This window comes from Micromonospora sp. DT178, assembly GCF_049841695.1.
Taxonomy (GTDB): Bacteria; Actinomycetota; Actinomycetes; order Mycobacteriales; family Micromonosporaceae; genus Micromonospora.
Genome location: NZ_JBNCKV010000013.1, coordinates 27,521 through 85,036, shown reverse-complemented (window position 1 = coordinate 85,036; position 57,516 = coordinate 27,521). Strand labels below are relative to the sequence as shown.

47 protein-coding genes and 6 pseudogenes (1 of these 53 running past the window's edge) are annotated in these 57,516 nt (G+C 71.7%); 36 read left to right on the top strand and 17 right to left on the bottom strand.

Features of this window, described 5'->3' with window-relative positions:
• On the bottom strand, positions 1-2,373 hold the 5' portion of the coding sequence (rph, locus tag ACLQ22_RS22575; RefSeq protein ID WP_425694069.1) for a rifamycin-inactivating phosphotransferase. 225 nt of this gene lie to the left of the window's left edge; 2,373 of the gene's 2,598 nt are visible here — the first part of the coding sequence; its start codon is at positions 2,371-2,373; its stop codon lies off the left edge, out of view.
• A 501-nt stretch (positions 2,374-2,874) separates the two neighbouring features.
• On the opposite strand from rph, the gene ACLQ22_RS22570 reads away from it, so the two are divergent.
• Positions 2,875-4,032, top strand: a complete 1,158-nt coding sequence (locus ACLQ22_RS22570) for a hypothetical protein (protein ID WP_425694068.1) — start codon at positions 2,875-2,877, stop codon at positions 4,030-4,032.
• Entirely contained in the window at positions 4,019-4,699 is a 681-nt protein-coding gene (locus ACLQ22_RS22565; protein WP_425694067.1) for a hypothetical protein, read from the top strand. The genes ACLQ22_RS22570 and ACLQ22_RS22565 overlap by 14 nt, the downstream gene beginning before the upstream one ends.
• Positions 4,700-4,720: 21 nt before the next feature.
• Here ACLQ22_RS22565 and ACLQ22_RS22560 read toward each other — a convergent pair whose 3' ends face one another.
• From ACLQ22_RS22560 to ACLQ22_RS22545, 4 genes are all read right to left on the bottom strand, one after another.
• Positions 4,721-5,434 (bottom strand): hypothetical protein, encoded by a 714-nt coding sequence (locus ACLQ22_RS22560; protein WP_425694066.1) that lies wholly within the window; start codon positions 5,432-5,434, stop codon positions 4,721-4,723.
• Positions 5,435-5,620: 186 nt separating this feature from the next.
• Complete coding sequence (locus ACLQ22_RS22555; RefSeq protein WP_425694065.1) at positions 5,621-6,568, bottom strand: carbohydrate ABC transporter permease; 948 nt, start codon at positions 6,566-6,568, stop codon at positions 5,621-5,623.
• Positions 6,565-7,221 (bottom strand): carbohydrate ABC transporter permease, encoded by a 657-nt coding sequence (locus tag ACLQ22_RS22550; protein ID WP_425694064.1) that lies wholly within the window; start codon positions 7,219-7,221, stop codon positions 6,565-6,567. The genes ACLQ22_RS22555 and ACLQ22_RS22550 overlap by 4 nt, the downstream gene beginning before the upstream one ends.
• A 70-nt stretch (positions 7,222-7,291) precedes the next feature.
• The gene (locus tag ACLQ22_RS22545) at positions 7,292-8,503 is read right to left on the bottom strand and encodes a low temperature requirement protein A (protein ID WP_425694063.1); all 1,212 of its coding nucleotides are present in this window, start codon (positions 8,501-8,503) and stop codon (positions 7,292-7,294) included.
• A 242-nt stretch (positions 8,504-8,745) separates the two neighbouring features.
• Between ACLQ22_RS22545 and ACLQ22_RS22540 the strand changes: the two are divergent.
• From ACLQ22_RS22540 to ACLQ22_RS22530, 3 genes and pseudogenes are all read left to right on the top strand, one after another.
• A pseudogene (locus ACLQ22_RS22540) lies at positions 8,746-9,224 on the top strand (DUF1264 domain-containing protein); the annotation flags it as partial.
• A gap of 83 nt (positions 9,225-9,307) precedes the next feature.
• Positions 9,308-10,045, top strand: a complete 738-nt coding sequence (locus ACLQ22_RS22535) for a TMEM175 family protein (RefSeq protein ID WP_425694062.1) — start codon at positions 9,308-9,310, stop codon at positions 10,043-10,045.
• 73 nt (positions 10,046-10,118) lie between these two features.
• Positions 10,119-10,526, top strand: coding sequence for a DUF2267 domain-containing protein (locus ACLQ22_RS22530; RefSeq protein WP_425694061.1), 408 nt, complete (start codon positions 10,119-10,121; stop codon positions 10,524-10,526).
• 66 nt (positions 10,527-10,592) lie between these two features.
• Here ACLQ22_RS22530 and ACLQ22_RS22525 read toward each other — a convergent pair whose 3' ends face one another.
• Genes ACLQ22_RS22525 through ACLQ22_RS22515 form a run of 3 tightly spaced genes read right to left on the bottom strand, consistent with a single transcriptional unit; the run spans position 10,593 to position 11,799 of the window.
• Positions 10,593-11,402 carry a mechanosensitive ion channel family protein gene (locus ACLQ22_RS22525; RefSeq protein ID WP_425694060.1) on the bottom strand — a complete coding sequence of 270 codons (810 nt, stop codon included), beginning with the start codon at positions 11,400-11,402 and terminating at the stop codon, positions 10,593-10,595.
• Positions 11,363-11,602, bottom strand: a complete 240-nt coding sequence (locus tag ACLQ22_RS22520; protein ID WP_425694059.1) for a hypothetical protein — start codon at positions 11,600-11,602, stop codon at positions 11,363-11,365. Before ACLQ22_RS22520 ends, ACLQ22_RS22525 begins: the two co-directional genes overlap by 40 nt.
• The gene (locus ACLQ22_RS22515) at positions 11,602-11,799 is read right to left on the bottom strand and encodes a hypothetical protein (protein ID WP_425694058.1); all 198 of its coding nucleotides are present in this window, start codon (positions 11,797-11,799) and stop codon (positions 11,602-11,604) included. The genes ACLQ22_RS22520 and ACLQ22_RS22515 overlap by 1 nt, the downstream gene beginning before the upstream one ends.
• A gap of 165 nt (positions 11,800-11,964) precedes the next feature.
• Between ACLQ22_RS22515 and ACLQ22_RS22510 the strand changes: the two genes are divergently transcribed.
• The 4 genes and pseudogenes from ACLQ22_RS22510 (at position 11,965) to ACLQ22_RS22495 (ending at position 14,333) form a co-directional block, all read left to right on the top strand.
• Positions 11,965-12,207 carry a hypothetical protein gene (locus tag ACLQ22_RS22510; protein WP_425694057.1) on the top strand — a complete coding sequence of 81 codons (243 nt, stop codon included), beginning with the start codon at positions 11,965-11,967 and terminating at the stop codon, positions 12,205-12,207.
• The gene (locus ACLQ22_RS22505; RefSeq protein WP_425694056.1) at positions 12,194-13,303 is read left to right on the top strand and encodes a hypothetical protein; all 1,110 of its coding nucleotides are present in this window, start codon (positions 12,194-12,196) and stop codon (positions 13,301-13,303) included. The genes ACLQ22_RS22510 and ACLQ22_RS22505 overlap by 14 nt, the downstream gene beginning before the upstream one ends.
• 144 nt (positions 13,304-13,447) lie before the next feature.
• Positions 13,448-13,960 (top strand): annotated as a pseudogene (locus ACLQ22_RS22500) (IS5 family transposase); the annotation flags it as partial.
• Between the two features lie 61 nt (positions 13,961-14,021).
• Positions 14,022-14,333 (top strand): hypothetical protein, encoded by a 312-nt coding sequence (locus ACLQ22_RS22495; RefSeq protein ID WP_425694055.1) that lies wholly within the window; start codon positions 14,022-14,024, stop codon positions 14,331-14,333.
• A gap of 638 nt (positions 14,334-14,971) precedes the next feature.
• Here the strand turns inward: ACLQ22_RS22495 and ACLQ22_RS22490 are convergent.
• Positions 14,972-16,765, bottom strand: a complete 1,794-nt coding sequence (locus tag ACLQ22_RS22490; RefSeq protein WP_425694054.1) for a thiamine pyrophosphate-requiring protein — start codon at positions 16,763-16,765, stop codon at positions 14,972-14,974.
• Between the two features lie 308 nt (positions 16,766-17,073).
• Between ACLQ22_RS22490 and ACLQ22_RS22485 the strand changes: the two genes are divergently transcribed.
• Together ACLQ22_RS22485 and ACLQ22_RS22480 are read left to right on the top strand one after the other, a co-directional pair.
• Positions 17,074-17,508, top strand: coding sequence for an STAS domain-containing protein (locus ACLQ22_RS22485; protein WP_425694053.1), 435 nt, complete (start codon positions 17,074-17,076; stop codon positions 17,506-17,508).
• Between the two features lie 122 nt (positions 17,509-17,630).
• Positions 17,631-18,053: an ATP-binding protein gene (locus ACLQ22_RS22480; protein ID WP_425694052.1), complete on the top strand. Its 423-nt coding sequence runs from the start codon at positions 17,631-17,633 to the stop codon at positions 18,051-18,053.
• Positions 18,054-18,636: 583 nt separating this feature from the next.
• Here the strand turns inward: ACLQ22_RS22480 and ACLQ22_RS22475 are convergent.
• Positions 18,637-19,796: pseudogene (locus ACLQ22_RS22475) on the bottom strand (Vms1/Ankzf1 family peptidyl-tRNA hydrolase).
• 119 nt (positions 19,797-19,915) lie between these two features.
• Positions 19,916-21,172 carry a CobW family GTP-binding protein gene (locus ACLQ22_RS22470; protein WP_425694051.1) on the bottom strand — a complete coding sequence of 419 codons (1,257 nt, stop codon included), beginning with the start codon at positions 21,170-21,172 and terminating at the stop codon, positions 19,916-19,918.
• Between the two features lie 240 nt (positions 21,173-21,412).
• Here ACLQ22_RS22470 and rpmB point away from each other — a divergent pair, with 240 nt between their 5' ends.
• From rpmB to ACLQ22_RS22435, 7 genes and pseudogenes are all read left to right on the top strand, one after another.
• On the top strand, positions 21,413-21,649 hold the full coding sequence (rpmB, locus tag ACLQ22_RS22465; RefSeq protein ID WP_121398048.1) for a 50S ribosomal protein L28: 237 nt from the start codon (positions 21,413-21,415) through the stop codon (positions 21,647-21,649).
• On the top strand, positions 21,649-21,816 hold the full coding sequence (rpmG, locus tag ACLQ22_RS22460; RefSeq protein ID WP_013287204.1) for a 50S ribosomal protein L33: 168 nt from the start codon (positions 21,649-21,651) through the stop codon (positions 21,814-21,816). Before rpmB ends, rpmG begins: the two co-directional genes overlap by 1 nt.
• Complete coding sequence (rpsN, locus tag ACLQ22_RS22455) at positions 21,816-22,121, top strand: 30S ribosomal protein S14 (protein ID WP_425694050.1); 306 nt, start codon at positions 21,816-21,818, stop codon at positions 22,119-22,121. The genes rpmG and rpsN overlap by 1 nt, the downstream gene beginning before the upstream one ends.
• 61 nt (positions 22,122-22,182) lie before the next feature.
• Positions 22,183-22,287 (top strand): annotated as a pseudogene (locus ACLQ22_RS22450) (anchored repeat-type ABC transporter permease subunit); the annotation flags it as partial.
• A 103-nt stretch (positions 22,288-22,390) separates the two neighbouring features.
• The gene (locus ACLQ22_RS22445) at positions 22,391-22,819 is read left to right on the top strand and encodes a BTAD domain-containing putative transcriptional regulator (protein WP_425694049.1); all 429 of its coding nucleotides are present in this window, start codon (positions 22,391-22,393) and stop codon (positions 22,817-22,819) included.
• Positions 22,820-22,831: 12 nt separating this feature from the next.
• Complete coding sequence (locus ACLQ22_RS22440) at positions 22,832-24,394, top strand: WD40 repeat domain-containing protein (RefSeq protein ID WP_425694048.1); 1,563 nt, start codon at positions 22,832-22,834, stop codon at positions 24,392-24,394.
• A 72-nt stretch (positions 24,395-24,466) separates the two neighbouring features.
• Entirely contained in the window at positions 24,467-25,408 is a 942-nt protein-coding gene (locus ACLQ22_RS22435) for a hypothetical protein (protein ID WP_425694047.1), read from the top strand.
• Between the two features lie 78 nt (positions 25,409-25,486).
• On the opposite strand, the gene ACLQ22_RS22430 is transcribed toward ACLQ22_RS22435, so the two are convergent.
• A complete protein-coding gene (locus ACLQ22_RS22430) occupies positions 25,487-25,858 on the bottom strand; it encodes a hypothetical protein (protein WP_425694046.1) in 372 nt (123 codons plus the stop codon).
• Between ACLQ22_RS22430 and ACLQ22_RS22425 the strand changes: the two are divergent.
• Positions 25,857-26,015 (top strand): annotated as a pseudogene (locus ACLQ22_RS22425) (IS5 family transposase); the annotation flags it as partial. The gene ACLQ22_RS22430 and the pseudogene ACLQ22_RS22425 sit on opposite strands and share 2 nt — an antisense overlap.
• Positions 26,012-26,419, top strand: coding sequence for a hypothetical protein (locus ACLQ22_RS22420; protein ID WP_425694045.1), 408 nt, complete (start codon positions 26,012-26,014; stop codon positions 26,417-26,419). The pseudogene ACLQ22_RS22425 and the gene ACLQ22_RS22420, both read left to right, overlap by 4 nt.
• A gap of 88 nt (positions 26,420-26,507) precedes the next feature.
• Here ACLQ22_RS22420 and ACLQ22_RS22415 read toward each other — a convergent pair whose 3' ends face one another.
• Complete coding sequence (locus ACLQ22_RS22415; protein ID WP_357875691.1) at positions 26,508-27,077, bottom strand: TetR/AcrR family transcriptional regulator; 570 nt, start codon at positions 27,075-27,077, stop codon at positions 26,508-26,510.
• Between the two features lie 104 nt (positions 27,078-27,181).
• On the opposite strand from ACLQ22_RS22415, the gene ACLQ22_RS22410 reads away from it, so the two are divergent.
• On the top strand, positions 27,182-28,108 hold the full coding sequence (locus ACLQ22_RS22410) for an NmrA family NAD(P)-binding protein (RefSeq protein WP_425694044.1): 927 nt from the start codon (positions 27,182-27,184) through the stop codon (positions 28,106-28,108).
• A 365-nt stretch (positions 28,109-28,473) separates the two neighbouring features.
• On the opposite strand, the gene ACLQ22_RS22405 is transcribed toward ACLQ22_RS22410, so the two are convergent.
• Together ACLQ22_RS22405 and ACLQ22_RS22400 are read right to left on the bottom strand one after the other, a co-directional pair.
• On the bottom strand, positions 28,474-28,914 hold the full coding sequence (locus tag ACLQ22_RS22405) for a hypothetical protein (protein WP_425694043.1): 441 nt from the start codon (positions 28,912-28,914) through the stop codon (positions 28,474-28,476).
• A gap of 433 nt (positions 28,915-29,347) precedes the next feature.
• Positions 29,348-31,456 carry an Hsp70 family protein gene (locus ACLQ22_RS22400; RefSeq protein WP_425694042.1) on the bottom strand — a complete coding sequence of 703 codons (2,109 nt, stop codon included), beginning with the start codon at positions 31,454-31,456 and terminating at the stop codon, positions 29,348-29,350.
• 215 nt (positions 31,457-31,671) lie between these two features.
• Between ACLQ22_RS22400 and ACLQ22_RS22395 the strand changes: the two genes are divergently transcribed.
• Both ACLQ22_RS22395 and ACLQ22_RS22390 read left to right on the top strand, forming a co-directional pair.
• A complete protein-coding gene (locus ACLQ22_RS22395; RefSeq protein ID WP_425694041.1) occupies positions 31,672-32,325 on the top strand; it encodes a response regulator in 654 nt (217 codons plus the stop codon).
• A gap of 4 nt (positions 32,326-32,329) precedes the next feature.
• Positions 32,330-34,684 carry a hypothetical protein gene (locus tag ACLQ22_RS22390; protein WP_425694040.1) on the top strand — a complete coding sequence of 785 codons (2,355 nt, stop codon included), beginning with the start codon at positions 32,330-32,332 and terminating at the stop codon, positions 34,682-34,684.
• Positions 34,685-34,734: 50 nt separating this feature from the next.
• On the opposite strand, the gene ACLQ22_RS22385 is transcribed toward ACLQ22_RS22390, so the two are convergent.
• Together ACLQ22_RS22385 and ACLQ22_RS22380 are read right to left on the bottom strand one after the other, a co-directional pair.
• On the bottom strand, positions 34,735-35,829 hold the full coding sequence (locus tag ACLQ22_RS22385; protein ID WP_425694039.1) for a sensor histidine kinase: 1,095 nt from the start codon (positions 35,827-35,829) through the stop codon (positions 34,735-34,737).
• Positions 35,830-35,915: 86 nt separating this feature from the next.
• Entirely contained in the window at positions 35,916-36,464 is a 549-nt protein-coding gene (locus ACLQ22_RS22380) for a sigma-70 family RNA polymerase sigma factor (RefSeq protein ID WP_425694038.1), read from the bottom strand.
• A gap of 321 nt (positions 36,465-36,785) precedes the next feature.
• Between ACLQ22_RS22380 and ACLQ22_RS22375 the strand changes: the two genes are divergently transcribed.
• From ACLQ22_RS22375 to ACLQ22_RS22315, 13 genes and pseudogenes are all read left to right on the top strand, one after another.
• Positions 36,786-38,204 (top strand): glycosyltransferase family 2 protein, encoded by a 1,419-nt coding sequence (locus ACLQ22_RS22375; protein WP_425694037.1) that lies wholly within the window; start codon positions 36,786-36,788, stop codon positions 38,202-38,204.
• Positions 38,205-38,288: 84 nt separating this feature from the next.
• A complete protein-coding gene (locus ACLQ22_RS22370; RefSeq protein ID WP_425694036.1) occupies positions 38,289-39,551 on the top strand; it encodes a hypothetical protein in 1,263 nt (420 codons plus the stop codon).
• The gene (locus ACLQ22_RS22365) at positions 39,548-41,389 is read left to right on the top strand and encodes a hypothetical protein (RefSeq protein WP_425694035.1); all 1,842 of its coding nucleotides are present in this window, start codon (positions 39,548-39,550) and stop codon (positions 41,387-41,389) included. Before ACLQ22_RS22370 ends, ACLQ22_RS22365 begins: the two co-directional genes overlap by 4 nt.
• 115 nt (positions 41,390-41,504) lie before the next feature.
• Positions 41,505-44,972 (top strand): AAA family ATPase, encoded by a 3,468-nt coding sequence (locus ACLQ22_RS22360; RefSeq protein WP_425694034.1) that lies wholly within the window; start codon positions 41,505-41,507, stop codon positions 44,970-44,972.
• A gap of 30 nt (positions 44,973-45,002) precedes the next feature.
• On the top strand, positions 45,003-45,512 hold the full coding sequence (locus tag ACLQ22_RS22355; RefSeq protein ID WP_425694033.1) for a hypothetical protein: 510 nt from the start codon (positions 45,003-45,005) through the stop codon (positions 45,510-45,512).
• A gap of 117 nt (positions 45,513-45,629) precedes the next feature.
• Positions 45,630-49,601, top strand: coding sequence for a type VII secretion protein EccCa (gene eccCa, locus ACLQ22_RS22350; RefSeq protein ID WP_425694032.1), 3,972 nt, complete (start codon positions 45,630-45,632; stop codon positions 49,599-49,601).
• Positions 49,598-51,703: a hypothetical protein gene (locus ACLQ22_RS22345; RefSeq protein ID WP_425694031.1), complete on the top strand. Its 2,106-nt coding sequence runs from the start codon at positions 49,598-49,600 to the stop codon at positions 51,701-51,703. The genes eccCa and ACLQ22_RS22345 overlap by 4 nt, the downstream gene beginning before the upstream one ends.
• On the top strand, positions 51,700-53,079 hold the full coding sequence (gene eccD, locus ACLQ22_RS22340; protein WP_425694030.1) for a type VII secretion integral membrane protein EccD: 1,380 nt from the start codon (positions 51,700-51,702) through the stop codon (positions 53,077-53,079). The genes ACLQ22_RS22345 and eccD overlap by 4 nt, the downstream gene beginning before the upstream one ends.
• A gap of 1 nt (position 53,080) precedes the next feature.
• On the top strand, positions 53,081-54,412 hold the full coding sequence (gene eccB, locus ACLQ22_RS22335) for a type VII secretion protein EccB (protein WP_425694029.1): 1,332 nt from the start codon (positions 53,081-53,083) through the stop codon (positions 54,410-54,412).
• A 117-nt stretch (positions 54,413-54,529) separates the two neighbouring features.
• Positions 54,530-54,847, top strand: a complete 318-nt coding sequence (locus ACLQ22_RS22330; protein WP_425694028.1) for a hypothetical protein — start codon at positions 54,530-54,532, stop codon at positions 54,845-54,847.
• 70 nt (positions 54,848-54,917) lie between these two features.
• A complete protein-coding gene (locus tag ACLQ22_RS22325) occupies positions 54,918-55,205 on the top strand; it encodes a WXG100 family type VII secretion target (RefSeq protein ID WP_425694027.1) in 288 nt (95 codons plus the stop codon).
• Between the two features lie 290 nt (positions 55,206-55,495).
• Complete coding sequence (locus ACLQ22_RS22320; protein ID WP_425694026.1) at positions 55,496-55,867, top strand: hypothetical protein; 372 nt, start codon at positions 55,496-55,498, stop codon at positions 55,865-55,867.
• Between the two features lie 2 nt (positions 55,868-55,869).
• A pseudogene (locus ACLQ22_RS22315) lies at positions 55,870-57,516 on the top strand (hypothetical protein); the annotation flags it as partial.

The following is a 57,516-nucleotide window of genomic DNA, read 5'->3' as shown; positions in this document are numbered from 1 at the left end:
GCCCGGTTCGAGATCGGCCCTGGCCAGGTCCAGGATGACGCGGGCCCGCCCCTCGACGACGCCGCCGGAAACCGGGAGGCCGACCAGCGCGCCGGTCGGCACATCCTCGCGTCGGTACGCGCCGGCGATGCCCTCACCCTCCGACGTGAGCACTCGGGGCGGGATGAGCGTCTGGTACGACCTGAACGCTTCCTTCCGCCGCTGGATGAGCTGATCATCCACGTTGCTCGTGCGCACGACGTCGGAGAGTTCCTGGAACGTGAGGTAGAAGATGTCCTCCCGCTCCGGAAGCACGTCGGCCCGCACGAGGCGCTCGGCCTCCTCGAGCAGGGCCTGTTTGTAGATGAAGTAGCGGCTGACGATGGCGTACTTCGGATACTCCCGGTACCCGACGAAGGTTCGGACCCGGTCGATCATCCGCTTCGTCTCTTCCGCCTTCCGCTCCCCGTCCGGTAGGGCCCGCAGGCGCGCCAGAACCTCCTGTTCCTTCTGTTCGGCCTGCTGGCGCCCCTGCGCGAAGCGCCGCTTGCGCGCGCCCGGCTCGAGGTTCCTGATGTTGTCGAGGATGACGGGCACGAGCGTGCTGGGACGTTCGCTCCAGCGCGGCCTCGTGATGTCGATCTCGCCGGCGCAGCGCATGCCGTACGTGTCGAGAAAGGTCCGGATGGCGTCTCGCGCTTCCTGTCCGCCCGGGAGCCCGGCCAGCTCATCCACGAAGCCCTCGTCCTCGACCTGCCGCAGGAAGGCCACGACCTCCGGGTGCGGGCGGATGACGTCCGCGACGTCCAGGAGCGCCAGTCCCATCTCCGACGTGACGTTGTGGGGCGCGGACAACGTGAGCGTGTCGGCCGCGTTCTTCTCGTCCAGCCACTCGTGCAGCTTGTCGTTGAGCCACCACGTGGCCTCCATCCCTGCCATGATCGCCTGCATGTTGAGCGGATCACTGAGGGCGCGCTTGTGCTCCTCGAAGGCCTCCCGCAGGAAGTCGAACAGCGCCGGTCCGGATTTCGTCCGGATGTCGCGCTGCAGGGTGGCGACGGACGCCCGGCTGCGTTCGATCAGCTCGGTGACGATGGCCGGATCGGTCTCGATCGGGGCGGGCGCGCCGCCGGCGGGTGGCCCTGCGGGACCCTGGTCGGGGAGCGACGGGACGAAGTCGCCGCGCTCGAGGACGGTCTCCAGCGCGTCCCTGACCAGTGGATCGGACCTGCCCATCATCTCCAGCAGACCGGCGCGGCTCGCGGGTGAGGCCAGGCGCCGGGTGACGTCGACGAACAGCCTCCCGCCGGCCTCGTGCATCGGCGCCATGGCCGTCAGCTGCCACATGGAGACCCCGAGGGGCCTCATGGCGTCGGTCATCATTTGTTGGTGACCGACGGAGACCCAGACGCGGTTCTCTCCGTCGCCGGTCTCGGGGATCGGGAACAGGGTGGTGATCGGCCGGCTCTGGACGATGTGGAAGTCGTCGTCGACCAGGCACCACTCGATGTCCTGGGGGTGGCCGAAGTGGGCTTCGATCCGCCGGCCCAACCGGACCAGCCGCACGACCTGCGCATCCGTCAGCGCCGGCTGCTCCTGCCGCTGTGGGTCGATCGTCTGTTCCGCCGTCCCGCCGGCCGGCAGGGCGTGGATGGCAAGTCGTTTGGCCGCGATCGCCTTGTCGATGATCTCATCGCCGCACACCCGGTAGGTGTCCGTGTTCACCAACCCGGAGACCAGAGCCTCGCCGAGGCCGAAGCTGGCCTCCACGGAGGCGACCTTCCGGTTGGACGTGACGGGGTCGGCGGTGAACAGGACGCCGGCCGCCTGTGGGAAGACCATCCTCTGTACGACGACGGCCATGTGGACCGTGCGGTGGTCGATGCCGTTGCGTCGACGGTAGGTCACGGCCCGCTCGGTGAAGAGCGAGGCCCAGCACCGGCTGACGTGCTGGAGGATGGCCGCCGGCCCCATGACGTTCAGGTACGTGTCCTGCTGGCCCGCGAAGGAGGCCGTCGGCAGGTCCTCCGCCGTCGCGCTGGATCGGACGGCACAGGCGGCTCGCTCGCCGAGCCGGGAGAGAGCCCGGATGATCGCCGCCGCCACCTCGTCGGGGAGGACGGTCGCTTCGATGCTCCGGCGGATCTGCGCACTGACTGTGCGGATCGACTCCCGGTCGTCCGGGTCCAGGCGCGACAGCTGGTCGAGCCGCTCGTCGATCGACGGCGTCTCGGCCATGATCCGCCGGAAGGCGTCCGTCGTCACGCAGAAGCCCGCCGGCACCCGGATGCCGTCGATCCGCGACAACGCCCCCAGGTGCGCGCCCTTGCCGCCGACGATCGCGACCTGCGCGTCGTCCACCTCCTGGAGACCCGACACGTACTGCCCGGTCATCGCGGGACCGCCAAGGCAACCGTCCTGCGCCGCGACAAGAACATGCGCACCTCGTGCCCCGTTTCTTCGTCAGTTCTGGGTCCGGCCGACGATTCTGCGGCAAGACCCGGGTCTTGCCGCAAGCCCCGGGGTGCGATATACGTTGAAGTGGGAACGCTTTCCTTATGTTTTCCGCTGCGGACCGGAATCTCTTTCACCGAAAGCGTGGCGCGTGCGGCGTTACACATCGTCGCTCCTCAGGGATGACACGTCGCCTACGGCTTCAACAGGGTGTGGGAAGTCGTCAGGTGATGCCGAGTAGTGCCGGTGGCGGCGTCGCGCGGGGCACCTTCGACATCCCGCGAGCGGACCACGACGATTTTCAGGCGAGCGGACAGGCGGCGCTTGAACGGATCTGCCGATCGGCCACGCATCCGGCCGCTTCGACTGCGTCGGTGGCGGGCGGTGAGCGGGCGGGTGGACCCGCTATGCTGGCCGGCTGCCGTACGAAAGCGAATGACAATGGACCGAGTTCACCTTCCCGATTTCTGGAGGCTCACCTGGCGGGACGTCGACCCCGCCGCGCGGCCCGCGGTCGACCCGGCCGGCGTCGCGGAGTTGGTGCGGATGCTGCCTCCGGCTGCCGAGGTTCCGCCGGCCGGCACCGACTGGCGGCTCGTCGCCTTCTGGTACGACCGGATGACGGCGGCGATGGTGGAACGTCTGGGCGACTGGGTGGTGGGCTGGTGGTACACCGTCGCGATGGAGGACTACCGCGACCGTGGGGTCATCCCGGTTTGGCGAGCGGAACGTCCTCCGGTGACGACGCCGGCCGAGACGCTGACCCGCATCGCCGACGCCGTGGTGGCCTGGCACGAACTGCTGGTCGAGCTCGCCGTCGATGCCCGCGGCCGCTTCGCCGCGGCGGCCCCGGCGGCAACTGACGACACCGGGGAGCCGCCGGCCTGGCGAGCCGTCCGGGGCCGCGGCGGGATCACCCTCTACGCCGGTCTCCCGGCCCGCCGTCTGCCCCATCCGGGCAGCCTGAGCTGGGCGGACGTCAATCCCGTGGACCGGACCTTCGATCCCGCAACGGTTCCGGCGGTGGTGACCGATCTGATCGCGGCATCCGAGATCCCGTCACCGGATGCCGACTGGCGCCTACGGGACCTGTGGCTGGAGAACGTCACGGTCGGGCTCGTCGACCGGTACGGACGGTGGGCGGTGGGCTGGCGCTGGTCGGTGGGCGAGGGCGACCTCGACGGTGGCCCGGTCAGCTCCTGGTGCTGCTTCCCGCACTCGGTCACCACGCCGGAGGCAACCACGGCCACGGTCGCCGCGGCCCTGGTGGAGTGGCACGACTGGCTGGACGATCTGGCGGAGCGGTTCGCCCGGTTCCTTCCGCTGTCCGCGGGCGACCTGGACGGTTGGGAACGCGCGGTCGCTCACCTGGTGACCGCGGTCGGTGACGGCACGCAGTACGAGTCAGGCTGGTACTCCTGCTGCAGGACTGCGCTCGGCTGGTTCCTCGAGGCAGCCGGAATCGAGGCCACCCGGCGAGAGGAACTGCTCGATCACGCGATCGGCGGCCGGTTCGACAGCTGGGTGGAGCCGCCGCGGGCGGTCGTGGAGTCGGTAGCGGAGGACCTGGCCCTGCGGGTGACGGGTGACGCCGCCTGATCACCTGACGGTGTGGCAACTGGTGCGGGAACAGGTGCCCTGGCGGGACGTCGCCCCGTCTCCGCAGGCGCCGGTGTCCGCCCTCCGTGACGGCTTCCTCTGCTTCGCCCACGCCACCGCCGGGCGTGGCCCGCAACGGCTGAGCCGGCTACTGACCGCGTACGCGGACGTCCGGCGCGAGGTAGCTGCGGGCGCCGACCTCACCCCGGCTCTGCTGGCCCGCTGGAACCGAGTCATCCGGGGTGTTCCGGTCGCGGTGTTCCGCCGGACGCCGGCGTACGCGAGGAACGGCCGGGAACGGTACGGGCTGCACGCCGACACCGAGCACCGGTTCGCCTCCTGCCTCGCAGAGGCCGCCGACCAGCGAACACCGGTGACGGCCCGGGCGGCCCGGGCCTACCTCGACGTCGCGTTCTTCCACCCGTACGACGACGGCAACGCCCGGCTGGCCGGGCTGGTGCTCCAGTTCGTGCTGCTGCGTGAGAGCGTCGAACTCGACGAAGTCGCGCCGATCCTCACGGCGGTGCGCCGCGCCGACGACGCCGGGGGAGCAGCGGACCTGGCCCGGCTGGTGCACGGCATCGCCGGGGCCACCCGTCGCCGGTGGCTGCGGGCGAACGGGCACCCGTCGTCGTGTCGTGGCGCCGGGTGGCACGATCACCGGTAGGTGATCGACGCGATCGGTGCCTCAGGCCAGCAGTTGCTCGCGCATCCTCGCGCCCGGATTGAACCCACCCACGACCCGGGGGCCGGCCGGGTCGTGCACGTCGAGGGTGTTGTTGCGGCGCATGAGCTCACGGACCGCAGGGGGCAGCCGGGGCGGGTCGTCCATGGCGGCGAGGACCTGTCCGGCGCTGGAGATCAGCCGATCGGCCAAGGCGGCGGCGTCGGTGTCCACCCGCACCCGGCCGTACTCCCAGCCGGCGGTGGTGAGGTCGAGCACCTCGAACACGTGGGTCACCAGGGGGTTCGGGTCGGTCACCCGGTCGAGCCGGGGCGCCTGGCTGCCGAGCACCGCGACGGCGGCGGCCACCTGCGCGTACGGGTGGAAGCCGCTCGGCAACGTGAACAGCGGCCAGCGCAGGGCCGGGCCGGCCTCCTTCCACAGCGGCCGGTAGTTGCGGCGGTGCACCAGGAGCCGTCGGCCCGTTCGTCGGTGTACCTCGTGGGCCTGGGCCTGGAGGTCCGCGTGGGCCTCGTCGGCGACCTGGCTCACGATCCGGGCCGCCACCACCAGGCCGTCGTCGCCGTCCAGCATTCCGGTGACCGCCTCGACCTGCTCGGGAAACCGGAGCTGCGTGTGGACGCCGTACCGGTGCTGGACGTCCCGTAGCAGAGCCTGCTGCCGTCCCGGATCGAGCTGGACCCGCCCGCCGCCCAGCAGTCGCTGGAGCCAACCCATTTCGCCTCGTTTCAGCAGAGCCGTCCCGGACTGCGGCAATGCTAGTGCGTCGGACCTACCCGGGTGCGTAAGGGGTGGCCGACCGTTGCTCACTGGCCGGTAGGCACCCTCCTGCCAGGTGTCCGGCTCATGAAGACGCGGCGTCGGGCCTGGCTCCCCGCCGGGCCCGACGCCGCGTCTGGGAGATCAGCCCTTGCGGCCCTGGGTGGCGACGCCCTCGATGAAGTACCGCTGGCCGAAGCTGAACAGCAGCAGCATGGGCAGCGTGACGAGCAGCGAGGCGACCATGACGTACTGGTAGTCGCCCTGTCCGCCGGCGGTGGGGCTGTACTTCGTCATGGCGTACGCGATGCCGAGCGGAGCGGTGAAGCCCTCCATCGACTCCCCGTTGAGATAGATCAGCGCGCCCTGGAAGTTGTTCCACGCCGCCTGGAACTCGAACAGGAAGACGATGACGAACGACGGGATGGACAGCGGCATGGCGATCTTCCAGAACAGCTGCCAGTAGTTGGACCCGTCGATGCGGGCCGCCTCGAACAGCTCCCGGGGCAGGCTCAGGTAGAACTGCCGTTGCAGGAAGATGTAGAACGCCGAGCCGAACAGGTTGGCGCCGAACAGCGGCACCCAGGTGCCGAGGAGACCCGTCTCCTTCCAGATCAGGTACATCGGGATCATCGTGACCGCGCCGGGCAGCATCATCGTGCCCAGGACCAGCCCGAACAGCAGGTTGCGGCCGGGGAAGCGGAAGTACGCGAACCCGAAGGCCACCATCGAGCTGGAGATGGCGACCGTTATCGCGGCGAGCAGTGCGATCGACACGCTGTTGAACACCCAGTGCAGCAGCGGCAGCTCGCTCCAGACCTGGACGTAGTTGTCCCACCGCCAGGTCCTGGGGATCAACGAGTTGTCGAACACCTGGCTGGCCGGCTTGAGGCTGGCAGCGATCAGCCAGACCAGGGGATACAGGAACAACGCGGCGAACCCGACGAGCAGGAGGGTGAGCAGTACCCGCCCGACGGTCCATCTCGTGGGCCGGCGCCCGGGCTCCCGTATCCCTCCGGAGGGCGCGGCGTCCACGGCCTGGGCCAGGACGGGGGCTGCGGTGGGTGCCGTGCTGGGGCCGATTGTCGTCACGACCGCTCTCCCTCGTAGTACACGAAGCGGTTGCCGACCTTGACCTGGATGAAGGTCAGGATCATCAGGATGACGAAGAGCAGCCAGGCCATCGCCGCCGCGAAGCCGAAGTTGAACTGCCGGAACGCCTCCTGGAACAGGTAGACCGCGTAGAACAGCGACGCCTCCGGCGCCGGGTTGTTCTGGTCCCGCCAGAACAGCAGGTAAGCCTGGTCGAAGATCTGGAACGCCGCGATGGTCAGGATGATGACGTTGAAGAACAGCGCCCCGGAGATCATCGGCAGGGTGATGGAGAAGAACTGGCGGACGGGGCCCGCCCCGTCGAGCGAGGCGACCTCGTACAGGTCACGCGGCACGTTCTTGAGCGCGGCCAGGAAGATGACCATCGTGCCGCTGACCGTCCAGAGGGCCATGAGCACGATCGACGGCTTGACCCACGTCGGGTCCACCAGCCACTGCGGGCCCTCGATGCCGATGAAGCGCAGGCCCTGGTTGATGGCACCGGTGTTGCCGTTCAGCAGCAGGAAGAAGATTGACGCCGTGGCCACCGCCGGGGTCATCTTCGGCAGGTAGTAGACCGTGCGGAAGAACCCCGCGCCGCGGCCCACCCGGTTGAGCAGCACCGCCAGCAGCAACCCGGACCTGTTCACCACCGCCTGGCGGCACTGTCCCTGAGGGCCGCCGGGTCGCCGTACGAGTCGAGCCCGAGGGGATCAGGGTTCCTCAGTGCGCCGGCGAGGGCTGCTCGGGTGGGCGGCGGGCGGCGTGGCCGGCGTCGGCCAGGGCGACACCGAGCAGCACGAGCGCGGCCACGACGGCGGCGACCAGCGGCGGAGCGAGATACAGGGGTACGGCAGCCGCCGCTAGCGTGGCGATGGCGACGACCCGGCGGATCGACAGCCGGTCGAACACGACCCGTTCCAGACGGATGCGGCCGTAGAGGAACAGCGCCGGACCGCCGAGGACCACCAAGAGCCACACCGGTTCCGGCCGGCCCCCGGGTTGTTTCAGGACGATCTCGTAGCCGACGGCGGTGGTGACGATCCCGACCACCATGACGATGTGGGCGATGCCGGTGGCGCGGCCGGCGGCCAGCCGGTCCCTGGCAGCGGCGACCGCGTCGGTGAGGACCTGTCCGGAGCGGTAGAAGTAGATCCGCCAGAGCAGCACCGTCGACAGGTACGCCACCACCAGCGCCGCCGACGTGGCCGCGGTGGCCGGCTGGTCGGTGAAGGTGATGCCCGCGGCCAGGACGGTCTCCCCGAGGGCGATCATCAGCAACTGCTGGTAGCGCTCGGGCAGGTGGCGGCCGCTGTCCATCGCCCACGCGCTGATCGGTGGCCGGGCCCGGCCGGGTATTGGCCAGCGCAGTTGAGCGGCGACGATGTCCACCGTCACCGCGATCCCCCAGAGGGCGGCCCGGGCGACGCCGCTGACCAGCCCGCCGGCGATCCAGATCGCCGCCGCGGCCGTGCACCACAACACCGATCGGACGTAGAGGTCGCGCAGGGCGTGGCCGTGCAGGTTGGGCAGGAGGATCAGTGGGCGGGCGCAGTGCAGGATCAGGTACGGCAGCACGAACGCCCAGCCCCGGCTGGCGAACGCGTACGGCAGTGACGAGGCCATGACCAGCAGGCCGAACGCGCTGGCCAGCACGATCAACTGGATCTTGCGGCGGCGGGGGTCGAACCAGCTGGTGATGTGCGCGGTGGTGATCCACAACCAGATCAGCGGCATGGCCAGGACCAGCAGGTACGCCAGCGACCGCCACCGCACGAGCGGATCGCCCGCGGTGACGTCCTGCATCACCCGGTCGACCACCCCCGCGAGGGCGAACACCAGCACCAGGTCGACGAAGAGTTCCAGGAAGTTCGCCTGCCGCACGTCCTCGCGGCGTTCCAACAGGTCCCGTCCGTCACCTCCCCGCAGCCCCATGCCGCCCATGCTCGCCCCCGTGACACCGCCCCGGAGGCCGGTTGGACGCGGTCCACCCACAGGAAGTTGGTCCCGGCGCCGTTCGATCATCCTCCGAAAGCAACCCCGTGGTCTCGACGGAAACGTCCGGACCGGCCGTTCACGGGTTCGTCACGCGAAGCCGGGTAGGTGAGGGGCGCAGCCGGACACGCACCCGCCCCGCGCGACGACCGGAGCGAGGTCTTCGACGACGAGCAGCGAGGATGGCACACCGCCCCAGCCTCGTACGGCCGCCGGGCGAGTCGACGAGCCTGTGGCACCAGGGGCTGTCGCTCGGGTCCAAGGCGTTGCAGGAGGCGACGCCGCTGAAGGGCTTCGACGCGTACGTGGTCGGCTTCCACCCGGCGAAGGACGACCCGTCGATGCAGATGGAGGCGCACCACTACTGCCGGCAGGTCAACGACGACTTCCTGCAACGCGTGCTGTTCGACGGCAACACCGCCGAGGCGAACCTCATCGGCGTCGAGTACATCGTCTCCGAACGGCTGCACGCGACGCTGCCAGAGGCGGAGCGCCGCTACTGGCATCCGCACAACTTCGAGATTCTCGGCGGTGAGCTGATCGCCCCCGGGCTTCCGGAACCGGCGGAGCGGGCGCTGATGGCGATGCTGATGAACAGCTACGGCAAGACCTGCACACCTGGCACACCGGTCGCCTCGACACCGGCCCAGGGGATCCGCTGCCGCTGGGTGAGCCGATGCTGATGTGGTCGTTCAAGCGCGACGGCCAGTGCGACCCCGCCCTGAACAGCACCATAACGAGACCATGGGTGTCGACAGTGCCGAGAAGCGCGACTCCCGCTCCGGGCTGGTCGAGCACGCCCGCCCGCAGGAGGGCGTGGCCCTGCTCGACGAGGCGTTCCCGGACGGCACCCCGATCCCGGGGTGGTGGACCAGGCCGCCCGACGGTAGTCGGGCAAGCCACACCGGCGGCGCCGGCCGCCGACGTCACGCTGCTCGTGCTGGATCTCCGGGTGCGGACGTGCCGCCCGGTCGCCTGCTGTCGGGGGCTGCTGGCGCAGTGGCCATCGTCTGGCTGAACCACAAGGGCGCGTTCAATCGCGTCAAGGACAGTGATCGGGGCCTGCACTGGGTGAATCTCTTTGTCCTGTTCACCACCGCGCTGCTGCCGTTCCCGACCGCCGTCGTCTCGGACGCGCTTCAGGAGCACGACCAGCAGGACCAACGTGTGGCCGTCGCCTTCTACGCGCTGATCGGCGCGCTGCTCTGCGTGAGCTGGCTGGTGTTCTCCCACTACCTGGCTCGGCGCGGAGACCTGCTCGAGGAGGAGGTGAGTGAGCGGCACTTCGCCGCCGAGCGGGTGCGGGCACTCGTCGGGGTCATCCTCTATGCCGCCGCAGGGCTCATCGGGTACCTGGTCGCACCGCTCGCCGGCCTAGTGATCTTCGTCGTGCTGCCGGTGTTCTACGCCGTTACCAGCGCCGGTCTTTACCAGGTGCCGCTGACCCGCCGGATCACCCATCGTCCTCCGCCACCCGGCTGAGGGCGGGCGAACCGCCGTTTCACCCCGGCTGGCGTGGGTACCCGCCGCAATCCGGTTGGAGAGGGGATCCGAGGTGAACTACACCGAGTTCATCCAGTCCGTGGCAGCGCGACCGAAGGTTCCGCCGGGGCAGTCGGAACTGATCACCCGCGCCACGCTCGAGACGTTGGCAGAACGGATCACTGGCGGCCAGGCGAGGGACCTCGCCTCCCAGCTCCCTGAGGAGCTACGAGGCCTGGTGCGTAGGCCCACCGAAGATCCGGAACGGTTCGGGCTGGCCGAATTCTTCGAACGGGTGCAGTCACGGGCCGGGGTGGATCGCCAGGTGGCCACCGACGGGGCACGGGCCGTGCTGGATACCCTTCGTGAGTCGGCCAGCGCGAAGGAGTACGGGGACCTTGTCGACCAGTTGCCGCAGGAGTTCTGGCAGTTGACCGGGCCGGGGGCGGGACGGCTCGAGACCCGCCGGATCGGCACCTAGCCAGGGCGCGGACCCGCCAAGAGCTCGGGCGGTAGCGGCGCCGGGCGGCCACGCCGGCGCCGCCGGTCAGGGTTGGTACTGGCTGCGGGTGCGAGGCAGCCACTGGGGATGGTGGTCGCGCAGGTAGCGGACCAGTCCCTCGCGAAGCTCGCAGCGTAGGTCCCAGGCGCTGGCGCCGTCCGAGGCCGAGGCCTGCACCTGGATGACCACTGTCTGCGGTGTGACATCGACCATCTGGAGCACCCACTGGTCTCGATCCCACAGGGGGGAGGACTCGACCAGTCGGCGTGCCTCCTGGCGCAGGTCGTCAAGGTCGGCGGTGTGGTCGACATGGATCTGGATCTTGCCGAGCACCCGGAACTCGTTCCGGGTCCAGTTCTGGAACGGCCGCTCAGTGAAGTACGTAGTCGGCAGAATGAGTACCCGGTCATCCCAGAGCCGGATCACCACGTTGGTCAGCTTCACCTCCTCGACCCGGCCCCATTCGCCGTCCACCACCAGCACGTCGCCTACGTGCATCCCGTCGGCGAAGGCTATCTGGATGCCGGCGAACGCATTGCCGAGCGCGGTTCGGGCGGAGAGGCCGATCACCGCGCCGATCACGCCGGCCGAGGTCAGAATGGAGATGCCGGCGAGGCGTACCGGCCGGAAGGTAATCAGGATCAGGCCGATTGCGACGACCGTGACCACAGCGACGGTGAGCCGCCGCACGGGGCGGATCTGGGTCCGGGCCCGCCGGATCCGCCGGCTCGTGACCAGATCGCTCGGCAGCTTGCTGAACGCGACCGTTTCGACGACGTTCAATGTCCTGATCGCCAGCCACGAGCTGAGGGCGATCAGGGCCAGCAGACGGTGTGCCGCAGATAACGCTGCCACTCGGCCGGTCCGGGCGGCAGCGCGTAGTACAGCGCCCCGACCGGCAGGACCGCGGCCGCCGGTCGGCGGCAGGCGTGCCGCAGCGGCTCCAGCAGCCACCTGTAGCGGCCGCGGGCAGCCCGGCGGATCAGCACGCCGGAGACCAGGTCCACGACCACAGCCGCCGTCAGCGCGGCCAACACGATCAACGCGGTACGCATCAGAGGCCGTCCACCGTGATCCCGATGCCGCCTCTCCTGAACTCGCGAGCCGCACTACCCGCCTTCCAGGGTGTCATCGGACCCAGTGGCGAGCGGCGGATACCTGGAATGCCAGCAAATCGTGACGGACGTCCGACGACATGCTGCTTGAGCCGGTGCAAGCAGCCTTCCACGACGTTGCGCTGCTTGTAGATCACCTTGTCGAAGGTCGGTGGCCGCCCGCCGGCGGGCCAACAGGGTGGGCCGCCGTGGACGAGGCCTACGGCAACAACGCCCTCTTCCGCGCCCACCTACGCCAACTGCGGTTGGGCTGTGTCGCGGCCCTCCCAAAGTGGCCATAAGAGCCGAAACGCTCTGCGAGGATGAACCACCAGTACGGGCTGGTCGGGGTAGTCGTCTCGGCGGGCTGGCTTCGGCTCTACCACTACCTCAGCCGGCACGGGGAGCTGCAACGGCACGTCACATTCGGGTTCTTCGTCGTCGAGCGGCTCCGCGCTGTTCGGGATCATGGCCTACACGCGGTCGGAGAGGTCAGCACGACCCGCCTGGTGACGATGGACGGCGGCGAGCCGGCTACCGGCAGGAGCACCGATGACCCCCAGTGAACAGCACCGCCCGGAGATCGTCGTCGGACTGGTGGCGACCCCGCCGGACCATCCGGCCCGGGTGGCCGCGCGGCTCACCGTCGAGCTGGCCGACCGGCTGGCCGAGCGGGTGGACGCCGGCGTGCGGTGGACCGTCCGGGAAGGCTGGGGTGAGGTGGCGCCGCGCCGCGACGGCGGTGTTGAGGCGCTGCTCGACGATGTTGCCCAACGGCGCACCGACGACCGGTGGGATGTGGCGATCTGCCTGACCGACCTGCCGCTGTACATCGAGCGGGCGCCGCTGGTCGCCCAGACCTCCGCCCGCCGCCGAGTCGCGATGGTGTCTCTGCCCGCGCTGGGACTGAGCCAGCTGCGAGCGGCCCGCGCGGCCGTTCCGGATCTGGTGAGCCGACTACTCACCGACGCTTCCGACGAGCGGGTGGCGCCGGCCGGCTGGGCACCGGGCGAGATGGCAAACCGGGTTGCCGCCATCCAGCGGGTGGTGGGCGAGGCCGACGCGGGGGAACTGCGTTACGTCGACTCGCGGCTGACCGGCCGGGTGCGGCTGCTGACCGGAATGGTCAAGGCCAACCGCCCGGGGCGCGCCCTGCTGGGCCTGTCCAAGCTGCTGGTGGGCGCGTTCGGCACGGCCGCGTTCGCGCTCACCACGGACACCATCTGGCAGGTGGGCGAAGCACTCGGCGGGCTCCGGCTCGCCGTGATCATGATACTCGGGCTGACCGCGTTGGTGGCCTGGCTGATCGTCGCGCACGACCTGTGGGAGAAACCAGACCGGGAGACACCGGCTGAGCTGGCCCGGCTGTTCAACCTGGGTACGATCCTCACCCTCACTCTGGCCACGGCGGTGTCCTACCTGGTGCTGTTCGCCGGAACGGTGCTCGCCGCGGCACTGCTGATCGACACATCCGTACTCGAACAGACCCTGCAACGGCCGGTCGATTCCACCGACTACCTGACGCTCGCCTGGATCACCAGCTCGCTGGCCACCGTCGGCGGCGCGATCGGCTCCGGGCTGGAGAACGAGGACACGGTACGAGCCGCCGCCTACGGCTACCATCCCGAACCCGGCGGCTGGCGAGACGAGAAGGACGGCTAGCCCCACAACGGGCGGGGCGAGCCGGCGCATGCCCCGAGCGACTCGGCGGCCACCACGGACCGGTGCTGAGCAGCGAGGTGGGGCCGCCGCCTCGCTGGGCAGGCAGCTGACGGTGACTATGTGGGGCTCCCGACGGGCACCTTCCCTGGGGACATCCGTCCGCGTGGTCCTGCCGATCACGGACTCGGCCGGTCCCGGGGTGGCCTGACCACGAAGATCCACCTGGCGTGCGAGCAGGGCCAGAAGCCGCTGTCGATCCTGGTCACCGCCGGGCAGCGCGGGGACTCGCCGCAGCTTCGTGCCGGTGCTGCGGGGTATCCGGGTGCCCCGGCTGGGACCAGGCCGAGCACGGCAGCGGCCGGTTCGGGCGCGCGGCGACAAGGCGTACTCGTCGCGGGCCAATCGCGAGTATCTGCGCCGCCACGGGATCAAGGCCACCATCGCCGAGCCCGCCGACCAGGCCCGCAACCGTAAGAAGCGCGGCGCAGCCGGTGGCGGGCCACCAGTGTTCGACGTCGAGGACTACAAGGCCCGTCACGCCGTGGAGTGCGGCATCAACCGGCTCAACCGCCACCGAGGCGTAGCCACCCGCTACGACAAACTCGCCGTCCGTTTCGAAGCTGCCGTGCACGTCGCCGCGATCACGAGTGGCTCTGACCACCGAGCATCACCTCATGCGAAGCTGGGCCGGCTGACCAGCAGAGCAGGGAGACACCGGATGGCCGCCGACTACTACTACGCCGACACCGAGAACGGCGACCACATCGACGACCCCTCCGAAGACGCCCTGTTCATGCTCATCGACGAGCTGAACCACGCTGACAACACCTTCGTCACGATCAACCCCGCCGACGACGACCCGGCCTGGTACGCCTCGATCTCACTACTCGACGACGACACCTACCAAGTCGAACGCCGTGACACCCACCAGCACATCCACGACCTCACCATCGAGACCGACCCCGGCCACATCGCCAAAGACCTCACCATCTGGCTAGCCAGCCGCAACTACCCCAACCAACCAGCCTGAACCTCAGCCCGTACATCTAAAACAGGCCCTACGTGCGGGCTCCCGGACAGCGGCGGCATGGTGCGGAGACCAGCGGGTACGGGGTCCGCATGGCTGACCTGATGCCGTCGCGCAGCCACCCGGGCGGCATCGGCGACGCCGGCGACGCGGTCGGGCAGGCGTGACTCCCCGGGCCGGACGATGACCGGCGACGGCGATGCGCGCCCAGCCCGGCAGGGAGGGAGCGACGAAGCCCGGCTGAACGGGCTCGCCCGCCGGCTGGACAAGCCGATGGGCGTGCTCGGCATCCTGTTCCTGGTTCTCGTCCTCGGCCAGGCGATGACCCACGACGAACCGCTGGCCACCGTGCTGACCGTCGCCAGTTGGGTGCTGTGGGCCGTGTTCGTCGTCGAGTTCGCGCTGCCTGCCTGGCTGGCCCGCCACCGTGCCGGCGAGTTCTGGAAGCGCAACCGGTGGCAGGTGATCTTCCTCGCCGTACCCTTCCTGCGGTTCGCCCGGGCGGCCACCGCCCTGCGCGCGGCGCGCGGCACCGGGGTGGTGGCCGCGGCCGTCCGTGGTTCCCGATCGGCGGGCCGGCTGCTGACCGACCGGCTGGCCTGGCTCGGGGTGGTCACCGTGGCGATCACCCTGTCCCACTGTCACCGCGGGTCGTCGAAGCCCTCGGTGGCCCGTTCGCGGCGCAGGTGCGCCAGCGCCCGCCGGCCCAGGTCGGTGTCCTCCCGGCCGAGCGCCTCGTACATCGTCGCGACCTTCTCGTACGGCTGGGCGGGCGGCAGCAGCGGGATCGCCGGATCCACCATCGCCTCGATGAGCGTCGGCCGGTCCGCCGACAGGGCCCGGTCCCAGGCGGCGTCGACCTCGGCCGGCGTGCTGACCCGGACGCCGTGCAGGCCCAGCAGCTCGGCCCAGCGGGCGTACGGGGCGTCCGGCAGGCGCTGGGAGTCGACGAAGCGGGGATCGCCCTCCATCTCCCGCTGCTCCCAGCTCACCTCGGCGAGATCGCGGTTGTGCAGCACCAGCACCACGAACCGGGGATCCGCCCAGTCCCGCCACCGGTGGGCGACGGTGAGCAGCTCGGCGAGCCCGTTCATCTGCATGGCCCCGTCCCCGGCGAGGGCCACCACCGGCCGGTGCGGCTCGGCGAGCTTCGCGGCCAGCCCGTACGGCAGCGCCGAACCCATCGAGGCCAGCGTGCTCGACAGGTGCGCGTCGACACCGACGGGCAGCCGCAGGTGCCGCGCGTACCAGTAGGTCACCGAGCCGACGTCCACCGACACCTGCGCGTCCCCGGGCAGCCGGTCGGTGAGGGCGTGCACGACGTACTGCGGGTTGAGCGGCTCGGCCTCGGCGGTGGCCCGCTGGCGGGCGATGTCGCGCCACCGGGTCACCTCGCCCTCGACGCGCTGCCGCCAGCTCCGGTCGGACCGGGGCGTGAGCAGTGGCAGCAGGGCCCGGATGGTCTCGGCGGCGTCGCCGAGCAGCGGCACCTCCACCGGGTAGCGCATGCCGAGGCGCCGGCCGTCGATGTCGATCTGCACCGCCCGGGCCTGTCCCGGCGCCGGGTAGAACTCCGACCAGGGATCGTTGCTGCCGAGGATGAGCAGCGTGTCGCACTCGCTCATCAGGGCGCTGCTGGCGGTGCTGCCGAGGTGTCCCATCACGCCGGTGTGGAACGGCAGCGACTCGTCCAGCACTGGCTTGCCCAGCAGCGACGCCGTCACTCCCGCGCCGAGCGCCTCGGCCAGCTCGACCACCTCGCCGGCGGCGGCGCGGGCGCCCTGCCCCACCAGGATCGCCACCCGCTGGCCGGCGTCGAGCAGGTCGGCGGCGGCCCGCAGGTCCTGCGCGCGGGGGCGCAGCTCGGGCACCGGCAGACCGGGGTTGGTCACCATGATCCCGTGCTCGTGGGCCCGCAGGTCGGGGGCGGGGGCGGTCTGCACGTCGTGCGGCAGGATCACGCAGGTCGGGCTGCGGGTGGCCAGTGCGGTGCGGATCGCGCGGTCGAGGAGCATCGGCAGTTGCTCGGGCGCGTACGCGGTCTGCACGAACTGGGCGCACACGTCGCCGACGAGCCGGACCAGGTCGATCTCCTGCTGGTAGCCGCTGCCCAGCACCGACGTCACCTGCTGTCCGACGATCGCGAGCACCGGCTGGGAGTCCAGCCGGGCGTCGTAGAGGCCGTTGAGCAGGTGCACCGCGCCCGGCCCCTGGGTGGACAGGCAGACCCCCAGCCCGCCGCTGTACTTCGCGTGGCCGCACGCCATGAGCGCTGCGGTCTCCTCGTGCCGGGCCTGCACGAACTCCGGCCGCCCGGCACGGCGCAGCGCGCCCATCACCCCGTCGATGCCGTCGCCGGAGTAGCCGAAGACCCGTTGCACGCCCCAGTCCGCCAACCGGGCCACCACCAGATCCGACACCGTCGCGTCCGTCATCGCCGCCTCCTCGCCCCGACTCGCCCTCCCAGCATGGGGCGATACCCCGGACTGTCGCGTCGAACCGGACCCACGGCACCGCTTCGAGTGGCCGTGCCGGCAGCCTCCGGTCAACCCGTCGGTCGACGTCACCGGACGGCGCCAGCAGATGAGGCTGATCGGCCACTCAGCGCGGCCCTGCTCAGGATGGCGGAGGCCAGCCCCGGGAGTAGGGTGGCTTGCGGGTCAAGACACGCGCCCGGTCCGCCAACCGCGCTTCGAACGCCGTGGCGGGACGACCTTGACCGATGCACCAGATCGGGAGCGCCATGTCCAGCATCGAACGGCCCTCCGAGCACCGGACTCAGCTCGCCGAACCGATCATGACAGTGGCTCTGGAAAGCGACGGCCCGGTGGCGGTGATCGCCGTCTGCGGCGAGGTCGACATGAGCACCGCGCACCTCATCACCGATCTGACCGAACAGGTGGTCGCCCGGAAGCCCGTGCGGCTCGTACTCCATCTCTCGAAGGTCACGTTCTTCAGCGCGCACGGCATCACCGCTCTGCTGAGAGCGCAGCGCGCCGCCACCCGCGTCGACGTCAGGCTGACCCTGCGCGATGCCGCCCCGTGCGTCACCCGACTGCTGACGGTGGCCCACATCCGGATGGACACGGAGGAGACGACGGTGCCGCCGATCATCAGGGTTGCGGGGGACCGACGATCTGCGGCTCCGGGCCAGCCGGTGGGTGGGGACTGGCTGTAGGTGTGTGGTCGGCGTTCGGCAACCGGTGTCACACTGTCGGGGTGTGCCGCCGACTGGTGGCGACGGGTCGGGCGCCTGTGAGGCACGACGCCCCGCTGCGGGCGTTCGCCTCTGGACCTGGTGTGACGTACGACCCCCTCGACTCCATCTCCCGGCCGACTGCCGCGAGCCGCATGGCGGTGTTGCCGCATCTGCCCACGGCGGCCACGGCGTGTGTGGAGGGGCGCCGGTTCGTGGCCGATCACCTGAGCCGGTGGGGGGTGCCGTTCCAGGTCTGCGACACGGTGGTGTTGCTGACCAGCGAGTTGCTCGCCAATGCGGTACGGCACGGCCCGCCGCCGCTGTGCCTGCAACTGGATGCCGACCAGCACCGGGTGCGGGTGGAGGTCTCGGACTCCAACCCGGTGCTGCCGGTGCTCACCCGCCCGGACTTCGAGGCGATCGGCGGTCGAGGCCTCTGGCTGGTCGACACCATGGCCGGGGCATGGGGTTGCACGCCACAGCCGTCCGGCAAGGTGGTGTGGTACGAGGTGCCGCTCACCTAGGTCGTGACGGTGACGGGGGCGCGGGCCTTCCCCGGCAGGGCTGTCGTCGGACGGCCGACCGGCCGTGCTTCCTCCCGCCCGGTCCGCCGCGGACTCCCGTCGCCCGACAGGAAGGCCTCGGCGCCGGTGATGCGCAGGACCCGTGCGGTTACCCCGTGGGCTCCGCGGACGTGGAACCGGTGGCGCTGACGAGATGAATGTCGCGCCCCGGCACCCGGTGCGTCCCGGTCGCCGACGGACTATCCGTTGTCGAAGAGTGGGGAACCACGTGCCAACCTCCCACCTGGGATGAGATGGGCGCGCGGCTTGACCCAGCGATGAGCGTGGTGCCCGATCGGCGGCTCCGCCACTGCCCGTCCGGCAGGCCGGCGGGTGGGACGGGGCAGTCGCGGCGGGCGTGTGAGGCCATCGCCTCGGCCTCGCCGAGCAGTCCGGCGGGTGCCCGCGGCCGAACGGTCGACCGGCGGGCACCCGCCCTTCGACGGGGCGTGGCCGGAGCCCCGCCGCTCGAGTCGGGCGTCGTCGCGCTGCTGCGGCTCGTCTCCCCGGTCGGCGAGCCCGTCGGGTGGTCGATCCGCCGGCCTCAGGGGGTGCTGGCGTCGGCGTAGCGCAGGACGGCGCCGATGCCGTGCTTCAGTGGTGCCTCGTCGGGCCCGACGAGGACGAGTTCGGCGTCGGTGCCGGCGATGGCGCGTAGCAGTGCGGCGTCGGCGCGCACGCGCTGGGGGTTCTGCACGCCGAGGGCGCGCAGTGCCTGTTCGTCGGCCGCGACGGAGGTGGGGTCGTCCGGACCGATCCAGAGGGTGTCGGTGGAGGAGGCGTCGTTGACCAGCAACACGGTGTCGACCTGCCCGCGCTGGAGCCCGGCCACCACCGACGATGACCGACTTGCCGGAGTCGACGAGCCGGTCGAGCCTCGGCCAGCCCGGTCGGCGCGGTACCGTCGCCGGCCTGGGCCTGGTAGCGGTCGACGACGTCGCGGACGTGGCGGTCGGCCACCTCGGCGATGGCCTGCACGGTCACGTCGTCGAGGGCGGAGTTGTCGGCTCCGGCGTGCCGGGAGCCGGCGTCGGTGCGGACCGTGCGGTCGCGCCAGCGGACGGGCAGCCGCTCCACGAACAACTGTGCCGCCCGGACGTCCCCTCCGACGACGATCACCTCGGCGCCGACGGACTCGGCGAGATCCACCGTGGCGGCGGCCACGTCGCCGGCGTTGCGTTGCCAGGACACCTCGGCCGCCTGCTGGTAGCGCCGGTGCGACCAGCCGCCGACCTGCACCTTGCGCAGCGGGAAGGTCTCGCCGCCCTCGACCGTGCGCTGCCGCAGCGTGCCGTCGGCGGTGATCGCGTCGAGGTCGCCGCCGGTACGGTCGGCGAGTACCCGGACATGCGGAACCTCCTCGCCGCGCTGGGCGAGCAGCGGCATGACGTGTGGCAGGGGGCCGTGCTGCGCCTCGTCGCTCGGTGGGGGAGCGGGTAGCGGCTCGACCAGGGCGACCTGCCCGGCGCGGGCGAACAGCGCCAACCCGTACCGGCCGGGCCGGGTGGGCCGGTCACGGACCGCCCCGTCGAGTGCGTCCAGGGTGGCCGGGTCGGCGCCCTGGCCGGCCAGGTCCTCCCGCAGCGCCCGCCAGCGCAGTTCCACCTCGTGGTCGGCGTTCTCGCCGGCCCGGCTGGCGTCCAGGTAGACCGACGCCCACGGGCCGGGCTGGTCGAACAGCGGTCGCAGAAAACGCAGGTTCATGTCAACACCTCTCGTCGTTCCTCCCGAACTCCTACCTCGACATCTCCCGGCGTCACGTCCCGAAGGGGGACGGAGGCAATCTCGGCGGCGCGGGCGGTCATTCCTTCGGCGTCGGTCAGCTACTCCGTACCGAGGGGGAAGCAGCCGGCGAACGGGTCGTGGTAGGTCCGCCAGGTCTCCTCGCCGTCGGCGAGTTCGGCGTCGGTCAGCAGGCAGCCGGCGAGGGCGCGGTGCAGCTCGACGGGATCGACGTCGAGGCCGATGAAGACCAGGTGCTGGTGCCGGTCGCCGTAGTAGGGGTCCCACTCCAGGGCGGCGGCGAGCCGGCGCTGGTCGCACACGTGCTCCCAGCCGGTTTCGGGCAGGCTCACCAGCCAGTGCCCGAGGGATCCCATCGCCAGGCCGCCGCCGGCGAACTCCCAGGCCACGACCGTGTCGGGTTGGCTGGCCAGCCAGAGGTGGCCCCGGGAGCGGATGACCTCGGCGTTGACCTCTTCAAGGATGTCGTGCAAGCGCTGGGGGTGGAACGGGCGGCGGCCGCGGAAGACGGCGGAGACGATTCCGCAGTCGGGCTCCGGCTCGTGCGTGCCGAGGGTGTAGCCCTGTAGGCCCCGGGCGAGGACGCCGGGGGTCTCCGGCCGGTGCCGGTGGGTGTGGCGCAGTTGGCGGGTGAGCGCGTCGGCGTCGACGAGATCGCCGTCGACCCGGAAGTGCGCCGCCCACGGCGCCATCCGCTGGAGCAGGACCGTGATCCTGCCGGTGTCGAACTCCCCCTCCCGGGACCGTCCCCAGAGCACCAGGGTGTCGGCGTACTCGATCTGCCGGACCACGACGTCGGCGAGCCCGCGGTGGTCGTCCTCCGCGGCCTGGATGCCGAGCGTGGCGAGGTCGTCGGTGCTGGCCAGGCCGTCGAGCAGGTGCTCGGCGTCGAGGACGGTGACGTAGGAGTCGACGCGGATGAGGTCGGTGACCGGTGTGCCGTCGACGAGGTGGTGGGCGCAGGCGGCGGCGACCGCCTCGGGTTCCACCACCTCGGGCAGCATCAGCACCAGATCGTGGCCGGGGTTGTCCCGGGTGAGCCGGACGAGGGTGGGCAGCACGTCCTCCCGCAGCGTGCAGGAGGCGCAGCCGTGCGCCAGGGCGATCCGCTCGTCCTCGACGATGCCGGTGCCGGTGCGGACCACCCGGCGGACGACGCCGTCGCGGATGCCGGCGAGGTCGTGTCGCACCAGCAGCAGCGACGGGTCGGCGGCGAGCAGCGTACGGGCGACGGCGAAGGTCGCCGCCGGCCAGAACCCGGACAGCACGGTCAGCGACGGGCGGGTACCGGCGTCGGATGTCTCGACGCGGATCGGGGCCTGCGGGGACGACGTCATCATGTTCCTCTCGGCTTAATGAAAACGATTGTCATTCTAGGCGGACGACGGCTGTCGGCGCGAGTCGCGTCCCCCGTCCCGGCCGGTCGCGTGGCTTCGCCGGTGTCGGTGGCCCCTGCGCGTGTCGGCCGCCGCGTCGGGGCCCGCCCTCGCGACCCGGCGCGGATCCGCCCGAACGGATGATGTAAAAATGAAAACCGTTGTCGTTAGCGTGAACCACCTGAGCAAGGAGCGATCACTGTGTCCAGACGTTGTGACGTCACCGGCGCGCGGCCGAGTTTCGGCAATGCCGTGTCCCACTCCCACCGGCGCACCCGCCGCCGCTGGAACCCGAACCTGCAGAACCACCGCTACTGGCTGCCGTCCGAGCGACGGTGGGTCGCCCTGACCCTGACGGCGAAGGCCCTGAAGACCGTCGACCGCAAGGGCATCGAGCGCGTGGTCGCCGAACTGCGCGGCAGGGGAGTGCGGCTCTGATGGCCCGGCAGACCGACGTACGCCCGATCGTCCGGCTGCGCAGCACCGCCGGCACCGGCTACACGTACGTGACCCGCAAGAACCGCCGCAACGACCCGGACCGGCTGGTGCTGCGCAAGTACGACCCGGTCGTACGCCGGCACGTCGAGTTCCGCGAGGCGCGCTGATGGCCCGCAAGAGCCTCGGCCGTCGGCAGGCGCGCCGCGAGAGCCTCGTCGCCCGGCACGCCGAGGCGCGGGGCGAGCTGAAGCGGGCGGTCAGCCACCCGGACACCGACCCGGACGTACGAGCCGAGGCGGCGCGCCGACTCAGCCGCCTGCCCCGGGACTCCAGCCCCGTACGCCTGCGCTCCCGCGACCAGATCGACGGCCGCCCGCGCGGCGTGCTGTCCCGGTTCGGGCTGTCCCGGGTGCGGTTCCGCGAGCTGGCCCTGCGCGGTGAGCTGCCCGGGGTGCGCAAGGCGTCGTGGTGACGTCGCCGCGCCCCGCCCGCGACGCGGGAGGCCACCGCGCGGATCACCGCCACCTGCACCACCGCGCGCGCGGCGCATCGTCCTGGTCGCCACCGCCGTCTTCCTCACGGCCTGGCTGATCGCCCCACGACACGGCCTGCTGACCAGGCGGCGGCGCCGGTCTTCACCCCTGGCCGATCCGGCGGGAAGCTTGACCGGCGTCGCCAGGATTGCGCCAGACACGAGGCGGAGGTGCGCGTGCGGTTCGAGGTACTGGGCCCGGTGCGGGTGTGCGCGCCGGACGGCGAGGCGGCCCTGGCGCCGAAACCACGGGCACTGCTCGCCGCGCGTGGCCGGTCGGTCACGAGCGAGCGACTGCTGGCTGGGCGCGGCGGGCACTGGCGGAAGGCCGGCACGTCGAGGCGGCCACCGAGCTGGCCGGTTGGGTCGCCGAACAGCCCACCGCCGAAGGGCTCGTCCCGCAGCTGATGCTCGCGCTGTACCGGTCCGGCCAGGCCGGCGACGCGCTGACCGCGTATGCAGCCTCGTCCCGGAGCCGTGGTGGTCCGACTAGACGAGCGGTGGGCGCGTGCCGGCCGCGTCGCTGGTGGGCCCGGGGCCGGGCCGCGGCCGGCAGGTGGCGACCCGCTGTCACAATTGGACACGCGTTCCGCTCGACCATTGTCGATGCCCGGCTCGGTCGGGCACCTGGGCTGTGAGGTCATCGCATCATGGGGAGACTCGTACTGCCGGTCGTCGTGACACTGCTGGCGCTGTCCGTGGTGCGATGGGCTTATCCGGACGCCCTGCGGGTTGATGGGTTCTGGCCGCTGGCGGCGGTCGCGCTGGTCACCTCCGTCGGAGCGGCGGCGACCCTGCGGCTGCTCCGCCTCGTCCTGACGCACGTGCCGCCGTGGATCAGTGGCCTCCTCGCCACTGTCGTCGCCTTTGCCCTGCTGACGTCGTTCACCGACGGCCCCGGCCTGGCGGCGGTCATCGGGGGGATCGTCATGGCGCTGGTGCTGCTCGTCTCCCTGCTGCGCGGCGGCGGACGCGCCCTGCGGGCGGAGCCGTTCCCGCCGGACGTCCTCGGCGTGGCGCGGCTAGCGGCACGGTTCGCGGTGCCGCTGCTCTGGTACCTCGCCGCCGTCGCGCTGGTGCCGGGCGTGCAGTCGGCGCAGCGGTGGCCGGGCGCGCTGCTGGGCGGCCTAGTCGCGGGCGGCACGCTGGTCATGGGCACGGCTCTGGCGTGGACCAGGCCGTGGCACGCCAGCGTGACGCCGGTGCCCGTGGACGGCCACCTCCAGGTCGCGTACGGCGGGATCGGCCACCTCGTCGGGGTCGGCGATCCGCGCGCCGGCAGGGAGCTGCGGGTGATGGGATCCGCCGGCGTGCTGGTCGAGCTGGCGGGTCTGCTGCCGAGCCCGATCCCGGAGCGCATCCTGCCGTACCTCGACCGCCTCACGCCCGGCCTGGTGCGGGCGGTCTGCGTGGTCGAGACCCCGCAGCGCGTGCTGCTCGCCTCCGCCGGCTACGGCGAGGCCGTGCACCTGTGGGATCCCGCGACCGGTGAGGCGGTGCACGCCCTCGCCGGCCACCGGGGGCCGGTGAACGCCCTGTGCGCCGTGCCGGCCGGCGACACCGTCCTGCTCGCTTCCGGTGGGGACGACCGGGGGATACGGTACTGGGAGCCCGAGACCGGCCGTCAGCTCCGGGCCGTCGGCCGTGAGATGCGCCCGTCCGTCCGGGCGCTGTGCACCGTGGCGGTGGACGGTCAGCTCCTGCTCGCGGCCGGTTACGCGGACGGCGTCGTCCGGCTGTGGGACCCGGTGCGGCTGCGGCTCGTCGGTCAACTGGGCGCCCAGCGGGGCGGCGTCAACGCACTCTGCGCGGTCACCGTCGATGGCGCGGTCCGGCTCGCCTCAGCTGCCGGCGACGGGACCGTGGTCCTGTGGGACCCGGCTACGGGTGAGGGCCTCGGCTCCTTCGACGACGGGGCTCCCCGGTACGCGCTCTGTGCCGTGGAGATGGATGGTGAGGTGCTCCTGGCCGCCGCTGGGGACGGCGTCGGCGTCACGCTGTGGGACCCGGCGAGGATGGCGCGCCGGGGCTCGCTGGGCACTGGCTCGGTGATCAGCATGTTGCTCGACTCGACGGGTTGGATCCGGTCGATGTGCCAGCTCGGCACCGGCGACGACGCGTTCCTGATGCTCGCGGGGTACGACCGGGCGGTCCAGCAGATCCGGCTCCGGCCGGCGCTGCGGTCCCTCGCCGAGACCGAGAAGAACTCCTGATGGGGTTCGCTGGGCAGCGGCTCCGGTCGGGGGCCCCTGCTGCTTCGGGCGCGACGATCAGGGGAGTCGGGCATGGGTGACGCAGGCCGCACCGCCGACGCCGGAGACGCCCGGTCCGGTTCCCGCGGCGATCACCCGGGTGGCCGGCCCGTCCGGCCGGTCGCCGCTGTGCTGACCGCGGTCCTCCTCGGCCTGGCCTCGACGGCCACCTGGTACATCGAGCGGCGGTCCGATTCGTTGGAGCAGCAGCAGCGTGAGGAGGAGCGGGCCCTGTTCGAACGGGCGTGCAACGACCCGATCTCCGCTGCGGCCATGGTGATCAACATGCCGTCCTTCGCCAGCCGTTGCCCGGTGGGGCTGCGGCACCTGCTGTCGATACCGGCCGACGAGGTCCGCCCGGGTCCGGCGTTGGTCGACGCCTACCTGGACCGGCTGTTCGTCCTGCTCGGCGCCCAGGTCCCCGGCGGTGACGTCGGGCCGTACCTCAGCGCACTGCACCGCGACGACGACCACGCCGCCGCTCTCCGCGCGGCGAACCGGGCCGTCCGGTCCTGCCGGGCGGTGCTGCCGACCGGCCCGACGACGCCCACGCCCTCCCCGTCCGCTTCCGGGCCACCGGCGGGCTTCTGGGACGACTCGCAGCGCATCGAGGTGCGCCCGCAGCGCTCGACGGTGCGGGTGAGCGCCGCGCCGGGCGGCGTCACGGTGATCGACGTCCGGGTAGTCGAGACGACCCCGTCCTGCCTGACCCGGCCACCGGAGGAGGTGCCGGTGCCGCGGTACATCGGCACCACCGCCCTGAGCCTGTCCTTCAGCACCGGCACCGGTCCGAGCGGGCAGCGGGTGTGGCTGCTCGACCGTATCGACGCCTGCCCGGTGCACCCGGACCCGCTGGCCTCGGCCCCGATCATCGACACCGACTCGATGTTTCGGCACAGATCGATCCGGGCGAGCGCGACCGACTCCCTCTTCGCCTACGCCGGGAGCAGCTGCCCGCCGCCCAGCCCGGGGTGAGCCGCCGGCGCGACCGCGTCCGGACCGGGGGCGGGCACGGGACTCATCTCGAAGGCGTCGTAGTAGTCACTCATGCACCTACCCTCCGGCCTCCCGCAGAGTGAGGGTCAAGCCGGATCTGTTGCGCGGGGTCGGAGGTGACGCCGGTTCGCGAACTCCTGGGTGGCTGCCCAGGAAGCGAGCAAGGCGAGCTTGTCGGCGGATTCGGTGCCTTCCTCGACGCTGTACGTGCCGATGGAGAGGCCTGGCTCGCCGGGCAGCCCGAGGACGTCGAAGGATGTCGATCGCGCCGACCTGCGGGTGGCGGTACACCTTGCGACCAGTGCGGTGCTCGTGGACGTCCTGCTCAGCCCAGTCCTGGCGGAGTTGCGGGCTGAGCGTCGACAGTTCGCCGATCAGGGCGGTCAGGCCGCTGTTGAGCGGGTCGCGCCCTGCCTCCAGTCGCAGCATCGAGCAGGTCAACGGCGCCCTGATGCTGCACCGCCGTCTCGTGCGTGAGTACGAGAGCCGACCGGAGTCATCGGTGTCGCGTACCCTGTGGGCGTCGATGGTCAACATGGTCCGACGGCTGACCGGGACCAGCACCCCGTCCTGGCGGCACCGGTGAACCTTCCGACGATCCTCGACCTCATCGCCGAACGCGAGGCCACCGCGAGTCAGACCGCCAACCGGCTGGGGGAGCAGATCACCACACTCACCGCTGAACTCGCCCAGATCGAGCGTGAGCTGGCCGACCTGGTGACCACCCGCACCACACTGCGCGGGCTCACCGCAGCCGAGTTCACCGCTGATGATCCGACCATCGCCAGCGCCCCGTACCAGCAGATCCTGGCCATTCTCGACACCACGGCCACCGGCATGCGAGCCAAGGACATCTGCATCGCGCTCGGGGTAGAGCCCTCACCAAAGCACGTCGAAGGCGCCCGCGCGAAGCTGAAACGCATGGTCAACCGTCAGATCCTGACCGAAGACAAGCCCGGAGTATTCATACTCGCCCCGAAACGTACCTGAACTTCCGAAGCGCCCTCTGACATCTGTGTGAGGGCACCGCCTTGACAGGTTCGCGGCGTGCGCCAACCAACACCCGTACGCTCTGCGCTCACCTCTGACGGGGACTGACTCCCACCACGGTCAGGGCGAGTAGTCGGTCCGCCTCGGTAGCGGGGTCCGGATGGTGTTCCGTGGCCAGGGCGATACCGGTGATCAGCATGATCAGGTCGGTGATGGTCACGCCGGGCGTCAGCGCGCCATCGTCCGTTGCGCGGCGTACCAGTGGTTCGCCCGCCTCGGTGAGCTGCGCCGAAGCGCAGTGCTCGTGCGCCTCGGCGGGGTCCGCCGCGCTGTCGCGGGTCAGTGCGATGGCCAGTCCTCGGATGGTCGCGGCGGACGCGGTGACGGCACTGAGCCATTCCAGCAGCGCGGCCCGGGTATCGGCTCTGCCGCCCAGGTTGCGGGCGTGCGCGCACAGGGTCTCGATCCGTTCACGGAAGACCGCCTCCAGCAGTGCGTGGCGGCTGGGAAAGTGCCGGCGCACCGTGGCTGACCCGACTCCCGCAAGGCGGGCGATCTGTTCCAGGGATGCGTCGGCGCCGTGCGCGGCGATCTCCTGCTCGGCCACGGCGAGCAGGCGCGCGTAGTTGCGCCGGGCGTCTGCACGCTGGACTGGCATTGGTCACCTCGAGGTTTGCTAAGTGGCGGGGTCCTCCGTATAGTACCCAAGCGCAAACGGTGGGGCCCGCCGTTTAATAGCCACGCAATCCAGGAGGAGCCCTCATGCCCACCGATCCCGCACCCGTCCTGGTCATCGGCGCCACCGGACAGCAGGGTGGCGCCACCACCCGTGCCCTGCTCGCGGCGGGCGTTCCCGTCCGGGCGCTGGTCCGCAACCCCGCCACCGACCGGGCGAGGGCCGTCGAAGCGCTCGGTGCCGAACTGGTCATCGGTGACCTCGACGATCGCGACTCGCTGGTCAGGGCCGCGCAAGGAGCCCGAGCCGTCTTCTCGGTGCAGATGCCCGCGATGAACGGGGCCTCCATCGACTTCGAGGGTGAGCTGATCCAGGCCGTCAACCTGATCGAGGGCGTGCTGGCCGCGAAAGTGCCGCAGTTCGTGCACACGTCCGTCTCCGGCGCCGGACAGCACACCGAGACCACCGGCTGGGCCGAAGGGCGCTGGGCGCCCCTGGAGCCCTACTTCGCCACCAAGACCAGCATCCAGAACCGGGTACGCGAGGCGGGCTTCACGCACTGGACGCTCATCAAGCCGGGCTGGTTCATGGAGAACTTCCTGCCCTCCTCGGCGTACCTCTTCCCCCGGGGCGTCGAGGGCGGCCTGGCGACTGTGCTGAAGCCGCAGACCCGGCTCTCCCTCGTCGCGGTCGATGACATCGGCAGTGCGGCCGCCGCGGCCATCGCCGAACCCGATCGGTTCAACGGGGTCGAGCTGGAACTGGCCAGCGACTACCTGACCATGACGGAAATCTCCAAGATCCTGTCCCGTGCACTGGGCACCGAGCTGACCGCGCCGGAGATGACCGAGGAGGAAGCGATCGCCGCGGGAATGCCGGCGTGGGCAGGCGTCTCACACGCATACATGAACGTGGCCGGGCAACCCGCCCGCCCGGAATTCGCCCGAGCCCTCGGCATCCCCCTCACGACCTTCGAGGAATGGACGCACGAACACCTCCGGGCCACAGCCTGACCCGGCCCGGGGCACTCGCTCTGTCCACCGGTCCAGCCGTCATCCTCAGCGCTCCCGGGCGCTGCCACGGTCCCGCGATCATCGCCGGTACGGCACCGCCGTACCGGCGATGATCGCCCGGGACTTCGTGGGAAGGGAGTGTCAAGTTATTTTTGCAGTCCCAACCCATCCGAACGATCTACAAGCGGACGCAAAGCATAGGTCTACTCAAGATCTTCGAACCGCCCCTACGACCTCATCGCCCGAACCCCGAGGCACAGCCAGCCATCGACTACTTGACATCCATAGGGGCATCAAGACCGCTACCTCGTACCAGGCCACCATCACCATCGCCGCGCTACTGCAATGGCTGTGAACCTTTGAAGTTAGGGAAAGTCCAGTTCCGCCGTCACCGGCTGGAACAGCTCGGCCGCGCGCTCCGGGTGGTGGCGGTCCAACTCGGCCCACCAGGCCGCATGGCGTACGAGGAACACGTGTGTGTCCGAGTAGTACGAGTCGCGGACGAGTCGCGCGCCGTACTTCGGAGCGAGGATCCGGATGACGGCACGGATCGTCTCGTACCGGTTGGCCAACGTCCCCGGCAGCATCACTTGGTGGGAGATCCCGTTGTAGGTGATGGTGAGCCCATCGTCGGCGTGCTCCGATCCCAGTTCGTCGCCCTCGTCGAGGAATCGGCCGAAGTCCCAGACGACTTCGGTGTCGTCCGCCCGCCAGTCGATCACAGCGGTGTTCCTGAAGTTGCCGAGGTACCCGTCCACCTGTTCGGCGTCGCCGTCGATGAGAACCCTCTCGATGATCTCCGTCACGGCATCGGATACTAGTTCTCGATCAGCTCCTTTGGGGCCGCCAGGTACTCGAACCCTGAACCCTGCCGATCATCGACCCGTGGTCGACCGCCGGTCACCGCCGACGGTAGGTACCTCGACAGGGCTTCCCACTCGACGTCAGACAACCCGTAACGACGACCCACGCGCTACATCATCCGACACCAGGATCCTTTGAAGACACCGCCTAGCAAACGATCTCGAGCGGTGATGCTCGGCAAACCAGATCCGGTGATAGCCCAGCTCCTCGGCCTCGACGGCCAGCCGTAACCCACTCTCGACGGCCGTGGTAGCGGGTGTGTGCTTGGTGATGGGCACCTAGTCGAGAATGGACAGCCTCATTCCGAGGCCTGACCGCTGCGGGACCGGCAGCCCGGTCCGGTGAGGGGCGTTCAGTAACCTTGTGACGGAATTGTCATTCCTCAGTGATTACGAGCGTGATGTAGCCGGTTGAAAACTGGCTTGTCGCCGCGTTTGGCCCGAGTGTGACGCGTCCCGCCGGCACCTTTTTTGCGAACACGACGAAGTGGCGCTGGTCCTTGTCGTTGGTTGGGATGATCATGCTGGTGCGTTTGAAGCCCTGCTGGTTCAGCCACGCCGGCCACCAGTTGTCCACGTCCGGTGCTCCGCGTCTGTCGAAGGCGGCGTACACGGTGGCGTCGTGTGCGACGTCGAAGACCAGGTAGTCCGCCGGGGAGGTCAGTCGCTTGTCGTCGCTGGCGCCGGGGATCAGCACTGCTCCGGTGAGCGGGGCGGGAACGCTGGTGAAGACGGGCGGCCGGTCGATGAAATGCTTGGTACCTACTACCGCGGGGCGGACCGTAGTCAGCTTCGACGGTCTGTGTACTTGGACGTCCTCCAGTTTGAGCATTGGCCGTTTGCTCGGGGCGTTGGTTCCGGCCGTTGCCCTGGGTGTCTGCGGCCGGCCGCTCGGGGCGTTGGTTCCGGGCGTTGCGCTGGGTGTCTGCGGCCGGCCGCTCGGGGCGTTGGTTCCGGGCGTTGCGCTGGGTGTCTGCGGCCGACCGTCCGGGACGTCGGTCCCGGACGTTGCGTTGGACATCTGCGGCCGGTCGCTCGGGGCGCCGTTGCCGAACACGATCCCTATGCCCAGCAGGCCGAAGACCACGACCAGCGCGACGACGACGCGCGCGATCGCGAGCCGTGACCACCGCCGCCGCGCCGGGGGCGGCACGGCCGCCGGGGGGGTGCGTCCGGCCGGGCCGCTGACCGGGCGTACCGACGTGGCCGGCGGCTGCGCCCGGTGCTTCGCGCCGCGCCTCGTCTTGGGCGCCGGCGCGTCCACGGCTGTGTCCGCGTCCACGGCTGTGCCCGCGTCCACGGCTGTGCCCGCGCCCGCGGCTGTGCCCGCGCCCGCGGCCGAGGGCTCGCCGCTGTCACCCATTGCCGCCGTGGGTGGAGCGCCGGTCCGGACCGCCATGGTGGCCGGCGCGCCGGGCTTGGGCCGCCGGGGCGCCGGGATGCCGTGCTCCGCGCGGGCGTCGGCGCTGAGCATCGCGGCGCCCAGCGCGACCGCGTGCTTCGGATGGGTATTGATCATGATAGGTCGCCGCAGAGTGTCCCGCAGCAACTGGGTAACCAGGGGGATCTGGGACGATCCGCCGACCAGAAGCACGGCGGTGAGGTCCTGCAGGGTGATGCCGGCGGCGGTCAGGGTCCGCCGGAACGTTTCGATGGTGGTCTCCACGGACGGCGTGATCATCTGCTCGAACGCTTTCCGGGTCACGGTCACGTGCCGGACCGAGCCGGGTAGCGGCACCGTGATCTCCGCCTGCTCGCGGGTGGACAGCGCCTCCTTCGCGAGCATGCAGTCGCGCTGCAGGGTGGCCAGGATCGAAGCGGTACCGGGATCGGTCGGGTCCAGCGCGGTGATCGCACCGTCCAGCTGGCGGTCGACGTGGTCCACGATCGCCTGGTCGAAGTCGGCGCCGCCGAGCCATTCGATGCCCTCGGGGGTGCCGATGATCTCCAACCCGTCTCGGCCGTTGCGTACCACCGCGCTGTCGAATGTGCCCCCGCCCAGGTCGTAGACCGCCAGCAGGCCGTCCGGGGGCAGTGGCTGGGTGGAGCAGTAGTACGTGGCCGCAGCCACCGGCTCCGTGGTGGTGATGACGATCGGGCCGTCCGACCCGGTCACGGACCCCGGCTCGGCCTGCGGGCGGGGCAGGCCGGCCAGGTGCGGGATGGCGGCGAACTGCTCGCGTCGGTACGGGCCCCACACCGCCGGATGGGTCAGCACGATCCGGTCGGGCGGGCCGCCCTGGGCCTCGCTGACGGTGTCCACCACGGAACGGAGCAGGGCTGCCATCAGGGCGGTGGGGGAGTACGGCGCCCCGTCCAGGATCACCGGGGTGGGATCACCGAGGCGGCGCTTGAACTCCCGCGCCGCCCGACCGGGGTCCTGCAGACCGAGGCGGTCGGCCGCCTCACCGGTCAGCAGCGTGCCCTTCTCGTCAAGGTAGGCGACCGACGGGGTGACGATCGCCTGCCCGGCCAGCGGCACCATGTCCAGGGCCCAGGAGGAGGCGGTCGCTGCGGCGGTGAAGCTGGTACCCAGGTCGACACCCACCCCGTACATACTCAGAGTCTCCTCACCGAGCCCGTCCCCGCTACCATGCACAAACGTCATAGCTGGTTAACAGCGCCATCACGATACGCCGCTGCATTCGGGGTCACAAGATCGTCAGTGTTGACATCGGGAGGCGAGCAATGGACGTTGCGGTGGCCGACGACGGCGCGCTGTTCCGCGAAGGGCTGCAACTGCTGCTGTCCGCCGCAGGGCACGGAGTGGTTGGCTGCGTGGAGGACGGCGACCGACTGCTGGAGTTACTGGCCCGCACCGCCGTCGACGTGGCCATTCTGGACATTCGGATGCCGCCAGGCGCGGACGGCGGATTGGAGACCGCCCAGCGCGTACGGGAGAGGTACCCCGACGTCGGGCTGCTGCTGTTGTCCCAGCACGCCGAGGCGCACTACCTGTTCCGGCTGCTGGAGATCGGCACCGAGCGGATCGGGTACCGGCTCAAGGACCAGGTGGCCGGGGTGACCGTGCTCGCCGACACGCTGGTGCGCATCGCCGCCGGTGAGATCGTGATCGAGCCGGCACTGGCCGCCAACCTGGTGGACCGGCCGAGTCCTCCGGTACGTGGTGTGCTGGCCGATCTCACCGAGCAGGAACGCGCCGTGCTGCGACTCATGGCGGAGGGACGTTCGAATTCCGGGATCGCGACGGAGTTGTTCCTGTCGGTCAAGACGGTCGAGAAGCGGATCGCGAGCATATTCGCCAAGCTGAACCTGCCGGCTGAGTCGGCAGCGCACCACCGGCGGGTCCTGGCGGTGCTCGCGTACCTGCGCTCGAACCAGATGGCGGACTAGGGCCGTGCCCCGGACCACTGGCGGCTGGCTGGCGGATCCATCCCCACCAGCCGGGCCGTTCACCATCCTGGCCCGGCTGGCGTCCTCGGGTGCGCTGCCCGCGCCGGCAGGGCCGCAGGACCCGCTGGGCGGATACCGGCCGATCCTGCGTACGCTGCTGTGCGAGCTCGGCCAGGCCCACGCGGTGCGCTACGCGGCGCTGTGGCTGCCCTCAGAGACGGCACGCGGTACCAGCACCCCACCGTGGACACCCGCGGTCACATGGCGGCCCGGGCGCTGGGTGCGGGGCGCGCTGCCGAACCCGGTAGCCGACCCGGACCTGCTGCTGGGCGCGGCCGGTGTGGTCGCGACCGCGGACGTGACCGACGGCGGGACCCGGTACGGGGTGCTGGTGCTGGCACACCCGGAGGATCCACGGCACCCGCTGGCCGCCGCGGCGTCGCTGGGCGAGACAGCGGTCTGCGTCGGCCTGCTGCTGCGCCAGGCTGTCCACCGCGCGGCGTGCGCCGCCGTGCGGGCCCGGGCCGACCGGGCGGTACGCCGGGTCAGCGCGACCGAGCTGGAGTTGCTCACGGTGCAGGCGGTGGAGCGCGACCGGCTCGCCACCGCGGTCACCGCGACGCCCGGCCGGCAGCTGCGGGCGATCCTGGACCGCACCGCGGACCTGGAGCGGGCGCTGCGCGCCGGCTCACCGCAGGCCACGGCGATCGCCGGCGGCATCCGGGCCGGGCTGGGCGAGATGATCGAGCAGTTCCGGTCCGTTGTCCGTGGGGTGTACCCGCAGGTCCTGCGTAGTACCGGCGTGCGCGCGGCGCTGGAGGAGGTCACCGCGACGCTGCCGGTACCGGTGGTCTTCAGCGGCGAACTGGGCCAGCGCCAGGGCTGGGAGGTCGAGTCCGGGCTGTACCAGGCCGGCGCGTCCGCGGCGGCTGCGCTGGGCGCCAGCGGCGGCCAGCAGCCGGTGTACCTGGAACTGAGCCGGTCCAACGGTGTGCTGACGATCCGTGCGCAGCGGGCCGACGCCGAGCCGGCCCGGGTCGCAGCGGCGCTGCGGGACGATTCCCGGCGGCTGGCGGCGCTGGGCGGCCGGCTGCGGGTGGATCGGGCCGGTCAGGGCGCGGCGACCGTGGTGGACATCCTGCTGCCGGAGCGGCTCGGCGGCGACTGGCCGGAGCCCGCGCGTACCGCCGCGCCGGAGCCGGCCGGGCCGCAGCCGGGCGAGGCCAACGCCGCCGCATCCGAGCTGTTGGTCGGTGTCTCCGCGCGCCGCCTGCTGACCCTGCTCGTGACCGGCCCGGAGGCGCCTGCGGAAAGCCCGCCGTCACGGGTCGCGGTCGACCGGCAGGACGGTCAGGCACGGGTGGTGGTGGTCGGGGCCTCGGCACCCGAGCTGGTATCGGTGCTGTACGGGCCGGCCGGTACCGCCCGACGGGAGCCGCCGGTCGGGGTGGTCCCGCCCACCGGTTACCAGTACCAGCCGTACCCGCGGATCACGCTGGACCCGGCTCGCGGGGCACCGCCGTGGCGTCCGGTCCGGCTGCCCGACTGGTCCGGCGCCGCGTGGCCGGGCGCAGCGGCCGGCGTGGACCGGATCCTGGTCGAGGGACCCGTGGACGCGCTGCGCGGGCTGCGGCTGCTGCACCACCGCGACCGGGTCGACGCCGAACTCGCGGCCAGGCTGCGCACCTGGTCGGGTATTGCCGACGGGCCCCCCGACGCGGTCGTGCTGGTGCTGTCCGGGCCGGCCGGCGCGGCGGAGTTGGAGTTCCTGACCGCCCTGCGGTCGCCGGGCGGGGACGGATTCTCGCCGGTGGCGATCTGCGCACTACGCGAGGGTACCGCCGCCGGATCACAGCAGCAGCTGGAGCCGATGTGCGACACGATCGTGGACTGGAGTGCGGCCCCGAGCGGCGGTACCGCGGTCGAGGCGGCGCTGCACACCCGGGTACGCGCCTGGTCGGGGGTACTGGCCGCCCGGTGGGCGCTGCGCGCACTGGTGGCGTGCCTGACCGGGGGGCAGCTGGACGATCAGTTCGCCCGGGCGGTGGAGGCGGCCGTCGCGGGCGCGTACGAGGTGGCCGAGCTGGACCTGTTGCAGGCGTTGCAGGGCCGGCGGATCCGGCTGCCGCGCGGGCACGACGAGGCGCTGCGCCTGCTCGGCGCGCACGGTCCGGACTCGCGGTCCCGGCTCGGCCTGGCCGACGACGCCGGCTCGGGGCAGGTGACCCAGGCCGCGACCCAGGCACTGGTGTTCTGGCGGACCCAGTCCATGGCCCCGGACTCGGGACCGGCCGGGCGCAGTGCGTGCGCGCTGCTGGTACGGACGTGCGAGCGGCTGCTCACCGCCGGCGCCGACTGACCGGCGCGAGGCAGCACGGGAGGGCGGCCCGGCGGTACCGGCGGGACGGCTCAGATCGCCACGAACCCGTTGACCCGGGTACCGGTGGTCGGGCTCGACCGTACCGTCAGCGTGCCGTCGACCGAGGCCAAACGGGCGGCGAGCTGGCGCAGCGGCATCCGCCCGTCCGTGTCGAAGCCCGGCCCGGTGTCGGCCACCTCGAAGCTCAGGCCCTCGGGGGAGGTACGTAGCGTCAGCGTGACCGCGGCGCCCGGGGCGTGCTTGTGCGCGTTGCTGACCGCTTCCAGGCAGGCCAGGTAGACGGCGGACTCCACCTCGGGCGGGTACCGATGGCCGGCCAGCCGTGGGTCGACGTCTAGGGTGACCGTGTCGAGCGTGCCCAGCCGGGCCGCCAACGCGGCCATCAGACCGTGGTCGGCCAACGGTGCCAGCAGGCCGGTCGCGGTGGTGTGCAGCACCTCCTCGGTGCTGGCCAGCAGCTCCCGCAGCCGGTCGAGGTGCCGGCCCGCCTCGGCGGCGTTACCGGCGTCCAGCTGGTGTTCCACCATGGCCAGCGACATCTGCAACGCGACCATGTGGTGCTGGGCGCCGTCGTGCAGGTCGCGCTCCAGTTGGTACCGCTGGCGCTCCATCTCGCCCGCGGCCCGCAGCCGGGCGTCGGCCAGCAGCAGGGCGCTCTGACCGATCAGCCTCTCGGCGCTGCCGGCGATCAGCTGGGCCTGGATGTCGCTGACCAGCAGGCCGGTCACCGCGTGCAGCTCGGGCCACCGGCGCAGCCGCTCGGCCGCCGCCGGCGGCTCGATCAGGAGGTCGGCCAAAACCTGCTCGCCGTCGCACACTCGGACCGGCGCCGCCCCGGTCACGGGTACCGCCGCATCGGCGCCGGTACCGGCCCACTGGTACTCCTGCACGGTGTGTCCGGCCGCCGTGTCGGCGTCGTCGCCCGCCGGCGGGGGCAGCCACAGCGCGATGGTGACCTTCGCGGCCTCCAGGCACCCACCCAGCGCTCGGGCCAGGGCTTCGGCCTGCACTCCCGGCAGCGGCCGACCCGGCAGGCCGTGCACCGCGTCGACCACCCGTGTCACGTTGTCCGGCGGGCCCGGCATCGGGGACGGCCCGTCGGCTCGCTGCGTCGCGCGGCGCATGCCCGCCACTCTAGGCGGCTCCGGTCGGGCCGGCTGACCCGGCTCGTGAGCCGCGACGGCCTCTCGCCACGGTCGCGTCCAGGAGCTCACGCGGCGCAGAGCAGGTGGTTGGCCGTTGCCTTGCGGGCCGCCCGCAGCGCGTAGTACACCCGGCTCTTGACCGTGCCGACCGGTACCCCGAGCGTTGCGCTGATCTCGGCCGCGGTCCGGCCTTTCAGGTACGTCTCCACCAGCGCGGCCCGGTGCTCCGGCCACAGCCCGTGCAGCACCTGCTCGACCAGCAGGGAGTCCACTACGACGGCCATCGGGTCCGCCGTGGCCACCTCGGCGGCGTTGTCGATGTCCACCTCGGTCGGCCGGGCCTTCTTCATGCGGTACCCGTCCATCACCAGGTTGTGCACCACCCGGCGCAGCCAGCCCAGCACCGACCCGCGGTCGGCGGTGAGCTGGTCCAGGTGCCTCCACGCCCGCAAGAACGCCTCCTGCACCACGTCCTCGGCGCGCCCGGTGTCGCCGTCGGTCAGCCGCTGCGCGTACCTCAGCAGCGGCTGCTGGTAGGCATCCATCAGTTCGCGCAGGCGGAAATCGTTTTCCGGCGCGCTGCTGTGTCGCTTGCTCTGCACCCGTTCGGCCATGCCCTGACAGTGCCGTCGAGGGCCGGTCGCTCGACATGGTGCGGCCCCTGCTCCTGCGGGTGCCACCCCTCGGGCTGGAGAGGGTTATCCCTACGCCCTGCGCCGATACCGGCGGCCCACACCCGCCGCCGCTGGTTCGTGTGTCGGTCCGTGAACCCGACGGCGCTGCGAGGCCGTGCTCCACGTGGACGACCGCGCACGTGCCGCCCGCGGGCGGAGCGGCGACGGTCGTCCGCCACCGCCGCGACGGCCGGTAACGCGGGCGGGCTGCGGTGGCCCCCGAGTGACGGCGCCGTGGCGCCCCCGACCGAAGAGGTGGGCATGCAGGAGACGGACTTCCCGGCGGTGGGCATCGGCATCACGACGCACAACCGGAGCGTCGTGCTACGTACCGCCCTGGAGGCGATCCGCAAGTATGCGCCCAGCGGCGCCGCGATAGTCGTGGTCGACGACGCCAGCGACGAGCCGGTGGAGGAGGCGACGTTCCGCTTCGACAGCAACGTCGGTATCGCCCGGGCCAAGAACAAGTGCCTGGAACTGCTGGTGGAGCGGGGCTGTACGCACCTGTTCCTGTTCGACGACGACTGCTGGCCGCTCGTGGACGGCTGGGAACGGCCGTACATCGAGAGTCCCGAACCGCATCTGATGTACATGTTCACCGACACCCCGCGTGGCCGGCTGACCGACGCGACGGAGATCTACCGGGACGCGGAACTCCGGGCGTACACCCATCCCCGCGGCTGCATGCTCTACCTCGAGCGGCGGGTGCTGGACCAGGTGGGCGGGTACGACACCCGGTACGGCCGGTGGGGGTACGAGCACCTGGACCTCTCCAACCGGATCTACAACGCCGGCCTGACCTCGTTCCGGTTCGCCGACGTGGTCGGCAGCGAAGACCTCATCTTCAGTTGCGACGAGCGCACCAGGGTCGGTTCCAGCGTGTCCGACATCGAGCGCTTCCACCTGGTGCGCAACCTCAAGACCCGCTCGGAGGCCAGTTACACCTCGGCCGAGTACCGCGAGTTCCGTACCGTCCCGGTCGGTGCGGCGGCGACGCGGAACGTGGTGCTGACCACGTACCTCACCGCACAGCCCGACCCGCAGCGCGGTGTTGCCTGGACACCGAACTACGCCGACCTGGCCGAGTTGCGCCGCTCCGTCGAGCGGCACGGGCAGCGGTTGGTGGTGCTGCACGACTGTTTCGACGACGAGCCGGACACCGACCTGGTCACGCACGTGCGGGTGACACCGGGCGGGGAAGGCGGCTCGCCGTACTTCCACCGCTGGCTGTGCTGGTGGCGGTACCTGCGTGAGCACCCTGAGATCGAGCAGGTGTGGTGCGTCGACGGCACCGACGTGGAGATGCTGCGCGATCCTTTCCCGGAGATGGAGGACCGGCTGTACGTGGGCGACGAGCCGGCGCCGCTGTGCATCCCGTGGATGGTGTACCAGCACGGTGGCAGCGCCAGACTGTTGCAGTTCCTGTCCGACAACCGGGGTGTCCAGCTGCTCAACGCCGGGATCGTCGGCGGCCGGCGGGAGACGGTGCTGGAGTTCTGCCGGGACCTGTTCGAGTTCTGTGTCACCAACGCCCGGGAGGTCGGCCCGCTCGACATGGGGCCGTTCAACTACGTGGCCCGCACCTGGTACGCGGGGATGATCGTGCACGGCCGCCAGGTCTGTACGGAGTTCCGTAAGGACGACCGGACCAGCACCGAGTCGTGGTGGCGGCACAAGTAGGCGAATCCGGGCCGTGGCAGGCGTGAACCCTGCTGGCGCTCGGGGCGTGCCACAGATGAACCCTGGACACGGCGAAGGAGGGTGGTGACCGTGGACACGGACCTGGACGTGGCACCGGAGGTGACACGTGACGGCGAACGTGACGAGTCGATGCACGCGTTGCTGCTGCGGTTGGCCGGCTCGCTGCCGGACCGGGTGCTGACCGACGCGCGGGACGCGCTGGCCGCCGGCCGGCGGCTGGACGTCGTACAGGCGGTCGCCTTCGAGGCGGTCTCCCAGCCGCTGCAACTCGACGCCGACGAGATCGCGGCGCTGCGCGAGGAACTGGCACTCAGCGGCGGGGACATCGACCTCGGTCTGGCGCTGGAGGAGCTGCGCGGGGAGCGTCCGCCGGCACCGTGGCAGTTCCTGTCCGACCTGCCGACCACCCAGGAAGACCTGGCGTTGATGGTGCTTCCGCAGGACCGCACCGCCGACCCGGTCGACCTTCTCGACCCGATCGACCGGGCGGTGCTGGCCGCGGCGAAGGCGATCCCGACGGTACGCGCGGTGTGGCGGGCGTGGCGGATGCCGTCCACCGCCCGCCCCTGGCAGGACCCGGTACGGGTGGTCGTGGTCAGCGTGGACGGCACCTCGGACTCCCTTCCCGCCATCAGCGCCCAGCTACGACAGGTCATGGTCGAGGCCGGGGACGACGAGGCCCAGGTCGAGGTCTGCTGGGCCGGGCTGCACTCGCCGTACTACCAGACCCTGGCCCGCTCGTCCGGATCCCTGCTGTGGGCGGCGCGGCCGGCCGCGCCGGTGGCCACCGCCCGGCTCTTCGACGGCGTCGATCCGGTGCGCGGCCCCTGGTTCGCCACCAACCGGCCGGTGGTCTCCGATGCCACCGAACGCGACGACCTGCTCGACGCACTGCGCGGAGGGGTGGTCATCGCGTGGAGCAGCGCCGAGATGCCCGACATCCTGGCCCCGGACCGCGGCGACGTGGTGCCGATGCACCTGCGTACCGACGGGACCTGGCTGTGGAGCGAGGCGGTCGGCTACTACCTGGAACACTACGGCCTGGCGCCGGACCCGCAGCTGGTCGCGCACCTGACCGGGGACGAGCCCGTCGAGCCCCTGGACGAGATCTCCGTGCACCGTGCCCTGGTGCACCTGTGCCGACCGGACCCCGAGGCGGTCGTCTGGTCGCCGTCCGGTGCCGACGACGCCCCGGTGACACCGGCCGACGCCCCCTCGTCCGACATCCCGTCGCCCGACGGCCTGGCGCCGACCCACCCGGAGCTGCCGGACGTGGCACCCGAGGCAAGGCCGGACGCCGGTACGCTCCGGCCGGTGTCGCCGTGACCGAAATGCTCGCCCTGCGGCAGCGGGCACCCCTGCCGTCGTCCTGGAAGGTGTCGCAGCCGGCCCAGGGCGAACCGGTCGGGAAGCACGTGGCGCGGTACCTGCGTCAGGCGTCGCAGGCGGTGGGCGCCGCCGTGGCGCGCATCCTGCCGGACGCCGGTGCGCGGGTGCCGGTGCTCGGTCCGGGGCCTTGGGAGGCACCGGGATCGGTCACCCCCGGCCCGGCGGGCTGGTTCGCGCTCGCGGTCGAGGCCGGCCGGTCCGGCTTCCGGCTGGACGGCCGGCCGGTGGCCGCCGCCGACCTGGCCCGGGCGATCTGGCACTGCCCCCGCTGGCGGGGCCGGCCGGTGCTGCTGGTCACCCAGCGGTCCGCGTCGGCCGACGGGGTCGGACCGGTGCTGCACCAGCTCGCGGCCGACCTGGGGGCACCGGTCTACGCCTCGGACTCCGGGATCCGCTTCACCTTCGGGCGCGCCTCCGCGAACGGGCTGTTCTGGTGCTGGCGTCCGGGCGGCGGGGACGAACCGGAGCCGGCGGGCAACGTGCTGCCCCCGCTGGGACCGGTACGCGTCCGTCCCACCCCGACCGGCCGGGTGCCCGGCCGCAACCACCAGCCGCCGTCCCCGGTGCCGTCCCCCGCGACCCCCGATCCGGGAACCGCCCCGTCGCCCGCCGACCCGGCAGAGGCCACGTCACCCGCTGCGGCACCGGAATCCGGACCCGAGCTGCCTTCGCCGGTGGAAGCGGCGTTCGAGGTGCACAGCCTGGCGCTTCCGGTGATCGAGCTGCCCCGGCCCGACCTCAGCCTCCAGCGCATGGTGCTGACGGAATTCGACGTGCCCCGGCTGGAGCTGGACACCTGCCGGCCGCTGATCGCCGACCCGGATGCCGCCAGCCCGACCGTGTCCGTCCCGACTGCGGCCACCCTGACGGCATCCGTGCCGGCTGCGGCCACCCTGACTGCGGCCACGCCGGAAGCCATGGACGCTCCGACGACCGGCCCGGAGAGCACCGACGCCCCGGCGAACGGCGCGGGCGGCGATCCGCCGCCGGTGCCACCCGCCAACCGGGGCGCGGCGTGGTTCGGGGTACGGGCCCGCACCGACGAAGCGGACCGGGAGCGGCTGCGTACCGTGCTGGGCTGGAAGTTCCAGGCCCACTCCCGGACGGTGGCCCGGGCGCTGTCGCTGCACCCGGGGCTGCGCAGTGCGGTCGGCGCGCACGACGTGATGGCCGGGCTGGTCACGGTGCTGGCTCTGCTCGACGGGGTGGGCGAGCGGGTCAACGACGCGTTGCGCGGTGGAGGCACGCCCGACGAGGACGTCCAGTTGCTGGCCCGGTGCGCCCGCGCCGGTCTGGAGCAACTGCCGGCCGTCGGGGGACCCGTCTTCGCCGCGGTACCCGCCGGACTGGACGTCGGCCGGTACCGGGCCGGGGACCTGGTGGTGGAGCCGGCGTTCACCACGGTGTCGTGCCACGGTGGCACCGAGGGCGACGCGGGCCGGTACGCGATCTGGTCGGCCACCGCGCGGCGGCTGGACCAACTGGGTATCGCCGACGGGCCTGGTGTCCGCGCCGGGCGGGCCATGTTCGCCGCCGGTTCCCGCTTCGCGGTGCTCGGCGTCGACGAGGGGCCGGACGGCGCGCCGTACGTACTGCTGCGGGAGGTCGTCTCCGGGCACCGCGACGGCGCACTCGACGAGCGGGTGGCCGGCAAGCTGCGCGACGCGCTCGCCGCCCAGCCGCAACGCGCGGCGCCCGCGCCGCTGCCGTGGCCGCTCGGCTTCGCGGCCGGCGACCGCCCATTCGCGCTCGAATCCGGACCGGGCGGCGCGTGATGTACGAGGAGACGATCCCCGGCTTCCTCCGGTCCGACCCCGGCGGCCCGGCCCGGCCCGGCCCGCCCCACGCCGGCAACACCCCCGGCGGCGACAGTCAGCAAGGAGCGATCCCGTGACCACCAGTGTGCTGTCGGTGTCGGCCAGGGACACCGGATGCCTCACCGACATCTCCCGGGCACTGGAGTCGGCGGCGCCCGGCGACACCGTCGCGGTACGCCCTGGCGTGTACCGCGAGGCGCCGCTGTTCCGTCGGAACGTCGTCCTGGTCGCCGAGGACGGACCGGGCACCGTCACCATCGAGGTGCCCCCGGGCGGGGCCATCCTGGCCGCCGGGGGCGAGATCCTGATCCAGGACATCGTCATTCGTGGCGGCGACGAACGGATGCCGCTGCTCCAGGTGGCGGCCGGCCGGGTCCGTCTGGAGGCGTGCACCGTCGACGCCACGGCGGCGGCCGCGATCCACGTGCGCGGGGGCACCGTGGAGATGCGCGGCGGCGCGATCGGCAACTCCGGTGGGGCCGGCGTGGTCCACGAGGCCGGCGCGGGCGAGTACACCCGCGTACGGATGAGCGGCATCGCCAAGTGCGCGATCATGACGGCCGGATCGAGCGCCCCGGTGTTCCGGGACTGCACGTTCACCGGGATCGCGGAGGCGGCGCTCCTGGCCGTGGGTGCCAGCGCCCCGCGCCTGGAGGACTGCCGCATTGACGAGGTCGGCCAGTACGCCGTCGTCGCGCAGCAGGCCGCCCGGCCGTACCTGGTCGGGACCACGGTGTCCGGCGGCGAGGTCGGGCTGCTCGTCAGCGACCGGGCGACCCCGGTGCTGGAGCGCTGCGAGATCCGGGACGCCCGGGTGCACGCCGTGGTGACCATGGGGCAGGCGGCACCCGCGCTCTCCGACACGCGCGTCACCCGGGCCCGGGGCCACGGCCTCGACTGCCGGGACACCTCCGCGCCGCAGCTGACCAACTGCGAGGTGCGTGACTGCGGCGCGGCCGGGGTGGTGGTCAACGGCACGGCGACGCCGCACCTCACCGGGGGTACGGTGGCGGACTGCGCGGACGCGGGCGTGTTCCTGACCGGCCGGTCGAAGGCGCGGCTGGACGGGGTCGGGGTCCACGACGTTCCCATCGGCGTGGCGATCGAGCAGGAAGCCGACCCGCACCTGCACGGCCTGATCATCGAGGGCGTCCGGTACGGCCTGCACGCGACCGGCGGAGCCGGCCGGTTCTCCAACGGCCAGGTCACCGGGGCGCGGACCGCCGGGGCGAAGCTCGCCGACAGCGCGACCACCGTGCTGTCCAACTCCCGGATCACCGGCTGCCGGGTCGGCGTGGAGGTGGCCGGGAACGCCCGGCCCACCCTGTCCTCGATGGCCGTGGAGGAGTCGGGTGGGGCGGGCGTGCGGACCGGCGGCCCCAGCGCGGCCATCCTGTCCCGCAGCCGGATCAGCGGCAGTCGCGGCCCGGGGATCCGGGCCGGCGCCGGCAGCACCGTTACCGCCACGGACTGCGAGATCGTGGGCAACCAGGGGCCGGGTGTCGTGGTGGAGACCGACGCACCGGTGCGGCTCCACGGCGGGGTGGTGCGTGGCAACGGCGGCGTCGCCGTGGACGCGCCGAGCCCGACCGCCGCGGTCGAGTTGTCAGGAGTGGACACCGGCCACAACGGACGCCCGATCTCTCTCCCGCCGCCCGGGGCCGGGCGGCCGGACGCACCGGGGGCCGACGCCCCGAAGTCCGCTCCCGCCCCGACCGGAGGAATCGGGTCGGACGTCACCCCGCCCGGGAAGCTGACCGGTGCCCGCCCGTCGGGCCTCGCGCCGTCCGACGTCGGGTCATCCGCTCCGGCGGTGCCCGCCGGCGGCGGTCCCGGTTCCGGTGACGGGCCGCCGAGTGGCGGCGCGACGGGTGGTGGTGGGGAACCGGACGGGCCGGTGGCCGCGCTGCTGCGCGAACTGGACGGACTGGTCGGCCTGGCCGGCGTCAAACACGAGGTGGCCACCCTGGTCGGGCTCAACCAGATTGCCAAGCGTCGCCGGGAGGCCGGGCTGCACGTACCGCCCATGTCCCGGCACCTGGTCTTCGCCGGGCCGCCCGGCACCGGTAAGACCACCGTGGCCCGCATCTTCGCCCGGATCCTGGCCACCCTCGGGGTGCTCTCCAGCGGGCAACTGGTCGAGGTGTCCCGCAGCGACCTGGTCGCCGAGCACGTCGGCGGCACCGCGGTGAAGACCACGGCCCGGTTCGAGGAGGCCCTGGGCGGGGTGCTGTTCATCGACGAGGCGTACACGCTCTCGACCGGCGGGGGCGGCGGCCACGACTTCGGCCGGGAGGCCATCGACACCCTGGTCAAGCTGATGGAGGACCACCGGGACGAGGTGGTCGTGGTGGTCGCTGGCTACACCCCGAACATGCGTACCTTCCTGGCCGCCAACCCGGGTCTGGAGTCCCGTTTCGCCCGTACCATCCAGTTCGACAGCTACTCGGACGACGAACTCGCCGAGATCGTCGAGCGGCTCTGCCGCGCCCACCACTACGCGCTGGAGTACGAGACGCGGCAGGCCCTGGTACGCCACTTCAGCGACATGCCTCGCAACGAGACCTTCGGCAACGCCCGCGTGGCGCGCCAGGTCTTCGAGGACATGCTGGGGCGTCAGGCGTACCGGCTGTCGAACAACCCGCAGGCCCCGGACCTCGAACTGGCCCGGCTGCTGCCGGAGGACCTGGGCGACCAGGCGGCCGCGCCGTCGGCGGCGGCCGGCGTGGCGCAGGCCGTCCAGGACCTGCTCGGCAAGCTGAACGCGATGGTCGGCCTGGACGCGGTCAAGCGCGAGGTGACCGACGTCATCGACCTGATCGCCTCGACCGAGGCCCGGACCCGGGCCGGCCTGCCCACTCCGACGATCTCCCGGCACCTGGTCTTCGCCGGGGCGCCCGGCACCGGCAAGACCAGCGTGGCCCGACTGTACGGGCAGCTGCTCAACGCGATGGGTGTGCTGCGCACCGGGCAGCTCGTCGAGGTCAGCCGGGCCGACCTGGTCGGTGAGTACGTCGGGCACACCGCCGTCAAGACCACCGACGTGTTCAACCGGGCGCGCGGCGGGGTGCTGTTCATCGACGAGGCGTACGCGCTGGCCGGCCAGGGCAACGACTTCGGCCGAGAAGCCATCGACACGCTGGTGAAGCTGATGGAGGACCACCGGGACGACATCGTGGTGATCGCGGCCGGGTACACCGGGGACATGCGCCGGTTCCTGGCCAACAACGTGGGCCTGGCCTCCCGGTTCAGCCGGCAGGTCCCGTTCGAGTCGTACACCGCCTCGGAACTGGTGTCCATCGTGCAGACGCTGGCCCGCGACAGCGGCTTCGACTTCAGCAACGACTGCCTCCCGGTGCTGTCGGAGCACTTCGACAGCCTGACCCGGGACGAGACCTTCGGAAACGGCCGGTACGCCCGCCAGCTGCTCGAACGCACCATCACCAAGCAGGCCAACCGGCTGCGCCGCGCGGCCGCACCGACAGTCGACGACATGCGCCAGCTGTACGCGGCCGACGTACGGGCAGCCCTGGCCGCCTGACCCAGTAGCGACGAGAGAAGGTGCCCGGAGATGCCGGCAGTGAGTATGAGTGGTACGTGGCGGATCACGGTGGTGGGCAAGGAGTCCCTCTACGCGCAGCGGCTGGTGTTCTCCGGCGACGTCCAGAAGATCCTCGAACTGGAGGTCGGGACGTCGGCGTCCGCGAGCGGGCGGCGCTGGAGGCTGCGGTTCGAACACCACCGCGGGGACGGTGTCTGGCGGCCGAACGTCTCGGTGGAGGCGGGTGCCATCGTCCGGTGCGGCAACGAATTCCAGCGGTTGATCGCGACGAAGGACGTGTACTGGACCGGCGACCGCGGACACGACGACCTGAAGCTGCTGCTCACCCGGCCGGCGTCGGCGGGTGCTCCGGATGAGGGAGTGGGCGGGGCGCCCTTTGCCGTCGACGTCAACCTGTACGGGCTGCCGGACATGCCGGTGCTCCCGACGATGGACGGCGCGGATGCGACGCCGGAGCGGCTGCGGTCATATGTTCGGCCGCGGTCGGCGGGAACTCCCCTGCGGAGACGGTCGTTCTGATCGCCGCGGGCCCCGGCTCGCCCCACCCGGCAGACGGCGTCGCCTGATTCTCGCGGTGCGGAAAGTACCGATCCCGGCACCGGTCAACCCTTTCCGGCTCGCAGCCGTGTAGTGGATGTGAGCACCAGACCTTTCCGGCGGCCGGCCCGCCGCAACGGACCCGAGCTGCCGCACGGCGAGATCACCCTGCAGGAGCCGCCGGTCGTCCCGGAGGTTCAGCCCGCCGGATTCCGCTCGCTCGGGATGGTCCTGCCGAGCCTGCTGATGACCGGCGGGTTCATGTTCATGATGATGAGCAACTCGCTCAGAGGCCCGATGGGCATGGTCATGCTGGTCATGATGGGCGGCGGCATGCTGGCCATGGCCGTGTTCCAGATGACGATGACCGGCGGCAACCGCAAGCAGCAGATCAACGGCGACCGGCGTGACTACTTCCGCTACCTGTCCCAGACCAGGGCGCAGGTCCGCCAGTACGCGGCGGAACAGCGGGACGCGCTGGCCTGGCGGCACCCCGACCCGGAGTCGCTGTGGTCGCTGGCGATGACCAGCCGGCTGTGGGAGCGCCGACCGACGCATCCGGACTTCGGCGAGATCCGGGTCGGTACCGGCGCCCAGCGGCTCGCGGTGCGGATGACCCCGCTGGACACCAAGCCGGTGGAGGACCTGGAACCGGTGTGCGCCAAGGCGTTGCGCCGGTTCATCAAGGCCTACACGACCGTGCCCGACCAGCCCGTCGCGCTGTGCCTGCCCGGCTTCGCGCACGTGCGGATCAGTGGCGACCGGGATGTGGCGCGGGGCATGGTGCGCGCCATGCTCGCCCAGTTGGCCACCTTCCACGCCCCGGACGAGCTGCGGCTGGCCCTCTGCGTCGGCGCCGAGCAGGCCGAGCAGTGGGAGTGGGCCAAGTGGCTGCCGCACGCCAAGCACGCCACCGACGTCGACGTGGCCGGGCCGGTACGCCTGTTCGGCCCCACGCTGGAGGAGGTGGAGCGGCTGCTGGGCGCGGAGTTCGCGGGCCGTTCCCGGTACGACGACGACGCCCAGCCCTCCCGCGAGGAACCGTTCGTCGTGGTGGTCTGCGACGGCGGCGTCATCCCGCCGGGCGCCCGGCTGACCGTCTCCGGGTACCGCAACGCCGTCCTCGTCGACTTCGACGGCCGTGGCACCGCCGACGGGGAGAACGTGCTCAACCTGGAGGTGTCCGCGACCGACGTGGACATGATCGAGAAGGATCACGTGGGCCGGGAGGTGCGTACCCGGCTCGCCGCACCCGACCACCTGGACCTGCCCCGGCTGCGGACGCTGGCCCGGATCATGGCCCGGCACGCCACCAAGGTCACCGGCGAGCAGCCGGCCAGCGGGCTCAGCGCCGTCCTCGACCTGCCGGACCTGCTGGACATCCCCGATCTGGACACCTTCGACCCGCGTGCCCGGTGGGAGGCACGCTCGCCCGCCGACCGGCTGCGGGTGCCCATCGGGGTGGCCGCCGACGGCTCCCCGATCGAGCTGGACATCAAGGAGTCCGCCGAGGGCGGGATGGGGCCGCACGGCATGCTCATCGGCGCCACCGGGTCGGGTAAGAGCGAGTTGCTGCGCACCCTGGTCCTGGCCCTGGCGGCCACGCACTCCTCGGAGACCCTCAACTTCGTGCTGGTGGACTTCAAGGGCGGCGCCACCTTCGTCGGGCTGGACCGGCTGCCGCACGTCTCCGCGCTCATCACCAACCTGGCCGACGAGGCCGCGCTTGTCGACCGGATGCAGACCACCCTCCAGGGGGAACTGGTACGCCGGCAGGAACTGCTGCGCAGCGCCGGCAACTTCACCTCGGCGCGCGACTACGAGAAGGCCCGCGCCCAGGGCGCCGAACTCGACCCGCTGCCCACCCTGTTCGTGGTGGTGGACGAGTTCAGCGAGCTGATCGCGGCCAACCCCGAGTTCATCCAGCTGTTCGTGATGATCGGCCGGCTCGGCCGTTCACTCGCGGTGCACCTGCTGCTGGCCTCGCAGCGCCTGGAGGACGGGCGCATCCACCAGCTCGAGGGCCACCTGTCGTACCGCATCGGGCTGCGTACCTTCTCCGCGATGGAGTCGCGGGCCGTCATCGGCGTACCAGACGCGTACGAGCTGCCGGGCGATCCGGGCAACGGATACCTCCGCTCCAGTGTCACCAGCATCACCCGGTTCCGGGCCGCGTACGTGTCCGGCCCGCACCGGGTGCGCAGCACCGGGCTGCGCCGCGAGGTGATCGCCAGCCAGGTGGTCGCGTTCACCGCCGGGGCCGCCGCGCCCGCCGTCCCCGCGCCGCGCCCGCCCTCGGACCCGGCACCGGACGAGTCGACCGACACCGGCAGCACGGTGCTGCACGCGCTGGTGGACCGGCTGGTCGACCAGGGTCCGCCGGCGCACCAGGTGTGGATGTCGCCGCTGGAGGACGCGCCGACCCTGGACGACGTGCTGCCGCCGCTGCTGCCCGACCCCGAGCACGGGCTGCGTCCGATCGACGCCGGCCAGCAGGGGTACCTGCGGGTGCCGGTCGGTCTCATCGACAAGCCGTTCGAGCAGATGCGCGATCTGCTCGTGGTGGACCTGGCCGGGGTCGGCGGGCACGTGGGCGTGGCCGGCGGACCGCAGAGCGGCAAGAGCACGCTGCTGCGGTCGCTGGTGTGCGGGCTGGCCCTGACCCACTCGCCGCGACAGGTGCAGTTCTACTGCCTCGACTTCGGCGGCGGTTCGCTGGCCGGGCTGACCGGCCTGCCCCACATCGGCGGGGTCGCCGGTCGGCACGAACCGGAGCGGGTGGGTCGCACGGTGGCCGAGGTCCGCTCGATCCTCGTCGAGCGGGAACGGCGCTGCGCGGATCTGGGCATCCACGGCCGGGACGCCTACCGGCAGGCGCAGGCCGACGGTCGCATCCCGGAGGACCGGTTCGGCGACGTGTTCCTGGTCGTGGACGGGTGGTTCGTGCTGCGCCAGGAGTTCGAGCCGGCCGAGGAGATGGCCCGGGACGTCGCGGCCCGTGGCCTGAACTACGGGGTCCACGTGATGATCACCATGGGCCGCTGGTCGGAGCTGCACATGTCGATGCGCGACAAGATCGGGACCCGCCTCGAACTGCGCCTGGGCGACCCGGTGGAGTCCGGGATCGACCTGCGCGCGGCGGCCCAGGTGCCCCGCCGGCCGGGGCACGGGCTGACCGACGCGAAGCTGCACTTCCTCGGCGCGCTGCCGCGCATCGACGGCGTCCAGTCGGCCGACGGGCTCGCCGCGGGCACCGAGCACCTGGTGTCCGCGGTGGCGGACAACTGGGCCGGGGAACGCGCCGCCGCGGTACGCACCCTGCCGGCCTCGCTGCCGATGGCCGAGCTGCCGGCACCGCAGGACACCCGCATCGCGCTCGGTGTGGACGAGGACCAGCTCGCGCCGGTGTGGCACGACTTCCGGGCGATGCCGCACCTGACCGTGCTGGGGGACACCGAGAGCGGCAAGACGAACCTGCTGCGTCTCATCGTCCACGCGATCGTCGCCAGCCACACCCCGGCCCAGGCGCGCATCATGGCCGTCGACTACCGGCGGCAGCTCTTCGACGACGTACCGGCCGCGTACCGGCTCGGCTACTCGGTCTCGGCGGACAGCACCCGGGACACCGCCGCCGAGGCGCTGGCCGGCCTCAGGGCACGGGTTCCCGGCCCCGACATCACCCCGGAGCAGCTACGCGCCCGCGACTGGTGGTCCGGCCCCGAACTGTACGTCCTGGTCGACGACTACGAACTGCTCGCCGGGCCCGACAACCCGTTGGCCCACCTGACCCCGTTGCTGCCCCAGGGCGGCGACATTGGTCTGCACGTGGTCGTCGCGCGGGCCGCGGCCGGGGCGATGCGGCTGTCGATGGACCCGCTGCTGCGGCGCATCCAGGAACTGAACACCCCGGACGTGGCGCTGTCCTGCCCGCCGACGGAAGGCCCGCTGCTGGGTAACACCAGGCCGCGTCCGCTGCCCCCGGGTCGGGCGCTGCTGTGCACCCGGCGCGGCAGCCGGCTGATCCAGACGGCACTGGTACCCGCGCCCGTGCCCACCGGAGCCGGCCAATGACCCGCACCGCCACCCGCCCGCGCCGTACCTCCGTCCCACCGGCCCGCACCGCCGAGCCGGTTGCGGCGGCCGGGCCGGTCGAGCCCGCCGGACACGCTGCGGCCTGCGCTGCGGCCGGGCCGGTCGGGCCCGCTGCGCGGTACGCGGCGGCCGAGGAACTGGCCCGGCGGCTGCGGGCCCTGGCCTGCCTGCCCGGACCGTCCGCCGCGCCGACCGCCTGGCCCTGCGACACCGGGCTGCTGGACTGGCTGCGCCGGATGACCTACCCCGCCCTGTACACCTGGGCGGCCGAGGAGAACCTGGCGCGCCGCTGGATCGGCGGCGACGTCTTCGGCTCCCGCCGGCTGTCGCCAGCACCGGAGTTCCTCGCTGGCACCGACGTACGCCGGCTCGCCCCGCACTTGGTCGCGCCGCTGTTGCGGCGGGTGAGCATGACGCGTCCGGCCCCCAGCGCCGCCGACCTGGAGCCCGCGGCCCTCGCTGCCGACGCCGGCCGGGTCAGCACGTTCCGGCGCGACGGGGCCGCCCGGCTCTGGGGCCAACCGGAGCACACGCCACCGCTTCCCGACACCACCGCCATCCCGCACGTCGTGCACGGCATCTGGCTCGGCCGGCCGCTGCCCGCGTCGAACGGCTTCTGGACCAACTACGGCGCGGCGGCCGACAGCTACGCCGGTCAGGTCGACTTCGTGCTGTGGACGGACATCCCACGGGCCCGCTTCGACGCGGCCCGCGCCACTCCGCCCGCCCCGGCCGGCCGACCCGATCCACTGGCCCCGGTACGCGCGCTGCTGACCTGGGCGAACACCCACGGCATCCACCTGGTGAGCGTGGCCGAGCTGTTCCACGCGAACGCGCCGATGACCCTGCACAGCCCGTACGCCCTGGAGCTGGGCCGGGGGCTGCCGCAGGGCTTTGCGGCGGCCAGCGACCACCTCCGGGTCGAGGTGGTGCACCGGTTCGGCGGCCTGTACGCCGACGGTGACCTGCACTTCCTCTCCGACGCCGCGCTCCCGCCGGACGAGCCGGCCGACAGCCCGGAGGGTCAGGGTGCCGGCAATCCGCCGGACCAGCGGGCCGAGGGCGGTGGGTACCGGCTGTTCCGTGGCCGGTGGCACGGGCAGCCGGAGGCCGACGGACCGGCCCGGTTGCCGGAGCTGTTCGACCGGGTCGCCGCGTCGACACACGGGTTCACGCTGCACGCGCTCACCGACGAGATCGTCCTCAACGATGTCGTCCTGGCCCCGGCGGGGCATCCCGCGCTGGCGTTGTGGCTGGAGGGCGCGCGGTACAACTACCTGCGCGACCCGCGCGACCTGTACGCCGCCGACACCCCCCAGCCGGCCGGGTCGGACGTGCCGGCCGGCTCGGATCCGCCGCCCCCGTCGGATTCGGGGGCCGGGTCCGACCCGCCGGTCGCGGGGGCGTCCGGGTGGCGGGGGGAGCCGGCCTCCTGGACCTGGGCGGTCACCGCCATGCGTACCGGGCGGGTGCACCACTGGCTACTGGCCCGGCTGGGCATCGGCGCGGCCGACCTGGTCAAGCCGGCGCCGGCGGTACGCGGGCACAGCGAGCTGAGCTGGCTGCCGCCGGTCGACGGCCAACCGCCGGTCGCCTGCCCTGACCCGGACCCGCTGCCGACCCTGGTCGCCTGCGTGGACCTGCTGCGCTGGCAGCACCTGTCACGCTCCGGGGACCTGTGCCTCACCGCGGTCGCTCCGTTGGTACGCGGGCTGCCCGAGCCGGACACCGCGTGGACCGCGTTGCTGCTCGCGTTCGGGCACCTCTCCACCGACCTCGGCCCGGTCACGTCGGTCACCGACCGGCGACGCAACCAGGACCGGACCCTCGACACGGTCGTGCTGCCACCCGAGGCGGAGGCGCTGCTGGACCGCACCGCGACACCGGCCACCTGGTTCGGTTCCGCCCGCTCCGGCGACGCTGGCGAAGCCGGACCGGAGGCCACCGCCGGGCGGGAGTACTGGTTCCTGGGCGAGCGCACGACCCCGGCCCGGCTGCTGCCCGCCGCCCAGCAGGTAGCAATCGGGGCGGACGAAAAACTTGTGAACTCCCGTGACCGTGCACACGTGTTCGGGATATGAGCGCCGAGCGCGGGGAACTCTGCCGACTGCTGGTCGTTGGACCGACCAGCCAGGTCGACGTGAGTCTGCCCACCCACATCCCGTTGGCCGACATGATGCCGGCCCTGCTGAGCGCCCTGGGCCCGGACCTCGCCGATCGTGGGCTGGAGCACAGCGGCTGGATCGTGCAGCGGCTGGGTGGACCGGCCTTCGACGAGTCGCGCACCGTCGGCGATCTCGACCTGCTCGACGGCGAGGTCGTGCACCTACGCCCGCGTACCGACCAGATCCCGCCGCTGGCCTACGACGACCTGGTCGACGGCGTGTCGGCCGGCATCCGCAAGCGGTCCGGGCTGTGGCGTCCGCAGACCACGCGGGTCACCGCCCTGCTGCTGTTGGCCGCCTGGCTGACCGCCTGGCTGGCCGCCGCGCGGATGTGGCCGGCCGCGTCCCGGAACCCGGCGCTGCTCGCGGCCATGGCGGGGATGTGCTTCGTCGCGGGCTTCGCGGTGGTGCGCAAGCTGGCCGACCGGGCCACCGCCGGAGTCCTGGGGGCCGCCTGTGTGGTCGGTACGGTGGTCGCCGCGCTGGAGGCGGTCGCCGGTGCCTCCGTACCCCGGTTGATCTTCTTGGGTGCCACCGCCGGCACCGTCGCCGCGTTGCTGGTGGCCGCGTTCGTCTTCCCGCGCACCGGCTGGCGGCAGGTCACCGTCGGCCTGCTGGCGGCCTGGCTGCTGGCCGTCGCCGCGCTCGCACTGCACACCAGGGCCACGCTGGACTGGACCACGATCGCCGCGATCACGGTCGTCGTCACCACGGCGCTGCGCCCGGCGGTACCGTCGGCCGCCTTCAAGCTCGCCGGGTTCGCCCTGCCGGAGATGCCCGTCGAACCGGCGGACCTGCAGAAGGACATCGACCCGGAACCGTCCGCTGAGGTGCTCACCCGGGCCGCCGCCGCCGACCAGTTCATGACCGCCCTGTACGCGGCGCTCGGACTGGTCTCCGGGGCCGCGATGGTGTGGCTGGCGGCGGCGCCCGGCTGGGCCGCACCGCTGGCCGCCTGGCTGACCGCCGTCGCGCAGATCCTGGTCACCCGCCCGATGACGAGCATCTGGCACCGGGTGGCGCTGGCCGGCCCGGCGTTGGTCGCCATCGCGACCTGGTGCCTGACCGCGCCCACGGACCGGAATCCGCTCGCCGCCCAACTGGCCGTCGGCTGCTGCCTGCTCCTGGCGGTGGCGTGCGGGGTGGCCGCGCGGATCCCGGTCGGCCGGCGGTTCAACCCGATCTGGGGCCGGATGGGCGACCTGGCGCACACCGCGATGGTCGCCGCCCTGGGGCCGACCGTCGTGGTCATCACCGGCCTGATCGACGTGGTCCGGGCGCGGGTGGGTTGACATGTCGTCGCGTCGTGACCAGGTGGACGCTCAGCGGTACATGATGACCCGGGTGACCGGTGCGCTGGTGCGGGCCGAGCCGGAGACCGCCGAGTCACCGACCCGCCGGGACCGCACCGGCACGATCGTCGGTCTGGTGCTCGGGATCCTGCTGCTGGGCGGGGTGGCGATCTGGGCGCTGATGCCGGGATCGGGCTCGACCAGTTGGCAGCAGCCGCGGATGCTGGTGGTGGACGCCTCGACCGGGGCGCGGTACGTGCTGGTCGACGGCCGACTGCGCCTGGTCAACGACGTGGCGACGGCCACCCTGCTGGCCGGCGGGCGACTCACCCCGGTCACCGTGTCCTCGTCCAAGCTCGCCAAGGTGCCGCAGGGCCCGGCGGTGGGTGTCCCGGCCGGGCCGCAGGTGCTGCCGGCGGCCAACCGGGTCAACCAGGGCGTGTGGCGGGCCTGCAGCCGGGACACCGGCCCGATCGTCCTGGACGTCGACGTGCCGGCGGCCCCCGGCCCGCTCGGTGACGGGCAGGCGCTGCCGGTCACCGCGGGCGGCAAGACCTACCTGCTGTGGGGCGGGCGGCGGCTGCTCCTTCCCCAGCCGTGGATGGCCGACGTGCTGGGGCTGGGGCTGCTCGCTCCGGTACCGGTGGCGACCGCATGGCTGGAGTCGATCCCGCTGGACGGCACGGTCGGCCCGCCGAAGGTGGCCCGGGCCGGCGGCGCCGGGCCGAGGGTGGCCGGCCGGCCGACGTCGATCGGCCAGCTGTTCGCCGTGGACATGGGCAACGGCACGGTCGGCCACTACCTGATGACCGCCGACGGGCTGGCCCCGCTGACCGAGACCGAGTACCGGCTGCAGCGGGCCACGCCGGGCGCGGCCCGGGAGACCGCCATCACCGCGGCCGATCTGGTCGCCGCCGGCCAGCGCAGCCCGGTGCGCCCGCTGACCACGCTGCCGGCCACCCCGCCGGCACCACCGTCCATGCCCGAGGACGCCGTGGTCTGCGTGGAGTACGCCGGGCAGGCCGACGAGAAACCCACCGTCGTCCTGGCCAGCGGGACCGGCATGCCGGCCGGCGGCAGCGGTGGGAAGACCACCGTGACGGTGCGGGTGCCGTCGGGCGGGGGAGCGCTGCTGATGCCCCCGGCGAACGCCGAGACCGACCGGTGGCGGCAGCAGGGTCTGCTGGTCAACGAGCGGGGGATCGCCTACCCGATCATGGGCGGCGACGTCACCACCCTGGGCTACTCACTCGACCAGGCGGTGGTCATGCCCACCGCGCTGGTCGCCATGCTGCCCCCCGGGCCGGCACTGGTCCGGCCGGAAGGGAGGTGAGGCCGCGGAAGTACCCGAACGTCCCGCCGTCGCGGCCCGGCCCACCGGGCGGATGCGGTAGACGCGCCACAACACACACCTTCCGACGACAGCGTCGGATGACAAACAAGGAGAGTCATGCCAACCCCCAACAACGGGATCGTCGCCGATCAAGCGACCATCTCCGGCATGGTCATGGCCTTCGCTCAGGCCCAGAGCGAGGCCAGGAACAGCCACATGAACGTCGTGGCCGCAAGCCAGGCGCTGGCCGCCTCGTGGTCGAGCGACATGGCCGGGCCGAAGTTCCAGCAGGCCGTCAACAACTGGCTGGCCGGCTTCCAGAAGGTCCAGCAGGGCCTGAACATGCTCAACCAGAACATGCAGCAGTACTCGCAACTGACCACCACGACCGAAGACGACAACGCCATGCGGGCCGGCGGCTGGGCCACAGCCTGACCGCTGAGCGTCCCACCCGCGAAACCCGGGCCGACAAAACCCGGACCGACGAACGTTAAGGAGGCCGAGGATGGCCAACTACAACATCAATCCCGCTGCGGTACATGCGGTCGCCGACACCATGACCAGGGAGACCCGCGAACTCGACGCATCGCTGGAAAATCTCCAGGCCCACGTAACGCGGTTCGCCGCAGCCAACAACGGCCAGGCGCCCGAAGCCTACAAGGCCGCTCAGCAGCTGTGGAACCAGGGTCAGCAGGAAATGAAAGCTGCCCTGGCAATGGGGCAGGTGCGCCTTGTGGAAATCACCCAGAACTATGTTCTGGGCGACAACCGTGGCGCGGCTATCTTCACTTAGGAGACCGCTGGCGCCGGTGTCCTGGACCAGTGCAGGTGATGCCGGTCCACCGGAACCGACGCGACGGATCACCTGCCTGATGGCAGCAACCAGCCGAACCTGACGCCGCACGAGGTCGGGACGGCAGTCCTGCCGAGCCGATACCGGGTCAGACGCACTGGTCCACCGCACCGCCGGGTGGACCAGTGCGTCTGGCCCACCGCTGTCCACGGACTCGCCCGGACTTCGGCTTTCGTCGGTTGAGGACAGCCGAGTCCCGCTGACCCGTCTTCACTCGAGAGGAACACACGATGAAGAACATCGTCATCAACGAGAGCTACCTGCGGAAGCTGCATGGCACCTACACCAAGCAGGTCGACGAGATCGATCTGATGTACGGCAAGGTCTACCCGTACGGCTCCCTGCCGGATTCCACCGTCGACATCACGAAGCCGTTCAAGCTGCGCCTCGGCGGGAAGGGCTTCACCGAGGCGGAGGATCTGACCGGAGCGATCGACGTCGTCCGGGCGGGCATTGCGGCGCGCTTCAAGGGCGCGCGGGGCGAGATCAACAACCTGGAGCACGGCATCAAGTTCCTGCTCGCCGACTCCGACGCCACCGAACAGGCGAGCACGCTGAGCGCCGAGCAGTTCGAGTACTTCATGCCCAAAACCGGGGGTTAGTCATGGCGAACACCGCGACGTTCGAGGATGCCCTGGCGAGCATTCTGGGGCTGGTGCTCGGCGGTGGAGAGGGCGGGGACAAGGCTTCCATCAACGACAGCTTCCGACCGCGGACCATCAAGGGTCCCGGTTACTGGTTGATCACCCAGACGAGCACGCTCAAGAAACTCACCCCCGGCGGGTGGATGCCGGAGTACAACAAGGACGCGGTCACCTTCTACCGGTGGAAGCAGAGCGGGGCGACGAAGCACATCACCCGGGTGACGGTGTGGGTGGGCGTGACCAGCAGGGACGACACCCAGAAGCAGGAGCGCAACACCACCGACCCGGGGAACTCGACCAACCCCGACGGCAACCCGGTCGTCGCGCTCGGCAACGCGTGGGAACGGATGATCGCCGACCTGCCCAAGGTGGCCGGGCCGAACACCGCGTTCGACCCGAACTCGATCGGGTCGGTCCGCGAGATCCTGGCCAACCTCACCACCCACGCGCTGGGGATCTCGAGCGAGTTGACCGACCAGGTCAAGTCGGTGAACGCCAAGAGCCCCGACTTCAAGGGCTCTGCCGAATCGGCCTGGCGGCACCGGGTGCAGGAGGCGAACAAGTACCTCGCCGACATCATGCCCCAGGCCAAGCAGTGGGACACCTCGCTGGCCCAGGTCGAGCAGGCCATGAAGGACTTCATCACGGCGGTGGCCGACACCTTCGAGAAGTGGTCCTCGATCCACCCGGCCGGCATCTGGCAGCACCCGTACCGGGTCATCGCCCAGATGTTCAACGAGAGCACCCTCCAGTACGGCGACCTGCACGACGGCCAGTCGAACGCCTGGGACCTGGGCCAGCAGTACGCCGACACCGGGGACCAGGCAGGATACGACCGCCAGGGAACCAAGTTCGGTGGCTCGGACGCGGGTACCGTCATGTGGACGCCGCCCGCGTGGGTGAAGTACCACTCGTTCGACGCCTTCAGCATCCCCGAGTGGAACAAGCTGGACCAGCACCTGCGCCAGATGTGGGCCGACAACGCCCTCAAGACCTTCGAGCCGGCGGTGCTCGCGGCGAAGAAGCTGGTGTCGGTGTTCGCCGACGCGCGCAACCCGATGAGCATCACCGACCCGAAGCCGGTACCACCGAATCCGATGCCCAACGACGTGGGCATGCCCAACGGCGCGTTCCCCAACAACCCGTTCGGGAACATGGGTAACCCCTTCGCCAACTGGGGCAACCCGTTCGCCAACTGGGGCAACCCGTTCGCGAACATGGGCAATCCGTTCCCGAACATGGGCAACCCCTACCCGAACATGGGCAATCCGTTCGCGAACGTGGGCAATCCCTTCGCGAACGTGGGAGCGAACTTCGGCAACCCGTTCCCCAATGGCGGCGGCTTGGGTAATCCGTTCGCCAACGGTGCCGGTGCCGGTGCTTTCTTCCCCACCAGCCTGATGCCCAATTCGGGCGCCGGTGGTGGTGCGGGTAATCCGTTCGCCAATGGCTTGGGTGCTTCCTTTGCCGGCGGTGGCGCGGGTAATCCGTTTGGTGGTGGTGGTGGTGCCGGCAGCGGCCTTCCCGCCGGCCTGATGCCCAATTCGGGCGCCGGTGGTGGTGCGGGTAATCCGTTCGCCAATGGCTTGGGTGCTTCCTTTGCCGGC

Coding starts and splice junctions, on each gene's coding strand:
- eccB (WP_425694029.1), top strand. CDS start 53,081: ATGTCGTCGCGTCGTGACCAGGTGGACGCTCAGCGGTACATGATGACC.
- rpmG (WP_013287204.1), top strand. CDS start 21,649: ATGGCCCGGCAGACCGACGTACGCCCGATCGTCCGGCTGCGCAGCACC.
- ACLQ22_RS22345 (WP_425694031.1), top strand. CDS start 49,598: ATGACCCGCACCGCCACCCGCCCGCGCCGTACCTCCGTCCCACCGGCC.
- ACLQ22_RS22570 (WP_425694068.1), top strand. CDS start 2,875: ATGGACCGAGTTCACCTTCCCGATTTCTGGAGGCTCACCTGGCGGGAC.
- rpsN (WP_425694050.1), top strand. CDS start 21,816: ATGGCCCGCAAGAGCCTCGGCCGTCGGCAGGCGCGCCGCGAGAGCCTC.
- ACLQ22_RS22510 (WP_425694057.1), top strand. CDS start 11,965: ATGAACCACCAGTACGGGCTGGTCGGGGTAGTCGTCTCGGCGGGCTGG.
- ACLQ22_RS22520 (WP_425694059.1), bottom strand. CDS start 11,602: ATGCGTACCGCGTTGATCGTGTTGGCCGCGCTGACGGCGGCTGTGGTC.
- ACLQ22_RS22385 (WP_425694039.1), bottom strand. CDS start 35,829: ATGCGCCGCGCGACGCAGCGAGCCGACGGGCCGTCCCCGATGCCGGGC.
- ACLQ22_RS22400 (WP_425694042.1), bottom strand. CDS start 31,456: ATGGTGCCGCTGGCCGGGCAGGCGATCGTCACCCCGTCGGTCGCCTAC.
- ACLQ22_RS22485 (WP_425694053.1), top strand. CDS start 17,074: ATGTCCAGCATCGAACGGCCCTCCGAGCACCGGACTCAGCTCGCCGAA.
- ACLQ22_RS22535 (WP_425694062.1), top strand. CDS start 9,308: ATGGGTGTCGACAGTGCCGAGAAGCGCGACTCCCGCTCCGGGCTGGTC.
- ACLQ22_RS22320 (WP_425694026.1), top strand. CDS start 55,496: ATGAAGAACATCGTCATCAACGAGAGCTACCTGCGGAAGCTGCATGGC.
- ACLQ22_RS22505 (WP_425694056.1), top strand. CDS start 12,194: ATGACCCCCAGTGAACAGCACCGCCCGGAGATCGTCGTCGGACTGGTG.
- ACLQ22_RS22355 (WP_425694033.1), top strand. CDS start 45,003: ATGCCGGCAGTGAGTATGAGTGGTACGTGGCGGATCACGGTGGTGGGC.
- ACLQ22_RS22325 (WP_425694027.1), top strand. CDS start 54,918: ATGGCCAACTACAACATCAATCCCGCTGCGGTACATGCGGTCGCCGAC.
- ACLQ22_RS22330 (WP_425694028.1), top strand. CDS start 54,530: ATGCCAACCCCCAACAACGGGATCGTCGCCGATCAAGCGACCATCTCC.
- ACLQ22_RS22375 (WP_425694037.1), top strand. CDS start 36,786: ATGCAGGAGACGGACTTCCCGGCGGTGGGCATCGGCATCACGACGCAC.
- ACLQ22_RS22490 (WP_425694054.1), bottom strand. CDS start 16,765: ATGACGGACGCGACGGTGTCGGATCTGGTGGTGGCCCGGTTGGCGGAC.
- ACLQ22_RS22415 (WP_357875691.1), bottom strand. CDS start 27,077: ATGCCAGTCCAGCGTGCAGACGCCCGGCGCAACTACGCGCGCCTGCTC.
- ACLQ22_RS22410 (WP_425694044.1), top strand. CDS start 27,182: ATGCCCACCGATCCCGCACCCGTCCTGGTCATCGGCGCCACCGGACAG.
- ACLQ22_RS22495 (WP_425694055.1), top strand. CDS start 14,022: ATGGCCGCCGACTACTACTACGCCGACACCGAGAACGGCGACCACATC.
- ACLQ22_RS22470 (WP_425694051.1), bottom strand. CDS start 21,172: ATGACGTCGTCCCCGCAGGCCCCGATCCGCGTCGAGACATCCGACGCC.
- ACLQ22_RS22430 (WP_425694046.1), bottom strand. CDS start 25,858: ATGCTGCGACTGGAGGCAGGGCGCGACCCGCTCAACAGCGGCCTGACC.
- ACLQ22_RS22435 (WP_425694047.1), top strand. CDS start 24,467: ATGGGTGACGCAGGCCGCACCGCCGACGCCGGAGACGCCCGGTCCGGT.
- eccD (WP_425694030.1), top strand. CDS start 51,700: ATGAGCGCCGAGCGCGGGGAACTCTGCCGACTGCTGGTCGTTGGACCG.
- ACLQ22_RS22380 (WP_425694038.1), bottom strand. CDS start 36,464: ATGGCCGAACGGGTGCAGAGCAAGCGACACAGCAGCGCGCCGGAAAAC.
- ACLQ22_RS22545 (WP_425694063.1), bottom strand. CDS start 8,503: ATGGGGCTGCGGGGAGGTGACGGACGGGACCTGTTGGAACGCCGCGAG.
- ACLQ22_RS22560 (WP_425694066.1), bottom strand. CDS start 5,434: ATGGGTTGGCTCCAGCGACTGCTGGGCGGCGGGCGGGTCCAGCTCGAT.
- ACLQ22_RS22440 (WP_425694048.1), top strand. CDS start 22,832: ATGGGGAGACTCGTACTGCCGGTCGTCGTGACACTGCTGGCGCTGTCC.